The following is a 41515-nucleotide window of genomic DNA, read 5'->3' as shown; positions in this document are numbered from 1 at the left end:
GCTGCTTCATGCCCAGCGAGATGCGCTGCGTGTCCTTGTTGATGCGGATGATCTGGACGCGCACCGTGTCGCCGATGTTGATCATCTCGGACGGATGGGTGATCCGCTTGTAGCTGAGGTCGGTGACGTGGAGCAGGCCGTCGATGCCACCCAGGTCCACGAACGCGCCGTAATCGGTGATGTTCTTGACCACGCCCTCGATGATCTGGCCCTCGGCCAGGCTCTGGATCAGGCCCGAACGCTGCTCGGCGCGGGTTTCCTCCAGCACCGCGCGACGCGACACCACGATGTTGCCGCGCTTGCGATCCATCTTGAGAATCTGGAAGGGCTGGGGGATGTCCATCAGCGGGGTGACGTCGCGCACCGGGCGGATGTCGACCTGGCTGCCCGGCAAGAAGGCCACGGCACCGTTGAGATCGACGGTGAAGCCGCCCTTGACGCGGCCGAAGATCACGCCCTCGACGCGCGCCTGCTTGGCGAATTCGACCTCCAGCTTGTCCCAAGCGGCCTCGCGGCGGGCGCGGTCTCGCGACAGCATCGCCTCGCCGTGCATGTTCTCGACGCGATCGACATAGACTTCGACCTCGTCGCCGACCTTCAACTCGGCCTTCTGGCCGGGGGCGGCGAACTCGCGGAGTGGCACGCGGCCTTCCGACTTGAGGCCTACGTCGATGACCGCCAGATCGTTCTCGATGGCGGTGACGGTGCCGAGCACCACGCGACCCTCGAAGCTGTCGGCACCGCCGAACATATCATCGAGCATCGCCGCAAAATCATCCCGCGAGGGGGCTGCCGCAGTGGCCATAAAAGCGTGTTTCCTAGTCGTTGTTTCCGGCCAAGCGGTTGGGTCCGCTGGTCTTGGCCTTCACCGCCGCACCGGCCCCATGCCAATGCGGCATCCGGACGAACGGAACAGCGGAAGGCCAGAACGCATCAATGCGAAAAGGGCGCAAGAGGACCAACCTCCGCGCCGCGCCTCCGCGGGACCGACCCGCCGGACGGGCGCCACTTAGCTGAGAGGCGCTCGCAAGGCAAGGTTGACAAGCTTTGCCAATCGCACGACTTCACCAATTCTAAGGAGACCCGCAATGGCCACCATGAACGTGTCGCTGCCTGAAGAGATGAAGGCCTGGGTGGAGGCGGAGGTGCGCACCGGCCGCTACGGCAACTCCAGCGACGTGGTGCGCGACCTGATCCGCCGCGAGCAGGTGCGCGGCGGGAAGATTGCGCATATGCAGCGCCTAGTGGACGAAGGCCTGGCGAGCGGCCTCGACTCACGCCCGATGGATCAGATCAAGTCGGACATACGCGCCGGGGTGGGCCTGTTGTCGACCGATATCGATGGCCTATAGGCTCACGCGCCAAGCGCGACGCGATCTGACCGCTATCTACGCGCTAGGAAGCAAGCGCTTTGGTCTAGCGGCCGCAGACCGGTATCTGGACGGCCTGTTCAGCGTTGCCGGATTGCTCGCGAACTTTCCGGAGGCCGGACGTGAACTTCGCGGGATTTCACCACCGATGCGCGTTCATCCGTACCGTTCTCACATAATTATCTACCGACCCGAGGGTACAGACGTGGAGATCGTCCGCGTCCGACATGCGCGCGAGAACTGGTTGTACGATCCTCGTTAAAGGCGGCTCCGCCGTTCCTCCACGATCGTGATCGCCTTCTCCACCGAGGCCTCGATCGACAGGAAGCTGGTGTCGAGCAGCGCGGCGTCGGTGGCGGGCACCAAGGGCGCAGCGGAGCGGCTGCTGTCGCGCTGGTCGCGCGCGCGGATATCGGCGAGCACTTTGTCGTAGCTGGTGGTGTCGCCGCGGCCTTGCAGCTCGGCGTGGCGGCGGCGGGCGCGGATCGCGGGCGTGGCGCGGACGAACAGCTTGGCCGTGGCGTCCGGCGCGATCACCGTGCCGATGTCCCGCCCGTCGAGCACCGCGCCGCCGTCCTGGTGCGCGAAGCGCTTCTGCCGCTGGAGCAAGGCGGCGCGGACCAGCGGATGCGCCGACACCACCGAGGCGACCTGACCGATCTCGTCGTCGCGCAGCACTGGGTCGGCCAGCGTTAACTCGTCGAAGTCGCAAGCGGCGACCGCATCCGCTTCCTTAGCCGGGTCGAGCTCAAGCCGCACCACCGTCGCGGCAACCGCGCGATAGAGCAGCCCGGTATCGAGGTGCGGCAGGTTGTAATGGCGGGCGAGCGCCTTGGCGATCGTGCCCTTGCCGGAAGCGGCGGGGCCATCGACGGCGATGATCATGCCGAGAGGCCTTCCAGTTGGTCGAAGAAGCTGGGGTAGCTGGTGGCGACCGGGGCGACATCGTCGATGGTCACCGGCCGTGCGGCATGCAGACCGGCGATCACGCTAGACATGGCGATCCGATGGTCCAGCTTCGAGGCGACCACGCCGCCGCCGGGGATCGGATCGCCGCCGGTACCCTCGATCGACAGGCCGTCCTCATGCTCGATGCAGGCGACACCATTGGCCTCGAGTGTCGCGCGCATCGCGGCGATGCGGTCGCTCTCCTTGACGCGCAGCTCATGCGCGCCCCGCGCAACCGTGCGGCCGCTTGCAAAGGCCGCTGAGACGAACAGCACGGGATATTCGTCGATCATCGACGGCGCGAGGTCCGGCGGCACCTCGATGGCCGACAGCGCGGCATGGCGGACGCGCAGGTCGGCAACAGGCTCTCCGCCGACGATGCGGGCGTCCTGCTCGGTGATGTCGGCCCCCATCATGCGCAGAGCGGTGAGAAGGCCAGTGCGTGTCGGGTTGAGCCCCACATTCTCGATCACGATGTCGCTGCCGGGCACGACCGAGCCTGCCACCATCCAGAAGGCGGCCGAGGAGGGATCGCCCGGCACCACGATCTGCTGAGGCTTGAGTTCCGCCTCGCCGCGGATCGAGATGACGCGGCCGATCGGCCCCGGCTCCACCGTCAGTTCGGCGCCGAAACCCGCCAGCATTCGTTCGCTATGGTCGCGCGTCGGCACGGGTTCGATCACGCGGGTGATGCCCGGCGTGTTGAGCCCGGCGAGCAGCACCGCGGACTTCACCTGCGCGGAGGCGACCGGCAGCGTGTATTCGATTGGCACCGCGGGGCAGAGGCCGCGCAGCATCAGCGGCAGGCGCCCGCCCGGCGAGGCGGTAATATCTGCTCCCATGCGCGACAGCGGCTCGATCACGCGACCCATCGGCCGGCCAGACAGCGAGGCGTCACCGGTGAAGGTAGCGGTGATCGGATGGCTGGCGACCAGGCCCATCAGCAGCCGCGTCGACGTGCCCGAATTGCCCATGTCAAGCGCGCCGGTCGGCTGGAGCAGCCCGCCCACACCCACACCGTGGATCCGCCAGATGCACTCCTCGTCGCGCATGATCTCGGCTCCCATCGCGCGCATCGCGGCGGCGGTGGCGAGAACGTCTTCCCCTTCCAGCAGCCCCTCGACACGGCTCTCGCCGACGGCAAGGGCAGAGAGCATCAGCGCACGGTGGCTGATCGACTTGTCACCGGGTACGCGCAGACGGCCCGACAGGCGTTCGGCATGAGCGATGGTACGAGGTTGGGGCAGGGCGTGCGGCATCGGCCGGGCGCTTTGACAGCCGGGTTGCGCTATGGCAAGGCGCGCCCCACTTCGCCGCCGGGGAGCCTCCGCTTCCCGCGACGATCCACCTTTCCTGGAAGGCTTTTCACGGCATGATCAAGCCGGAATGGGGCACCAAGCGGACGTGCCCGAAGTGTGCCACCCGTTTCTACGACCTGACCAAGGACGATCCGGTGACCTGCATCGCATGCAGCTTCACTTGGACGCCCGAGGCGATCCTCAAGTCCAAGCAGCCGCTGCCGTTCGAGCAGGCGAAGTCCGACAAGCAGGAGGCGGATTCCGATCTGGCCGGCGGCGATGAGGATCTGGAACTGGCGAACAACGACGACGAGGAGCCCTCGGCGGACGACGAGGTCGACCTCGGCGGGGACGACGATCTGGGCGTCGAGACCGGATCGGAAGAAGAAGATCACTAAGTGGTGACGGCAGGCGCGAAGGCGCTTGCCAAGCCCGAAGGCGCCCGTTAGTGGGCGCCTTCCCGGAACGGATGGGGCCGTAGCTCAGCTGGGAGAGCGTCGCAATGGCATTGCGAAGGTCAGGGGTTCGATCCCCCTCGGCTCCACCAATCTAAGTCTCCGTATCTGGGTGAGACCTGCCGAAGGTATGCCCCGATTGCGGTGTCAATCCGCCGAGCTGGTAAAGCGCCGCTATCGCAAGTGAGTGTGTTCTCCGTTGCTTGGGCGCGCGTTCATCATCGCGCAGGAGCGGGTCTGTGCAGCCGCTTGAGCCGTTCTGCTGGCGGCTAGCCTCCGCGCGAGCTACTTTCGCGTTACCGTTGAATTCGTAGCCCCGACATTACGGTGGTGCGGCCTTGTTTCTAGCCCGAGAGTCGAGCGTCTAAGCTCTGCCGAAGGTCCTTCGGCCATAGTCGTGAGAACCGCGACGGTCGGATAGGACGCAGATGCTGAGTCCGCGCTCGGCGTGCTCATGGCGAGCCAGATTTCCAAGGTGCTTGGCGAGCTTTCGAGAGTGCCTCTCGTGGCGGCAAGCGTCGGTAGATATCGACCTCCAAGCGCTCGAGATCCGGCCGCATGCCCGCGATCGTCTTCACTGGACGATAACCGACGAGCAGACGACGGTAGTTCGCCACCTCTGCCGGAAACCGTACTCGCTCCTGCAGGTAGCGGCGGTAGTTCGACAGCATGAGCACGTCCGCCCGGCACGTCGCCGATAGCCTCGGTTCGACGTGGGCGAGATCAACCACTGCACGACCGCTACGAAGGCTGTTGACCTTGCGATGGCTCGGGCCGCCGGCGAGGAAGCGGCCGACGTCGACGCACCCGGCGGTACCCAGCGGGAACAACAGGCGCCGCTGCTCGGCGAGCAGGTCGAAAGCAGCATGTTCCACCAGGATCGTCTGTGCCTTGGGTACGTGCTGCTGTATCCACGCGCTCGCCCTCTGCCGGGGATCATCGGCGCGGACCTTCTGTCGATCGACGGTCGTGTGTGCCATGGAGATCGCCAGCAATGCCGTGATCGCCACCAAAGCGACCGGCCGCGTCCGAGCGGAGGCAAAGCGCAGCAGGTTTATAAGGCCGATCGCGATCAGCACGGCGGCGATCGGCAGCAACAGGACGATCCATCGCGCCCACACCAGCGATTGCGCGGATAGGGCGACCCAGACCAGCGTGAGGGTTGGTAGTAATACCAGCGCCGCGTTGCGGCGGCGCGTCGTCGCGACCGTGCCGATCCCGAGCAAAACGATGCCCGCAATGCCGAAAGTTCCGGCAATCGGCTGACGCACATACCAAAGCAGGTTGCCGGCCAGCCCGAAGCCGGTTGCGCCCGGATGGATCGGTCGCGCTTCACCGCCGAGATCGCGAATCACGGCCGGCCAGTCGAGCAGAATGTAGGGCGAGACGGCCAGCAACGTTGCTACCGCGATCAGCGGGGCGACCGGCACGAGCCGCCATGCGCGGCGATCCGCCAGCGCCTGCGAGATCCCGGCGACGACCGGCGCGACGAGCACCAGCATCGCGGGCCATTTGGTTGCGCACGCCAGCCCTGCGGCGATCCCGGCGACCACATGATTCCGCGCCCGGCCTGTTTCCGCGATCACCAGTGCACGCAACATCGCCCAGCCCATCAGCAGCGTCGCAAGCATGTCGGTCCGGATCACCTGCGACAGCTCGACGTGAAGCGCATTCACCGCCAGGAACAATGCCGCCGCAATCCCTACCGCCGCCCCGCCCAGGCGCCGCCCGAGCCGCCACGTCATCCACACGCTGGCGACGCCGAACGCCGCCATCAGCAGCCGCATCGGCAGCACGATTCTCGCCGGATCGGCGAACACCGCCGCGACGAACCCGTCCGTGCCGGTCCACTGCCCGAACGTCAGTCCGGCCGCGGCTACGCCGGCGATCACAAGCGCCAGCAGGTAGAACAGCAGGGTCGCGGGGTGCCCGAACCAGCCGGGGTTCAGCCGTCCCTCGCGCAGCATGTCGAGCGCGGTCATGATGAACACCGGCTCGTCGGGGTCATTAAGCGACGGCAGACCGAAATCGATGTGCCGCAGCCGCAATCCGGCGGCGAGCAGCAGGACTGCCGCCAACGCCAGCCGCTCCCGGTTACGGGCCGGGGCGCCCGGTTCCGTCCTCCACCCGAACGTCATGTGCGGGAGGACCAATGCGTACCGTGATACTGGCCGGCGGCCTCGGCAGCCGCCTGGGCGAGGAAACCGCCGTCAGGCCCAAGCCGATGGTGGAGATCGGCGGCATGCCGATCCTGTGGCACATCATGAAGATCTATGCCGCATCGGGCTTCGACGATTTCGTGATCTGCCTCGGCTACAAGGGCTACCTGATCAAGGAATATTTCGCGAACTACTTCCTGCACACCGCCGACGTGACGATCGACCTGCGCGCGGGCAGCAACGGCATGGAGGTGCATCGCGCGCGCAGCGAGCCGTGGCGCATCACCCTGGTCGAGACCGGGCCGACGACGATGACCGGCGGACGCCTTGCGGCGATCCGGCCCTATCTCGAACCCGACGAGCCGTTCTGCTTCACTTATGGCGACGGCGTCGCGGACATCGACGTTGGCGATCTGGTCAGCTTCCACAAGGCGCACGGGCGCCGCGCGACGATCACCTCGGTCACTCCGCCGGGCCGCTTTGGCTCGCTGGCGTTCGAGGGAGAGCGCGTCGCGGCCTTCCAGGAGAAACCGGCGGGCGATGGCGGGCAGATCAACGGCGGTTTCTTCGTCGCTGACCCGAGCGTGCTCGATCTGATCGATGGGCCGGACACGGTTTGGGAGGCTGGGCCGCTGGAAGCGCTGGCCGCAGACGGCGAGCTGATGGGCTATCGCCATCACGGCTTCTGGCATCCGATGGACACGCTGCGCGACAAGAACCACCTCGATACGCTCTGGCAGTCGGGAGCCGCGCCGTGGAAGCGCTGGTGAGCGCGCGCTGGCAGGGGCGCCGGGTGCTCGTGACGGGGCATACCGGCTTCAAGGGCAGCTGGCTGGCGCTGTGGCTCCACGCGATGGGCGCGAAGGTTACCGGCTTCGCGCTGCCGCCGCCGACGCAGCCCAGTCTGTTCGCGAGCGCGAGGCTCGACGAGCTGATCGACCATGTCGTGGGCGATGTGCGCGATCTCGCCGCGCTGCGCGCGGTGGTCGAGCGCGCGCGGCCGAAGGTGATCTTCCACCTCGCCGCGCAGCCGCTGGTGCGCCTGTCGTACGAGGAGCCAGTCGAGACCTATGCCGCCAATGTGATGGGCACGGTGCATGTGCTCGAAGCGGCGCGGCGGGCGGGCGGGGTGCAGGCGATCGTCTGCGTCACCAGCGACAAATGCTATGAGAACCGGGAATGGGACTGGGCCTATCGCGAGAGCGATCCAATGGGCGGGCACGATCCGTACAGCAGCTCCAAGGGCTGCGCGGAACTGGTCGTCTCGGCATGGCGCCGGTCGTACTTCGGGCATGGGGGCACGCCGCTGCTCGCCTCGGTGCGGGCGGGCAATGTGATCGGTGGCGGCGACTGGGCGGTGGACCGGCTGGTCCCCGATCTGGTGCGCGCCTTCGCGGCGGGCGCCGCGCCGCTGATCCGCTCGCCGGGATCGGTCAGGCCCTGGCAGCATGTGCTGGAGGCGCTGGGCGGCTATCTCGCCCTCGCCGAGCGGCTGATGGCGGGCGAGCGGCGTTTCGCCGAGGGATGGAACTTCGGCCCGGGCGACGAGGATGCGCGCTCGGTCAGCTGGATTGCGGAGCGGATGCGGGCGGCGTGGCGCAACGGTGCGATGGCCCCCGCAACCGATACGGCCGCACGGCCGCATGAGGCTGGGTTGCTGCGGCTCGACAGCGCGCGGGCTCGGGCCGCGCTCGGCTGGCGCCCGGTGCTGACGCTCGGCGAGGCGATCGACTGGATCGTCGCCTGGCACAAGGCAGTCGGCGCCGGCGAGGATGCGCGGCGCATCACCTTGGGGCAGATCGCCCATTATGCGGCGCTTTCGATCGGCACGGCCGGCGCGGCGGCCTGAACCCTCGGCGCCTGCGCGAAGGTGAGCATGTTGCCGAGGCGCAGCCGCAAGGCGCGCTTCGGCAACGGCAGCCGGCCGAGCCTCATGCCGAACGCCTGGGCCGCCTGGCGGGCGAGGAAATCGACCGGGAAGTGGTTGGTGCTGCGGGTGACCTCGACCACGTCGAAGCCGGCGGCCACGAGCATCGTGGTGATCGTCACAGGATTGTAGAGCTCGGGATGCTGGAGGCAGAAAGCTGGCCAGCGCGCACCGAGCAGCCGACGCAGCGTGGATTGCTCGTTATGCGTGACCAGCATCAGCGTTCCGCCAGGGCGCAGCTTGCGACGGATCGACCGCAGCATCTCCAGCGGATCGAGCAGGTGATCCAGCACGTGGACCATGGCTGCCAAGCCGACGCTGCCGTCCGGCGCGGCGGACAGGTTGGTCATGTCAGTGAGGATCGTCGCTTGCTCCGCGGCGGCGCAGCGCAGGCGGCCGTGGACGGCGGTGTTGGGCTCGAACAGCCAGAAGTGATCGAACCACCCCTCGCGCACGGCGTCGGCGACGATGTGGCCGACGTCGGGACCGATCTCCAGATAGTCCCCCTCCAGCGCCACGCGCTCGCTCGCTGCGCGAAAATAGCCGCGCTGCGTCGCGACGATCGCGCTGTCTGGAACGAGGTTCATGTTCGGCGGCATCGCGGCGTATAGCCGCGCGAGCTGAGACTCGCCGAAGTAGGTGCGGTTGTAGAGCAGCCCGCAGCCGCGGCAGCGGTGATAGGTGAAGAACCGCCGCTCCTTGTCGATGCCGAACCAATAGGGCTCAAGGTCGGCGAGCGTCCGGCCGTCCGCGGCATTGCGGCTGGCGATCTCGGGGACGGCGTCGAGGCTGGCGCACAGCGGACACGGGCGATCGTGAAGCGCAGGTGCGGTCATCGGCGGGACTCCCGAAAGGTGACGCGGCTGTGCCACAGCCAACTGGTGGCGATCAGCACGGCGGAGAAGGCCAGCTGGGCGATCACCGGCGGGATGGCGGCCAGCTCCACCAGCAGCGGAAGCGCGGCCCAGTTCGCCGCATAGTTGAATAGATAGAAGCTGGAGAAGGCGCCGAACTCGCGCACGAGGTTGCCGCGGGTGCGGAACACGCCGAGCTTGTAGGTGGCGAAGGCGAAGCAGAGGCTCAGCGTCTGCGCGATGCCCAGTGCGACCAGGTAATGCGTGGCGAACGCCGGCACGCTCCACAGCAGCAGCGGATAGATGGCAAGGCCGAAAGCGGTATTGACCGCCCCCGCGACGACGAATCGCAAGGGGCGGCGCTGGGCCATGGCGAGTGCGATCATCCCTCCTCCAGCAGCGGGATCGCCATGTTGGCGGCCAGCACCTCTCGCGGCAGGAAAGGGGAGAGATCCTCGAGCGCGGGCGAGGTGATGCGGCCGTCGGGGTGGACCTTGGCGCTCAGCTTGGGAGCGAAGGCGACATGTTCGTCGACGATGATCTCGCACAGCGCGGGGCCGTCCGCGTCCAGCGTGGCGGCGATGGCCACGGGAAGGTCGGCGTGGGTCTCCGCGCGGGCATAGGCGAAGCCGAAGGCGCCGGCAATCCGCTTGAACTGCGGGAAGGTGACGTTGCTTTTGGGTCCGCCGCCGACCTCGACGCCGTTGAAGAAGTTGCGATGCGTCTGGAAGATCGAGACGTAGCCGGCGTTGTTGATGAGGAAGACCTTCACCGGCATGCCGTAGCCGGCGATCGTCTGCAATTCCTGCAGGTTCATCATGATGCTGCCGTCGCCGGCTATGCAGATGACGCGTTTGTCGCCGCCGGTCGCCGCGCAGACGCCGATCGCGGCGGGCAAGTCATAGCCCATCGTCGCGCAGCCGGAGTTGGTCCAGAGGCGCTGGCCACGTTTCAGATTGGCAGTCTGGAAGCTGACAACGCAGGCCGAGCCGTTGCCGGTGACGACCACATCATCGTCGGCGAGCGCGTCAAAGAGCGCCTCCATGGCAACATAAGGGTGGTTGTTCGGCGAATGCTGGCGATAGCCGGCGAGGACTGCCGGAAAAGCGGCGACGCGCTGCCTGGCCCAGGCGAGCCAGTCGCTATGGGCAAGCGTCGGGCCGGCGTATTCGGCGGCGAGCATCGCGGGGATCAGGTCGGCGAGGTCGGCGACGACCGGCATGTCGGGCGTGACGGTGGGCTTGCGCAGTTCGAGTGGATCGACGTCGACCCAGATCTTGTAGGCGGCGCGTGCGAAGCTCTGCCAATTGTAGCTGACCTGACGGATGTTCAGGCGGCTGCCCAGGACGAGGAGCAGGTCCGCACTCTGCGTCACCATGTTGCCGCCGCGATCGCCGACGGTGCCGGGACGGCCGGCGTAGAGCGGGTGGTCGTTCCACAGCGCGTCATGCGCGTTCCAGGCGGTGACCACGGGGATGCCGAGCTTGTCAATAAGCCGAACGAACGCATCGTGCGCGCCGCTGAGGCGGACGCCGCTGCCGACCAGTAGCACCGGGCGCTCGGCGGCGGCGATCCGGTCCAGGATCGCGCGGGCGGCGGCGTCGCAATCGGTGTCGTACCACGGTTCGTCGATCTCCGACCGGTCGAAGCCGGGGAGCGTGTCGGGATCAATCAGCGCCGCTTGCACGTCGAGCGGGATGTCGAGCCAGACCGGGCCGGGGCGGCCGGTGCTGGCGAGATGCAGTGCTTTCTCAAGGTGGTAGCGGATCGTCCCCGGATCGGTGACCATCGCAGCATATTTGGTGATCGGGCGGACCAGCTCTTCAATGTCCAGTTCCTGGTCGCCAAGTTGACGCAACGGCAGGCCCGTCGAGCGCACCGTAGTCTCGCGCTTCACCTGACCGGAAATGACCAGCATCGGGATCGAATCGACATAGGCGCCGTAGACGCCGGTGATCGCGTTGGTGCCGCCGGGGCCGGAGGTGACGTTGACCACTGCGGGGCGGTTGGTGAGGCGGGCATAGGCTTCCGCCGCCATCGCCAGAGCCTGTTCGTGGTGAGTAAAGGTGGTTTTCAGCCGCGGGTGCGTGCCCAAGCTGTGGTTGAGGTGCATCGCCCCGCCACCCGTCAGCATGAACACGTCGGCAATGCCGTGATCGGCCAGCTGGTCGGCGAGCCAGGCGGAGAGTTTCACGTCTGTCATGGAATCCGTCCGTTCGCGGCGGCGGTGCGCCGGATCGCTTCGTCGAGGGTGATGGTGGCGGCCACGCCGAGATCGCGGCGGATCGCGGCGGTGGCGGGAACGTAGCGGCCAGGATTCCAGCCGGCGTCGGGCACGCCGCGGATTTCCGCGCCGGGTGCGCCGAGCAGCTCGGCGGTGCGGCGGGCAAGGGCGGCGATCGACACCGCTTCCTCCGAACCGACATTGTAAGTGCTGCCCGGCGCCGCGCTCAGGACCAAGCGCCACATCCAGACGGCAAGGTCGGCGGCGTAGAGGTAGGATCGCACCGCCTCGCCCGCGCCGTTCACGGTTACGATACGGCCGGCGAGGGCGTCGCGGATGAAGTTGCCGGCGGCGAAATGCGTGTCGAGCGACAGGCCGGGGCCGAGCAGCGCGAAGATGCGCGCCGTCACCGTGTCGAGGCCGAACTGGTGGTGGTAGATGTTGGTGAGCGTTTCCGCCGCGCGCTTGCCCTCGGCGTAGGAGGAGCGCGGATCGCGCGGGTCGGGGCCGCCCATCCATTCCTCCCCGACTTTAGACAAATCAAAGGGTTGTACGCCATATATGGCACCTGAACTCATCAGCAGGAAACGGGCATCGTGCTCGCGCGCGAGATCGAGCGCGGCGCCGGTTCCGCCGACGATCGTGTCGAACATGCGACGCGGGTCGCTGGCAGTGAGGGCGGCGCTGGCATCGGTGGCGCCGTGGATGACGTGGGTGAATCCCCCATCGGGCGGATCGAAGCGGAGGATGTCGCCGGCCATGCCGGGGAAACGCGCGGCAAGATGCGGCGCGCGGGCGGCATAGGCGGCGGGGTCGCGGGTCAGCACGGTAGCGCGCACGTCGATCCGTGCGCGGGCGAGCGCTTCCAGCATCCAGCGGCCGATGAAGCCGGTGCCGCCGGTGACGAACAGCCGCGCGCCGTCGAGCCGGTGCCAGTGCGGCGCGAGCGCGGCATCGATGGCGAGAAGATCGGCTTCGGGGATCATGCGGCGAGCCCCAGCACGGGCCGCATCTGGCGGTGCGCGAGCGCGACGCGGACCATCGCGTCGAGCGACAGCGACCAGACGATCGCGAGCACCAGCGCGGGGCGGGCGAAATGGCCCACCGTCAGACCAAAGCTGGGGTTGACCGGGCGGCTGCTCAGCCAGCTGACGGTATTGAGTTCCAGCACGGTGGCGAGCGGCCAGTCACCGACGAGGCACAGCAGATAGGCGGCCGTGATCGCCACGATCGCGCCGCCGCGCCATGGCTCCAGCAGGACCAGGAACAGGAGGAATACCTGGGTGTAGCCGCCCGGCGATTGCGTCACGAGATAGGCGCCGAGCAGGATCGCGGCGATCCGCGCCTGGGTAAGTGCGCGCGGCTGGAGCCAGGCGGCGGCGAGCGCGGCAAGGGCCAGCAGCTGAGTGGTGCGGATCGCAACCGGCACGGCTGCCTCGATCCCTTCGACGAGGCGCGAGGAGACGAAGGTGAGGAGCGGGAGCTGGCTCTCGCGCATCAGCAGGAACGGCGCGTAGCTGGTGGAATAGTTCACCTCGTTCCACACCTGACCGGCAACGAACGTGACCCAGTTGGCGGTGTTGCTGGCCAGTTCGGCCGGGGTGCCCGCGCCGACCCAGGCGAGTGTCCCGCAATAGAGCAGCACCGTGGCGATGCCGGCCAGTTCGAGCGGGCGCCACTCGCGGCGCAGGACGTGGGCGAGCGACGGGAGCAGCAGATAGGGTTTGAAGTTGATCGTCGCGGCGATGGCGATCGCGCGCCAGGCGGGGGATCGAGTGACCGGGCCGTAGGCGACGATGAAAGCGGCGAAGGCGACGAGGATAAGGTTGCCGCGTTCCAGCGTGAACAGGAGCGGCAGGCCGAGCGCGAAGGCAACCGTGCGCGGCAGCGCGGTCGCCGGATCGGTGCGGCGGAAGGCGAGGGCGACCAGCGCCACGTCGAGGAGGTAGAATGTGGCGATCGTCGCCTGCGCCAGCCAGTCGCAATCGCGCGCGTGGAAGGGCGAACTGAGGTAGCAGCCCGGCAGCGTCGTCAGATCGAGGAACACGAACGACAGCGGCGGATAGATGCTGCGCCACACATCGTATGCGCCGGGCCGGTTTGCCCAGAATGCGGTGTTGAACCAGTCCATGAACGTGTCGTTGGTGTCGAACACGAACGGCTGCGGGAGGTAGCCGGTGCGCGCGAACCACCAGGCGGCGCTCGCCACGCTGGCGACCACCGCCAGCATCAGCAGATATTCGAGCCGAGGCGTGCGGGTCATGGTGCGTCGGGGAAGTTGAGGCGGGCTTCCTCGATCACCAGCGGCACGTTGCGCGTACGCTCGGCGATCAGCCGCACCTGATCGCCGATCAGGCCGAGGAACAGCAGCAGCGTCGCGAAGCAGCCCGCGGCCAACGCAATCAGCAGCAGCGTTCCATCGAGCGCGAGCGCGGCGGCGAAGCCAAGCAGCAACGTCGCGCCGAACCCCCAAAGCGACAGGATGATCGGCAGGCGGAGTAGCGACTTGGCCGAGCCGGACAGGCCGGATAGCGCGAATGAGAAAAGGCTCTTGATCCCGTTCTTGGTCTCGCCGGCGGTGCGGGGCGGGCGATCGAACGGGACGAGGGCGAGCGGGAAGCCGCTTTCGATCACCATGCCGCGAAAAAAGGGCTCGGGCTCACGCCATTGCCTGAGCGTATCGACCACCGCGCGGTCGAACAGGCCGAAACCGGTAGCGCCGGGGACGATCGGATGATCGGCGACGCGGCCGAGTATCGCATATCCGAGCCGACGGGTGAGTGAGAGAAGCGGGGAGGCGCGCTCGCTGCGGCGCTGCGCCAGCACCACCTTGGCGCCGCCGCGCCAGAGCGACAGGAATGGGCCGATCATTGCCGGCGGATCCTGAAAATCGGCGCCCATGCCGATCACCGCGCGGCCACATGCCTGATAGATGCCGTGAGTGGGGGAGCGCATCTGACCGTAGTTGCGGTTGTTGAGGATGGCGCGGACTCGCACGTCCTCGCGGCACAGATCGGCAATTGCCTCGCGCGTGCCGTCGGTGGAGTGGTTGTCGATCAGGATGATCTCGTGGCTCGCGGCATGGATCATCGCCTCGCGCGTCACGGCCGCGACGATGCCGCGGACATTGTCGATCTCGTTGTAGCAGGGGATGACGATCGAGAGTTCGGGCGGGTTCATCACGGCTTGCCGATTGGGAAAAGGCGGATGCCGGTGGCCGGGGCGTAGATTTCGGTGAACGAGGCGAGCGCGATAACCAGCGCGAGCAGCGCCACGGCGGAGATGTTGTACTTGCGGTCGGCGTCGAGCCGTGGCGCCTCGATCACCTGCGCATCTGCCGCCGTTTCGGCAGCGAGTGCTTCGACCGCAACTTCCTCGGAGGAACGAGCGTAGACCTCGTAAAGCGCCTGGGCGAAGCGATAGTCGCGGTAGAGATCGAGGTAGGCGCCCGACACTTCGGTGAGACCGGCGACATTGGGACTGGCGGCGCCGGACGCGGGGCTGGCAGAGCGGGCGATCTGGGCGCGAAGCGCGGCGACTTCGGATTGGACGGCGCGCAGCTGCGGGTTCTCGTCGCCCTGGAATCGGCGAAGCGTTTGGAGCTCGACCTCTTTCGCCTGGAGCTGCGCTTGGAGGCCGGCGCGCAGCGACAGTTCGGCGCCGAGCTCCGCCTCGGGGGCGGCGAGGCGGTTGCGGCGGCGGAAGGCCGCGAGTGCGGCGTCGGCCTTGAGGACGCGGGCGCTCGCCTCGGTGAAGCGGGCGCGGACGACCTTTTCCTTGCGCACCACGCGGTCGCGGCCGAGCGTGTTGAGACGATCGGTGATGGCAACCACGTAAGCGGTGGTCAGCGCCTCGGCCTCGGCGGCGTCGCGGGTGCGGGTCTCGATCTCGATCACGCCGCCGGTGAGCGAGTGGATGTCGACCTTGCGGACGAGCGCGAGGCGGGCCTTGCGCGGGGAGCCATAGGCGGCATGAAGCTTCAGCCGGGCGATCACTGCATCGGCGACTTCGCGGCCGCGGGCGATCGAGAGATACAGGTCGATCGGCTGTTTGGCGCCGCCGAGCAAAGCCGCGAACCCGCCTAGCTGTCCGCCGAGCGCGTTCATCGTCGAACCGAGGCCGAGGCTGCCCGGCTCTTGCGGGACGAGCTTGGCGCGTGCCTCATAAGGCTGCGGCAGGACGCACAGCACCGCCAGCACCAGCGCCGCCAGCGCATAGCCCATCAGGCGCCATCGCGAATCTTGGAGGCGCCGCAACATCAGTTCACCGCATTCGCGACGGTGGCGGCGCCGATCACGCTGCCGAACAGGCTGCCGGTGATGTCGCGCAGCCGCGCCCAGAACTCGCCGCGATTGGCGTCGACCGGCACGAAGACGAGGTCGCCGGGCAGCGCAGGCGCGCGCAACGTGCGCTTGCCCTGGGCAAGAACGGTACCGTTGGCGCGAACGACGAAAATCTCTTTCCTGTCGCCCAGCGACTGGATGCCGCCCGCACTCGCCACAGCATCGCCGATCGTCTGGCCGGGCCGGAAGGCAAAGGAGGCGGGGCTGGCGACCGCGCCGAACACGCCGACCGTGACGGGGCGGGTGGGGACGTGGATCGAATCGTTGTTCTCGACGATCAGGTCGGCCGGCAGGGTGGCGGTGGTGACCGGCAGGTCGAAAACGAGGCGGCCGGTGGGCTCGCGCTCGCGCATCTTGGCGACGACCTGGTCGATCAGCTGGAGGTTGCCGGCCGACGCGAGCTGCGCACGGTTGGCGGAGACGAGCGGCTGGGTGCCGAGCAGCAGCTCCATGTCGTCCACTGCGCGGGTGAAGCTCTCGCGTTGCTGCGCCTTCACGCTCTCACGGGTGATAACGCTGGCATAAGGGAAAGCGTCGCGGGTGAGGCCGCCGGCCTCAGCGACGACATCGGCGAGGCGGGTGCCGGGGGCGACATAATAGCGGCCCGGCCGGGCCACTTCGCCGCTGAGGGTGACGAGCACGGGTTGCTGGGCGAGCGGGCGGGCGATGCCGGCGTTGGTCAGGACGCGGATCACGTCGCCGCGGCGCGCCGGGCGGGCGGCGGCCTCGGCGGCGGAGAGTTGCTGCCAGCCGCCGTTGTCGCTGCCCAGCGTGTCGAGGACGAGCAGGCGGCTGGCGTCGGCGACGGTGCTGACGCCGCCGGCATAAGCGATCGCGTCGGAGAGCGTCTCGTTCGCGCCGACCTCGAAGATCGCCTCGCGGTTGACGCTGCCGGTGACGGCGACCTGCGCGCCGGCGGGGGCGATGTGGATGACGTCGCCGGCCCGCAGCACCGCGTCGCCGCTCGTGTCGCCGCGCAGGAGGAGGTCGTAGAGATCGAAGTCGGAGATCGTCCGGCCGTCGCGCACGAGGCGGATCGAGCGGAAGCTGCCGCCTTCGCTCGGGCCGCCCGCCGCGAGCACCGCGTCGACCAGCGTCGTCACGCTGCTGACGACATAGGCGCCGGGCGTGCGCGCGAAGCCGGTGACATAGACGGTGAGCCCGTGGAGGCGGGCCATGCCGACCTCGAGGCGAAAGCCGCGATACTGGCGCGAGACGGCGTTGCTGATCACGCGCTGGAGGTCGCCATAGCGGGTGCCGGCGACGCTCACCGCGCCAACGCCACCGGGGACGAAGATGCGTCCCTCCCGATCGACGGTGAGGCGCAGGTTGGAGCCCTGCACCGGGCCGGAGAGATCGAGGCGGAGCTGGTCGCCGGGATTGATGCGGTAATCGGCCGGGATCGGTGCCGTCGCGGGGAGGGCGAAGCCGCGTGCCTCGGGCAGTAGCAGGGCGCTGCCGAAGCGGCGCAGCGGCTTGCCGGCGACGCTGGAGACATAGGTCTCATATTCGCTGGGCGGCGGGGGTGACGCGTCGGTCTTGGGCTGTGCCGGCGGGGGCACTTCCGGTTCTGGCGGAGCCGCGATCAGCGCGGGGGAAAAGGTGGCGGGCGTCGCCGGGGGGACGGCGACATCGGGGGTGGCGCGGGGGGCAGAGCCACCTCCCGTGCCCGCCTGCACCGCCCCGCCGCCGAGCGGCGAGGCGAGCTGCGCCGCGACAGGCGCGGCAACCAGGGCGAGCGGGATGCTCGCGAACAATCCGGCACGGGCGAACGTCACGCAGCGATCGCCTCATACTGGCCGATGGTGGATAGGGTGGGGCACAGCGCCGTCATGGCCACGTCCCAGACCGGGCTGCTCGACGCGGCGAGTAGCCCGGTCTGGCTCGAACCGACCCGATAGGGGCTCCCGTCCCAATGCGTGGCCCGGCCACCCGCCTCGGTGAGGAACAGCACGCCGGCGGCATGATCCCACGGCAGGATGCGCTGGAAGAGGGCGAGCTGGTTGCGGCCGAGCACCAGCCGCGGATAGCTTTCCGCCGCGCAGCGCGGGATCGGCTCCTGCGCGAAGCGGGTGGCGGAGCGTGTGACGCGGGTGCGCTCGTGCGGCGCCATGAACTGGGTGGCGAGCGCGGCGACCGGGCGGCCCTGCGGCGCGGCGATGCGCGCGGGGCGGCCGTCTATCCAGGCGCCGAGGCCGCGTTCGGCGTGGCACAGACGACCGGTAACCGGATCGAGCATCCAGGAGGCGACCGGATCGCCGTCGGCGACCAGCGCGACCATCATGCCGAACGGGCCGTCGCCGCGCGCGAAGTTCGCGGTGCCGTCCAGTGGATCGACCAGCCAGACGAGGCCGCGACCGACGCCGTGGAGCAGCGCCGGGTGTTCGGCGCAGGCCTCCTCGCCGATCACGCGCGCGCCGGTGCCGAGGCGATCAAGCCCGTCGCGCAGGCGCGTTTCCGCCTCGCGATCGACGCAGGTGACAACCTCACCGGGGCTCTTTTCGCTGATCTCGCTGGCGCTGAGGGTGCGGTAACGTGGCAGCATCACCTCATCGGCCACGGCGCGCATCAGCGCGGCGACATCGCGCGACAGGCTCATCGGATCAGGCCGCCGCGAGGCGCGGCTTGACGGCGCGGGCGGCGCGCTCGCGCATCATGGCGATTCGGGCGGCATCCTCCTCTGCGATGGCGCGGTAATAATCGCGCTTGTTCTCCAGCCAGGCGAGCTCGAACGCAACGGCGAGCGCGATCCCGGCCTCGAAGTCGCGGGTTTCCACGACTGCGCCGTCGAACACGATCTTGCGCGTCTCGAAACGGTCGAGGCGGATCTGGCGCACTGCGCGCAGCGACGCGCCGGCCTCGACCGCGACCGAGCCGCCAACCACCAGCTCCAGTCCCTCGCGGCGGCACGCCTCAGCGGCGATCAGCACCGCATCGGTGATCGCAGGATCGTTTACCGCGCCGCGCGGCATGCCTTTGGAGAGCGTGAAATCGACGCGGCCGAAAACGATGCCGTCGAGGCGATCGGCGGCGATCGGCAGCAGGGTGTCGAGTGCGTCGAGCGTGGACGCGGTCTCGAGATTGAACAAGAACTGGGTGCGGTGCGTGCCCGCGCCATACACCTTGTCGCGCGCATCGGCGAACTTGGAGAGGGCGTAGGGCGTCTCCACCATCGGGGCAATGATGTAATCGGCACCGTAGAGCCGCGAGGCGTGGAGGTCCGACACTGCCTCGCAGCCGCCGATCTTGAGCGCGACCTTGAGGTCGGCGCGGCGGGCGAGATCGAGCAGGCGGAGCAATTCGTCCGGGCGCGTGCCCTCCGCCTCGAACTCTGCCTTGACGGCGACCATGCCGTGCTGGTCGCGGCCCTTCTTCAGCATGTCCAGCATGACGATTTCGCTGGCGTTCATGTCGACCCTCCCGATCGGTCCGTTGGCGTGTTCAGCCGGGGAGACGGGGCCGCGGCGGCGATCCCGCAACGAGAATTTTTGAGTGCGGATCGGGCCGGGCGAGTCCGTGTGGGAGGCATGAGACTTGCCGCCCCGCTCACGCTCGGCACGCTGCTTGCCGCTTCGGCTGCGGCCGGGCAGCCGGGCGTGTCGTCCGGTTTCGGCGTACGCAGCGATCCCTTTTCCGGCAGCCGCGCAGTGCATCGCGGGGTGGACCTGCGCGCCGCGGAGGGAACGCCGGTGCTGGCGGCGGCAGGCGGGGTGGTGCGCTTGGCCGGCTGGCGCGGCGGCTATGGGCTGATGATCGAACTGGTCCATGCAGATGCGACCGCCACCCGCTACGCACATCTATCGCGGCTGCGGGTGCGGCCGTCGCAGATCGTAGTGCAGGGCGAACCGATCGGCGACGTCGGCAGTACCGGGCGCGCGACCGGCAGCCATCTGCATTTCGAGTATCTCGTGGGCGGGGCGGCGGTGAATCCGCTGCCGTATCTCGATGTCGGCATTAAACCGGCCGCTCCGCCGACCAAGACGGTGCCACACCGCTCCGCCTTCGCCGCCGCGCGTGACAGGGAGGCCAGCGCCGCGCAGGCACTGCCGGATGGTCCTACGGCACTGCGGCGGCTGGCGCGATGACGGCGCTGGCCTTTGCGCCACCCGAGTTGGGGACGGGGGGCTTGGCAAGGGCGAGGCGGGATGCTTTCCCGCGCATGGTGGAACCGGATTCGAAACCTGACGGGCTGGCGCGCGTCCTTGTCGACGAGCGGGCGCGGTTGCTTCGATTCCTCGCCGCGCGTGGTGCGGGGGACGAGGCAGAGGACGTGCTGCAAGACTTGTGGCAACGCATCGCCAGCACGCCGCAGCAGCCGATTGCCGATCCGATTTCGTACCTGTTTCGCGCCGCGGAGAATCTGATGCGCGATCGGCGGCGCAGCACCGCCAGCCGAGAGCGGCGTCAGCAGGACTGGTATGACCTGCACAATGATGGCGAGACGCCGCCGGGCGAGGCGGCGCTCGTCGCGCGCGAGCGGCTGGCCGAGGCGGAGGCGGTGCTTGCCGCGCAGGGGCCGCGCGTCAGCCAGGTGTTCCGTCGCTTTCGTCTCGACGGGGAAGGACAGGCGGCGATTGCGCGCGAGCTGGGGGTGAGCCTCAGTTCGATCGAGAAGGACTTGCAGAAGGCCTATCGCGCACTGGCGCGATTGAAGGCGAAATTCGATGCGGAATAGGCGGCACCGCTCCGTCTTAACGGGGATATGGGCATGATCGTCGAACCGGATGATGGCGTGTGCGAGGTGGCGCGCCGGTGGGCGATCCGCCTGCGCGACCCGGCGTTCGCCGATTGGGACGGCTTTACCGGGTGGCTTGAAGCGAATCCGGCGCACAATGGGGCCTATGAGGCAGCACTTGACGAGATGGAGGGTGCGGACGCGTTCTTCGATGCGCCGCCCCACACGGCCTCGCAGCCTGTTTGGACTCCCGCGGATGGGACGGCGCCGCGTCGCCCGCCGCGCTGGCGGATGCCGGCGATGGCAGCGGGCGTGGCGGCGCTGGCGGTTGGCGGCGGATGGCTGGCACTGGAACGCGGCGTGCCGCAGACCTATGCCACCGCCGCGGGCGAGCGGCGCACCATCGAGCTGGCGGACGGGTCGCGTGTGCTGCTCAACGGGAACACGCGGGTGACGCTCGACCCCGGCAACACGCGGCAAGTGGCGATGGCGAGCGGCGAGGCGCTGTTCGAAATTCGGCACGATGCCGCCAGTCCCTTCGTCGTCACCATGTCGGACAGCACGCGGCTGGTGGACGCCGGCACCACGTTCAACGTGGTGGAGGATCGCGGCACGCTGGACGTGGCGGTCGCGGAAGGCGCGGTGATCTATCAGGGGAAGGGCGCCGACCTGCGCCTCGCGCCGGGCGAGATGCTGAGCCGCGACGGCTCGGATGCGACGCCGGTGAAGGGCCGGATCGAGACCGGATCGGTCGGTGCGTGGCGCACCGGCTATCTGCAATTCGCCGATGCGCCGCTGGACGATGTGGCGCGGACGCTGTCGCGCAATCTGGGCGTGCCGGTCTTCGTCGATCCTGCGGTGGCGGGCCGGCGCTTCTCCGGATCGGTGATGCTGGATGGCGGCGCGGAGGCGGTGATCGCGCGGGTCGGGCCGCTGCTGGGTGTGCCGATCGCGCGTGCCGGCAAGGGGTGGAGGATGATGCCGCCAGATGGTGCGCGTCCGTAGCTCCGTCCCCCTGATCGCCGCGCTTGCCGTCGCTGCCGTCCCCGCCGCCGCGCAGGAGCGTCCGGCAGCGATCGAGGTGCCCGCCGCAGGCGCGGGTGATGCGGTGCGGCTGCTCGCGAGGCAGGCGCGGATCAGCATCGGCTTTCGCGATCCGCGCATCGCCCGGCTGCGCCTTCGCGCTTTGCGCGGGCGCTACACGCCGGCGCAGGCGCTGGAGCGGCTGCTGGCAGGCACCGGTACGGTGGCGCGACGGGTGGCGCCGGCCAGTTACGTCATCGAGCCGGCACCGCCAGCGCCTCGGCCGGTGCGCTTGGCCGGACCGACTGCCAGGCCAAAGCCCGCGGTGCAGGTGGCCCAGAGCGCGCCGGGCGACATCATCGTCACCGCGTCTAAGCGTGAGATACCGCTGTCCGACTATCCCGGCGGCGCGCAGGTGATCGACGGCGACGTGCTGTCGCTGGCGGAGGCGGCGCGCGGGACTGACCTGATCGAATCGCGCGCGGCGAGTGTCAATTCGACGCATCTCGGGCCGGGACGCAACAAGCTGTTCATCCGCGGCATCGCCGATTCGAGCTTCGTCGGCCCGACACAGGCGACGGTGGGACAATATTGGGGCAACAGCCGCATCACCTATAGCGCGCCCGATCCCAGCCTGCGCCTGTACGACGTCAAGAGCATCGAGGTGCTGGAGGGGCCGCAGGGCACGCTGTACGGTGCCGGCTCGCTCGGCGGCGTGGTGCGGGTGGTGCCCAATGCGCCCGACGCCACCGCGACGAGCGGGCATGTTTGGGGCGGGGTGCAGGCGACGCAGCATGGCGACCCGAGCGTGGATGGCGGCGTGATCCTCAATGCGCCGATCATCGAGGATCGGCTGGCGCTACGCGTGCTCGGCTTCGGCGGTGTGGAGGGTGGCTATATCGACGATCGCCAGCGCGGGCTGGACGACGTCAATCGCGTGTCCACCATCGGCGGGCGCATCGCGTTGCGCTACGCCCCGGCAAGCGATCTCACGATCGACCTGACCGGCCTGGGGCAGCGGATCGTGGGCGACGACAGTCAATATGCCGATCGCCTCACCGACGGCCTCAGCCGGGCGAGCGGTATCCCTCAGCCCTATCGCAACGTTTATTGGTTGGGCGACGTGGTGGTGCGCAAGACGTGGGGCCCGATCGAATGGACCAGTTCGATCGGTTACTCCGACCAGCATGTGTTCGAGCAGTTCGAAGGCGTGGAGCTCGCCGATGCGGCCTCTCCCATTATCTCGCCGGCGCGCGACGCCCCGCAGACCGCCTTCGCGCAGGACAATCGGATCGCGATGCTCACCGCGGAGATGCGCCTCGCGCGACGCGACGGCGCGGGTGCAGGCTGGCTGATCGGCGCAAGCCTGCTGCACAACCGTGCGCGCGTCGCGCGGCAAATGGGCCCGGCGTTCGATCGCACGCGGCTGACCGGGGTCCGCAACTCGGTCGATGAAGAAACCTTGTACGGCGAATATGCGCTGCATCCTATCGCGAGCACCACGCTGACGCTCGGGGGCAGGCTGACGCACACGTCGCTCGGCGGGCGATCGCAGGACGTCAGCGAGGCGCTGGCGCTGCGAGTCGATCCGCGCGCCGGGGATATGCGGGAGGAAACCCGCTTTCTTCCCTCCGCCGCGTTCGTCTGGCGCCCGTCCGACCAGGCCAGCCTGTTTCTGCGTTACCAGGAGGGTTTTCGGCCCGGGGGCATCGCGGTGCGGCAGGATTATGTCCAGCGCTTCGCCGGTGACCGCGTCGCGACCTATGAAGCCGGCGGGCGGATCGGCAGCCGGGCGATGGATGGCACGCTCACCGTGTCGCACACGCGGTGGCGCAGCATCCAGGCGGATATCGTCGACGGCTTCGGCTTTCCGACCACTGCCAACATCGGCGATGGGGTAATCTGGTCGATCGGCACCTCGCTGCGTTGGCGCCCGGTCGTCGGCCTCGAGCTCGACGCCGCCTTGTACCTCAATGACAGCCGCATCACCCAGCCGGCGCTGAGCATCCTGCCGGCCAGTACCGGCGCAATCGACCAGAGCCGTTTGCCCAACGTCGCCGATCGTAGCGGACGGATCGGCCTGCGTTACGCCGGTGATCTCGGCCGCGGCGAGCGGTTCGATGTGAACGGCTATACGCGCTATATTGGGCAATCAACGCTGGGCATCGGCACGATCCTTGGCAGGCTGCAGGGTGACTACGTCGATACGGGCCTTGAACTCCGGGTCGGCAATGATCGCCGTGGGATCAGCCTCACCGCTACCAACCTGCTGGATGCCCGTGGCAACCGGTTTGCCCTCGGCTCGCCGTTCCTGATCCGCGAGCAAGAGCAAATCACGCCGCTACGGCCGCGCACGATCGGTATTCACTTCGACTTTACCTACTGACGGAGCCGAACAGCGCGCTGATAAAGCATGTGCTGACAAGCCGGCGCCGCTATTTGCCGAACAGCGCCGCCAATCCTTGTCAAGGTGCAGAACAGTACGGCCGTCCAAGACTAAGCGGATCACGACGCGCATCCATCATCCGCGCGACGTTGCTGCCGGAGCATTGTCCGACTCCTTGTCTTTGCGGAGACACTAGCCTGCCGATCGACCGGCAGTTGGAAACGCAAGAATCTCTAGCGCAGAGAGCGCCGTATCGCGGACGGCCTGCCTAGTCTATCGACCCAGGAGCGACACCGCCTTCGTGAAAACGGGACAGAACAGGATCCAAGTTAAGCCGCATTAGCGTTGTAACATTGAAAATGTCTTCCATCGAGAACCACACTTTGGCGGATACACCACGATCATGTCTGGCCTTGAAGCTTGATGTCATAGCCCTCGAGAAATGCCTGGTGTTGGGGCAGGCGTGAAACCGCGCCGGTGATGCCGGCGGCAAGATCGTCCAGTGTCTTCGCTAGTCGCGCGGGTGGCATGATACTGCCCAGGGGATGGTGGCGGCGTGGCTCCAGACGCTGGCCGAGCATCACCTGAACCCAGGAGGCGACGCGGAACAGGTCATGACTGTCCTGATAAGCCTGCGCGCCTTCCGCGAACAGCGCGATGCGTTCGGCCAGACTGTCCGGCACCGTCATCTCGCGGCACCTCTGCCAGAACGGCTCGGGGCGCTGATTTAGGTGGTAATGGAGAATGATGAAGTCGCGCACGCCCTCGATCTCGCGTCGTGCCTGATCGTTGAAGCGTGCGACCGCGGCCTCGCTGATCCCGCCCGCCGGGAACACCTGCAACAGCCGTGTCAGCGCGATCATGATGAGGTGGATGCTTGTCGATTCGAGCGGTTCGACGAAGCCGGAGGCAAGGCTGAGCGCGATGCAATTGCCCTCCCAGGCGCGCAGCCGCCGACCGGTGCGGAAGCGGATCGGGCGCGGCTCGACCAGCCGCTCGCCCTCGACGGATGCGTAGAGGCGTGCCTGCGCCTCATCGTCGGACAGATAGTCGCTGGAATAGACCAGGCCATTGCCGACGCGGTGCTGGAGCGGGATGCGCCATTGCCACCCCGCGTCATGCGCGATCGCCCGGGTATAGGGTCGTGCCGGCTCGACCGCGGCGGTCTGAACGGGCAGGGCGCGGTCGGTCGGAAGCCAATGGCTCCAATCCTCGAAGCCGACGCCCAACGCGTCGCCGATCAGCAGCGCGCGAAAGCCGGTGCAGTCGAGGAACAGGTCCCCCTCGATCCGGCGATCGTCGGCAAGGACGAGGGCAGCGATATGGCCGCTTTCGGCGTGACGCTCGACGCGGGCGATGCGGCCCTCGACCCGCGTCAGGCCCGCGGCCTCGCAGCGGGCGCGCAGATAGTGCGCGTAGCGGCCGGCATCGAAGTGATAAGCGTAGTTGAGCGGCGGTTGGCTGTCCGTGGCGAAGCGGCCCGCGTCGGCCGCCTGATGCTCCAGGTTGTAGGCGCCCAGCTCCCTCGCGATCCCCTGGTCCCGTGCCTCCAGCCAGAAATGGTGGAAGTCGCCCATCCACGTCGATCGGCCGAGATCCCCGAACGAGTGGATGTAGCGATCGCCTGCGCGTGCCCAGTTTTCGAAGGATATACCGAGCTTAAAGCTGGCGCCGGTCGCGCTGACGAACTCGCGTTCGTCGAGGCCGATCAGAGTATGGAAGGCGCGCACAGTGGGGATAGTAGATTCACCGACGCCAACCGTGCCGATCTCCTCCGATTCGACCAGGGTGACATCGACGATCGCGTCGAGCTGGCGGGTCAGGATGGCGGCGGCGAGCCAGCCGGCCGTGCCGCCGCCGGCGATCACCACACGGGTCTTCGGGCGGGCGTTCATCGGTTGAGCCGATCGAGCAGCCTGGCGCGCAGTCGCCGCGCCGCGCGCTCATCAAGCGGGGCGAGATCCCCGCGCGCCATTTCGGGCAGGTGCGCCGCAGGCTGGTCTGGCGGACCGAAGACGTAATAGTCGAACATCGCCCGCCAGGCCTGCTTCTCGGCGTCGGGCCGGTCGCGCAGTGCGAGCAGGCCATGGAGCAGCGTGGTCATCGGCGTGTCCATGAAGGCGGGCGCGGCGTTCCACCAGTAGTTGACCAGCACGTTGAACGGGTCGAGCGCCTCGACATTGTGCCACCACAGGGCCGGATAGAAGAGCACGTCGCCAGGCTCGAGATCGGCGACCTGTGCGGCGGCAAGCGCGTCGATGAAACGCGGGTAGCGGTCAAGGTCGGGCGCGCGCAGGTCGACCATGCTGACCACCTGGCCGCCGGGCGTGGGCTCCAGCGGACCGGGATAAAGGTTGGCGACCTGATCGGGCGGGAAGAGCGTGAAGCGACGGCGTCCGACCATGCAACAGGCCAGGTTGTTCGACATGTCGTAATGGGTCGCGGCGATTGTACGATTGCCGATCCAGATGCTGGCGAGCGGCGCGACATGGCCTGGCGCGGGGGCGGGCAGGGGAAGGTCGTTCTCGCTGCGAAAACCCGGCAGATAACCGTCGAGATCGGTGGAACCGATGTAGCGCGCGGGTGCATCCGGTCCGTCCAGCGTCGCTGCGATCGCGTCGAGATAGGCGGCCAGCCCGACGCGGCTCGCCTCGAAGTTGAGGCCGCTCCAGTCCTCGCGATAGAAGAACCGGCCGCCGATCGCGGGCGGGCCGGTATAGCCGACGACGGGCCGTCCGGCATCGAAGCGTTTCAGATAGGCGATCGCCTTCCCGGCGCCGTGCCGCCCGGCGGCGACCAGCGGCCAGCCCGCCGCCATGCCGCGAAAGATCACCGGCTCTTGCGTTTCGAGCAGAGCGTCTGGGCACAGATCCCGCGCGGCCACGCCGGCGACCTCGCGCACAGCTCGTGGAGCGGGGAGGCCGACGGTCATCCCCGGCGGGCGTTCTTGAGTTCGATCAGCCGAGCGACATTGCCCAGAGAGGCGGCGGCCATGGTCGCGGCGCGCAGCATGCCGCTGCGGTGTAGCGGGAGCAGCGCTGCCGCGGGCAGGTCGGCCAACCGGGCCTCGTCCAGCGTGAACACGTCCGCTATGGTGTAGCTGGCGCCGTCACCGAGCTGGACGTCGAGCGCACGGGCTCGCAGCAGGCCAAGCTCGTCCAACGCGGTGAAAAAGGGCGCGATGCTGTTCCGGCCGTGCCCGATCGCCTCGATCACCGCGGTGATGTGCTGGAGATATGGCGTGCTGCCGCCGTGCGGAAGAAACAGCGGCTCGCCATCGTCGGCACCTACGCGCGCATCATCGAGATCGATCAGAGGCAGGCCGCCCGTCGGATCGGCGGTGAACGGCCCGCGCTGCTGGAGCACGGGTACGTATCGTGCCGTCCAGGCGACGTCGGCGAGGAAGAGGTTCTCGTCGAGGTCGAGGCCGAGCAGCGCCACCGCATAGAAGCGGCCCTGATCGTCGCGGCGGAACAGGATCGGATAGTCGCGCTGGACCTGCTCGAACTCGGTCGGGAACACGAGCAGCTGGTTGACGGCATCGCCGAAAGCCGCGCCGTGGCGCCGCGCCACGGCGAGCCCCGCATGATCCACATTGTCGAGCTTCACCCAGTTCGCCATCGGCGACGCGCCTCTCCTTTGATGCAAAGATGATAGGAACCGCCCGCCACGGCACAATGAAAAAGACTGAGCAAAAAAAACGGGGCGGCCGCGGGTGCGACCGCCCTAGGGGAGGCTCGGATCAGAACCGGTAGCGCGCGCCCAGCAGGAAGCGCGGCTTCAGCTCCTGCGCGAACACGAGGGCGGTGCGATCGCGGCCATATTGCACTACCGGCTCGCTGGTGAGGTTCACGCCTTCGAACGACAGCGCGACACGATCATTCAGATCGTAGCTGATGTTGAAGTCGAGCGTGCCGAAGGAGTCGGTGAAGGTCGGGTTGCGATCGTCGCCCTGGTTGGTCGCGGACAAGTATTTGTCGCGCCAGTTGTAGGTGACGCGGGCCGACAGCCCGTTCTTGTCGTAGATCAGCGATGCGTTGGCACTGTCCCCCAGCCCGGTCAGCGCGAACACGTTGACGTCCGGGCTGGAGGTGACGTCGACGTTCACGTTGCCGTTCACCTTGGTGTACGAGGCTGCAACGCCGAAGCCGGTCTCGCCGAAGAAATGCTGCCCGGCGATTTCAAAGCCGTAGATGCGGCCGTCCTGATTGTTGATCGGCTGCGAGATGGCGAAGTTGAACAGCGGGTCCTGCGCGTTGGCGATCACGTCCACCGCGCCGAGCAGCGTGTTGGCATAGGCCTGGTTGAACTCGCCGTTGGACGAGTTGGCACGGTATTCCGCGTCTGCCGCCGCCGTGTCGCCGCCGTTCTGCTGGAGCAATGCGGTGTAGCTGAACAGGTTGAGGTCGTTGATCGTCGCACCGAGTGCCGTCAGTCGATCGCGCGCCGTGCCCGAGCGCGAGCCCGGCGCTCCGGCGGAAGGATCGCGCAGGCCGAAGGCATCGCGGTTGAAGATGCCCGAGCCCAGGAAGTTGCGGACGCGCTTCTCGAAGAAGCCCACCGAAATGAAGCTGGACGGCTTGTAATACCATTCGACCGACACGTCGAAGTTGTCGGATACCAGCGGCTTGAGGTTGGCGTTGCCGCTGGTGCCGGTGCCGACGCCGTCGAGCGCGGTCGGGCGGGTCGGCCCGCCCACCGTGGTGGAGGCGAACAGGCTGCTATATTCGGGCCGTGCCAGCGTCCGGCTCGCCGAAGCGCGCGCGATCAGGTTGCGGGCCACTTCGATGTTGAAGTCGATGGCGGGCAGCAGGTTCGAATACCGGCCACGCTGCGAGACCGACACCGGCGTCGCCGTGGCGGCGTTCGGCAGCACAACCGAGAAGTCGTTGTCCGATTGCCAGATGATCGCTGTCGGCGCGACCTGACGCGCGAACGAGCGGGTGCGCGTCTCCTCGTAGCGGGTGCCGAACACCAGGTTCGCGGCGCGTCCGGCGATCTCTCCCTTCCAGGTGATCTGCCCGTAGACCGACCACACCTTCTCGTTGACGCGGTCAAAGTCGATCGCGTTGGTGTTCACCGGGTTACCCGCGTAGTTCGACGACAGCAGGTTGAGCAGGCTGAGCGCGTTGCCGCGGAACGCCACCCTGGCCGGGCCCTGCGACCGCGGGTTGAACTTGTCGAACTTGCAGGTGAGACAGAAGGTGTCGACCAGGTCGGGTCCCAGGCGCGAGATGATGCCGGGATCGCCGATGCCCCAATCGCCCAGCTGCTGCTGCGTCTGGGTGCGGGCGCTGGTCATCACCGTATCGGTATAGCTGCCGCCGACATCGAAGCGGCTGCCGCCGCCCAGATCCCAGCCAAGATCGGCGCGGCCGGCGTTGATCCGTTGGCGCTGGCTGGACGAGATGGTGCGGGCGACCTGAGAACCGAGGTCGCCGAGGTCGAGCTCGCCATTGCCGTTGCCGCGGATAGCATCGTTGATCACCTGCGTCTGCACCGGGAAGCCGCTGGAGAAGTCGACCGATTGGGTCAGGCCGACCGGGGCGCCGAGGCTGACCAGGGTCGCGGAGGTGCCGTTGGGATTGTCGGGGGTCGACTTCGACAAAGCATGATAGCCGTCGAGATTGAGCGTCACGGCGTCGGTGATCTCCCACTTGCCGTTAAGGCCGTAGGACTGGAGCTGCGTCTTGGTTGCGCGCAGCTGCTGCTCGTATCCATAATCCTTGGTGCCATCGTCGGTGCGCTCCAGGAACACCGCCGTGGGGATCGCCGAGTTGCCGCCGAACTCGACCGCGTCGAACGGACGGTTGAACCAGTTGGTCTGCTCCGACCGGATCTCGCGCAGCTTGTTCTGGGCGAACAGCGCGTCGGCGGTGAAGGTGATCGTATCGACCGGCCGCCATTGGGCGACGGCCTGGGCGTTGATGCGCTCGCGACGGTTGTCGGAGAACTGGTAGCGGCTGTCGTTCGGGATCAGCACGTATTCGGATGTCGGCGGATTGGTGATCTGCGTGTTGGCGCTGATGTAGTCGCCCGGGTCCAGGAAGTCGGCGGTGCTGACGACGTTGAAGTAGTTGGGCGCGCTCTGTGCGGAGGTGCTGTCACGGCGCTGATAGCTGCCGAACACCGAGACGCCGAACCGCTGGTCCGGATCGCTCCAGCTGATCAGGCCCGAAAGCTCGGGCAGCACGCGATTTTTCTTCTGGCTTTCGGTCTGCTCGACGGTGGTGTCGTAGAGCGCCTTGGCACCCATCGAGCCGGACAGGCCCGACTCCCGTGCATCCAGCGGCTTGCGCGTCACGATGTTGATCGACGCACCGATGCCGCCCGAGGGGATGGCGGCGCGGCCGGTCTTGTACACCTCCAGTGCGCTGACGCCTTCGGACGCGAGGTTCTGGAAGTCGAACGAACGGCTGGTGCCGCGCGCAAAGTCCCCCGAGGCGCTGGTGTCGATGTTGGAGGCGGGGAGCTGTCGGCCGTTCAGCGTCACCAGGTTGAAGCCGCCGGAGAAGCCGCGGACCGAGACCTGCGAGCCTTCGCCGTTGACGCGATTGATCGACACGCCGGTGATGCGCTGGAGCGATTCGGCGAGGTTGGTATCCGGGAACTTGCCGATGTCCTCGGCCGAGATCGCGTCCACCACGCCGGCGGAGTTGCGCTTGATATCGATCGCACGATCAAGGCTGGCGCGGATGCCGGTGACGACGATGTCGGCGGTTACCTCCTCGGGATCCTGGCCGGTGGGCTGGGCGGTGCTGCCTACCTGCGCGGAGGCGTCGTCCGGCTGCGCATTGCTGGCTTGCGAGCCCGATTCGGCAGCACTGACCTGCGCCTGTGCTGCCACTGGCAGAGCGGCGCCGGCCGTGATGGCGAGCATGGAAACCGAGCGCGCCAGCGCCGACAGACCTACCGATCCCTTCATTATCTCTCTCCCCGTTCCGCAGTTCCGCGGCTTGATTCGGTGGCTCTTCGACCACAATGGTATCGCTATCATGTTGTCTGACGTTGTCAACGACCAGAAGCCGATTTTCGAAGAAGTTGCGCGGACGTAAGCTGACGACGAGTCATTTACTTGGCCAATTTGGTTGAACTACTCAGACAACGTCGTCAGAACGCGCCGGGAGGTGGAGGTGGCATGAAGAAGGGGCGGCGCGCGACGATCATCGACGTGGGGCGGCATGCGGGCGTGTCGGCCAAGACGGTGTCGCGCGTCTTCAACGCCGAGCCGCACGTCAGCGAGGCGTTGCGCGAACGGGTCCATGCCGCCGCCAAGGAACTGAACTACCATCCGAACATGATGGCGCGCGCGCTGGTGCGGCAGCGATCGCACCTGATCGGGCTGGTTTATGAGAACCCGTCGCCAAGCTACGTCACCGAACTGCAGATGGGCGTACTGCAGAGGTTGCGGGACGAGCGATACCAGCTGGTGGTGCTGCCCGTCACCTCCATCTCCGAGCGGGCGGGCGAAGTGGTCGGGCTGCTGCGCTCGGCGGCGCTCGACGGGGTGGTACTGGCGCCGCCGGCGTCGGACCACCCCGGCATCCTCGCTGATCTGGCGACCGCCGGCATCCGCTGTGCCCGCATTGCGCCGACGCGGCTGCTCGATGCGGCTCCCGGCAACACCGTTGATGACGTTACGGCGGCGCGCGAGATCGCGGAACATCTCATCAGTCTCGGCCACCGTGACATCGCGATCATCAAGGGAGATCCGACGCATGCGTCCTCGGAGGCGCGGCTGCTGGGCTACAGTCAGGCGTTCTTCGGTGCGGGACTGACGATGCGGCTCGATCGCATCGAGCCCGGTGATTATACGCGGGAAAGTGGCCACGCTGCCGCCGCCCGCCTGCTAGACCAAAATGACCGGCCGACCGCGATTCTCGCGCAGAATGACGAGATGGCGGTGGGCGCGCTGATTGCGGCGCGCGAGCGCGGGCTCGGCGTGCCTGATCAGTTATCGATCGCTGGCTTCGATGACTCGGACATCGCCAGGATCGCGTTGCCGGCCCTCACCACCGTTCGCCAACCGGTGTTCGAGATGGCGGTGGAGGCAACGGACATGGTGATCGCGCAGCTGGAAGGCGTGCCATTCCGTCCATTGAGCGCCCATCGACACGAACTGGTGATCCGACAATCGTCCGCACCGCCTTCCGCTTGACACAATTGACAACGTTGACAAGAGTGTGTCGGCCAGAACAAATCAGCACGGCGGGAGAGTCTTGATGCACCATTCACGATCGCGCCGTGCCGGCAGGTGCCTGATCTTGGCGGCGGCGCTGCTGTCGACGGGAGCGATCGCGCAGGACGCGACGGTGCATCCGGGCCAATGGCCAAAAGCGCTCTGGCCAGTCGCGCGCGATCCCAAGATGGAAGCGCGCATCGCCGCCATCCTCCGCGGAATGAGCGCGGAGGAGAAGGTGGGGCAGGTGATCCAGGCGGACATCGCCAGCGTCACGCCCGAAGAGGTGAAGCGATACCATCTCGGCTCGGTGCTCAACGGCGGCAATTCGGGGCCCGGGGGCAACGATCTGGCGCCGGCGCGCGACTGGCTGGCCTTGGCGGACGCCTTTTGGGCGGCTTCGGTGGACAAGAGCGGCGGCGGCAGCGGTGTGCCGGTGATCTGGGGCACCGATGCGGTGCACGGTCATTCAAACATCATCGGCGCGACGCTGTTCCCGCACAACATCGGGTTGGGCGCGGCACGCGACCCGGACCTAATCCAGCGGATCGGCACCGCCACCGCCGCCGAAATCCGCGTGACCGGACAGGAATGGACCTTCGCGCCGACGATCACGGTGCCACAGGATCCGCGCTGGGGCAGGGCCTATGAGGGCTATTCATCCAATCCGGCGCTGGTCTCCAGCTATGCCGACCGCATGATTCTGGGATTGCAGGGCGCGCCAAATGCAGGTCCACTGCTGAAGGGCCCGTACGTCCTTGCCTCCACCAAGCACTTCCTGGCGGATGGCGGCACGGCCGAGGGGCGCGACCAGGGCGATGCGCGGATCGACGAGGCGACGCTGCGCGACGTTCACGGCAAGCCTTACGGCCCCGCGATTGGCGCGGGCGTGGCGACGGTGATGACCAGCTTTTCAAGCTGGAACGGTCTGAAGATCGCCGCCAACCGCGGGCTGGTGACCGAGCTGCTGAAGGGGCGGATGAACTTCGACGGCTTCGTGGTCACGGACTGGAACGCGCACGGCCAGCTGCCCGGTTGCACCAACGCCAGCTGCCCGACCGCGATCAACGCTGGCGTCGACATGTACATGGCGCCCGACAGTTGGAAGCCGCTCTATCAGTCGCTGCTGGCCCAGGTGAAGGACGGCACGGTGCCGATGGCGCGGCTGGACGACGCGGTGACGCGCATCCTCCGGGTCAAGATGCGCCTCGGCCTGTTCGAGGCGGGCAAGCCCTCGTCCCGACCGCTCGCCGGCCGGTGGGAGCTGCTTGGCGCGCCCGCGCACCGGGCGATCGCGCGCGAGGCGGTCGGCAAATCGCTGGTGTTGCTGAAGAACCAGGGCGTGCTGCCGGTGAAGGCCGGCGCGGAGGTTCTGGTCGCAGGAGACGCCGCTGACGATATCGCGCGTCAGTCCGGCGGCTGGACGCTGACGTGGCAGGGCACGGGCCTGACCAACGCGAACTTCCCCGGGGCCACCTCGATCTGGACCGGCATCCGCGAGGCGGTGACCAAGTCCGGCGGGCGAGCGACGCTGAGCGCCGATGGCCACTTCGCGAAGAAGCCCGACGTGGCAATCGTGGTTTTCGGGGAAACTCCGTACGCCGAGTTCCAGGGCGACCTGAAGACGCTGCGACTGCGCCCCGAACTGCGCGGACAGGTCGAGACGATGCGGCGGCTCAAAGCGGCGGGCGTGCCCGTGGTGGCGGTAATGCTGACCGGCCGACCGCTGTTCACCGGGCCCGAGCTAAACCTGGCTGATGCCTTTGTCGTCGCCTGGCTGCCCGGAAGCGAGGGCGCGGGCGTTGCCGATCGGCTGATCGCGCCGCGCGACGGCGCCGCGCCCGTTTTCACCGGGCGCCTCTCCATGCCGTGGCCGGCCAGCGCGCGCGCCGAAGGTCCGGCGCTGTACCCGCTCGGCTACGGCCTGTCGGGTCAGGAGCCTGCCAGCGCGTGGCAGTCAGTACCGGAGGACCCTGGGGTAGCTGACGATGGCGCCGGATCGACGTTCATGGATGACGGGCTGCCGGCAGCAGGCTGGTCGCTCCAGGTCGAGGATAGCGGCCAGAGCACGCGGATCACCACCCTGCCGGTGGCGAGTGCCGGCGGCAGGGTGCAGGTGACGGCCGTTGACGCGCGCGTGCAGGAAGGTGCGCGCGCATTCGAACTGGCGGGGGGCGGCAGGCAGGAGGTCGTGCTCGCCGCACCGGCGCCGCTGGATCTCAGCCGGCAGGCGAATGGCGCGATGATGATAGTCGCAACCATGCGGTTCGACTCCGCGCCCGCACGGGATGCGGTAGTCGGTGCACGCTGCGCTGAAGGCTGTGGCAACGGCGTATCGCTCGCCCCGGCGGCTGCGATCCGCGGGCGCTTCATCACGGTCGGCGTGCCGTTGCGGTGTTTCGGCCCCACGCTCACGTCGCTGGAGGCGCCGCTGGTAGTGCGCACGACCGGCGCCATGCGCTTCGCGCTCTCGCGGGTTGCGTTGGGGACGAGCGCGGACCAGGTCCTCGCCTGCCGATGACGCAAGAGCCCCGAGCCATGACCGAGATGATCCGCCGTCGCACGCTTCTGGCCGGGCTGGCAGCGAGCGCGTTGACCACAACTGCTCGGGCCGCGGCTCCGCGCGAGGCGCCGCCGCGCGGCATCGTTCGTCTCGATCCGGCGCTGGACGCTTTGCTGGGAGAGGACGCCCAGGTCGATGTGCTGGCGCGGGGCTTCACATGGGCGGAAGGGCCAGTTTGGGTGGATCGAGACGGCGGCTATCTGCTGTTCAGCGATCCGCCCGCGAATGTGGTTCACCGCTGGTCTGCGGACACGGGGGTGACCCGCTTCCTCGATCCGGCGGGATTACAGACCCCCGTCCCGGCAACGATTCGCGAAGCGGGCGCGAACGGACTGGCGCTCGATGCCGAGGACCGGCTGCTGATCGCGGACAGCGGCACGCGTGCGATCGTGCGGCTGGACCTCGCGACCCGTCGCCGCACCATCCTGGTGGACCGGTTCGAGGGCAAGCGCTTCAATAGCCCCAACGATCTCGTCGTTGCCCGCAACGGCACGATCTACTTCACCGATCCGCCGTACGGGCTGACCGATGGCGACGACTCGTCCCTGCGCGAGCAGCCGGTGAACGGCCTTTACCGCCTCGATCCAGACGGGCGCGTCCGGCTGCTGGACGGCAGCCACCGTCGACCGAACGGCATCGGGCTCTCGCCGGACGAGGATATGCTGTACCTCGCCCTTTCCGATGAGGTGCGCCCGCAGGTGCTCGGCTATTCGCTCGGGCCCGACGGCTTGCCGACCGGCGCGCGCGTGTTCCACGACATGCGCGCGCACGCTACGCAGGGCTGGCCCGGGCTGCCGGACGGTATGGACGTGGCGCCGGACGGCCATGTGTTCGCGACCGGGCCCGGCGGGGTCCATGTGCTCGCGCCGGATGGACGGCTGCTCGGCATCGCCGCGACGGGCAAGGCCATCGCGAATTGTTGCGTAGGGGAGGGCGGCCGCAGCTTGTTCCTCACCTCGCATGACCGGCTATGCCGCGTGCGGCTCCGCCCGCGATGATCGAAATCGGGCGCCGCGCGATTCTGACGGCCGGTGCCACGGCCGCGCTGCCGGTCGCGCTCCGATCAGCGGTGCGACCCCTGGAGGCGCGTCATCGCACGCACATCGCCGACCTTGTCGCGCGAATGACGCTGGACGAGAAGGTCGGACAGCTGACCCAACTGGCGGGGGGCCGCCAGAAGGCGCTCAACTCCCGGATCGACACCGCCGCGCTGGAGGCGGTGCGGCGGGGCGCGGTCGGCTCCTACCTCCATGTGGCGGGCGCCGCGCCGCTGCAGGCGTTGCAGAAGGTGGCGGTGGAGGAATCGCGGCTAGGCATCCCGCTGCTGTTCGCGGCGGACGTGGTGCACGGCTTTCGTACCATCGCCCCGGTGCCGCTGGCGCTGGCTGCAAGCTGGGATCCGGGACTCGCAAAGGCGGCGGCGCGCATGGCGGCGGTGGAGGCCGAGGCCGCCGGCCTGCATTGGACCTTCGCGCCGATGGTCGACATCGCGCGCGATCCCCGCTGGGGGCGCGTGGTAGAGGGGGCTGGGGAGGACCCGTTCCTGGGTGCGGCCATGGCGCGTGCGCAGGTCGCGGGCTTTCAGGACGGGGCGGCAAGCGTGCTCGCCTGCGCCAAGCACTTCGGCGCCTATGGCGCGGCAGCGGGCGGTCGCGACTATGACAGCGCCGACGTGTCCGAGCGGACGCTGCACGAGACCTACCTGCCGCCCTTCCACGCCGCAATGCAGGCTGGCGCGGCGACGATGATGGTCGCGTTCAACGATCTGGGCGGCGTGCCCTCGACCGCGAACGCCGAGCTGGTGCGGCACCTGTTGCGGGAGCGCTGGGGCTATCAGGGGCTGGTCGTCAGCGATTGGAATGCGGTGCAGGAGCTGATGGCGCATGGTGTTGCGGCCACGCCGGCACAGGCTGCCACGCTCGCGCTGCGCGCCAGCATCGACATGGACATGGCGAGCGGCACCTATGCCGCGGGGCTGGCGGAAGCGGTCGGGACGGATGCAAGCCTGCTGCCACTGCTCGACGAGGCCGTCGGCCGTGTGCTCGCTGCCAAGGCGCGCGCCGGGCTGTTCGATGCGCCGCTGGCGATCGGCAGCGCAGCGCGCGAGCGAAGGCTGCCGCTTTCGCCCGCGCACCGGCGGGTCGCGCGCGCGGCGGCGCGTGCCTCGATCGTGCTCTTGCGCAACGACGGCGAGGTGCTGCCGCTGCGCCGGGACACGCGCGTCTCGCTCGGCGGGCCGCGCGCGGACGACGCATCCTCGCTGCTCGGCTCCTGGCGCGCGCAGGGGCGGCCCGAGGAAACCCTGTCGCTGCGGCAGGCGCTCTCGGCGTCGGGAGCGCGGCTTGTCGACGCCGCCGCCGCGGATGTGCTGCTACTGGCGATCGGCGAGGATTTCGACGCCAGCGGCGAGGCGCGCAGCCGGACCGATATCGCGCTGTCCGCGGACCAGCAGGCGCTGCTCGCGGAGGCGCGCGCCACCGGCAAACCCGTGGTCGTCATTTTGATGAATGGCCGACCGCTCGCGCTGGAGGCCGTGCTCGGCGGCATTCCCGCGGTGGTCGAGACATGGTTCCTGGGCACCGAAGGCGCTGCCGCCCTTGCCGATGTGCTGTGGGGCCGGGCATCGCCGGCTGGCCGTCTGCCGATCGGTCTGCCGCGCACCTCGGGGCAGGTGCCCGCAACCTATGCGCACCTGCCGACCGGGCGTCCCGCCGATGCGGACCTCGCCAAGGATACCGCCCGTTACCGCGACGTCGAAGTCGGACCCCTTTTCCCGTTTGGTCACGGGCTGAGTTACACGCGCTTCGACTATTCGGCGCTGGCCCTCGACAGGAGCACGATCAGCCCGGACGGTTCAGTGCGGGTGAGTGTGTCGGTGACGAACCGGGGCTCCCGCGACGGAGAAGAGGTGGTGCAGCTCTATCTGCGCGATCCGCTTGCAGCCGTCGCGCGGCCGGTGCTGGAGTTGCGCGGCTTTGCCCGGGTGCCGATCGCGGCGGGCGCGACCCGGCGGGTGACCTTCACGATTGTCGCGGGCCATGTCGCCTTCTGGTCGCACGAGGGTTGGCGGATCGAGGCGGGGCAGGTGGAGGTGATGGTGGGCGCCTCTTCCGCGGACATCCGCGCACGGGCCAGCTTCACGATCAGCGCGAACGGCCAAGCCCATCGTCCGGCCGCGGCAGTGCCAACGCCGGTGGAAATCGGGTAAGCAGAGGCCGGGGGGCACCGATCCGACAGGGAGAGCGAGATGACCGACCGACGTAGCATCCTGGGAAGCCTCGGCCTCGGCCTTGCCGGCGCAATGGCCACCGGCACACTCAAGGCCGCGTCGCCTCGCCGCCCCTTCGGCTATGCGGTGGTGGGCCTCGGCTCCTATGCGACGCGGCAGATCATGCCCAATTTCAAGGGGTGCGACCATGCGCGGCTCGTCGCCCTCGTCAGCGGCACGCCGGAAAAGCTGGAGCGCTACGGCGCCGAATACGGCATTCCGCCGACCCACCGCTACAGCTACGCCACCTTCGACACGATCCGCGACAATCCCGACGTCGACGCGGTCTATGTGATCCTGCCTAATGCGATGCACGCCGAATACACGATCCGCGCGGCACAGGCGGACAAGCATGTGATGTGCGAGAAGCCGATGGCGGTCTCGGTCGCCGAGGGCGAGGCGATGATCGCGGCATGCCGCCGCGCCGGCAAGCGGCTGATGATCGGCTATCGTTGCCGGTTCGAACCGCATAACCAGCTTGCAATCGAGCTGGCCCGCGGCGGGCATGTCGGCCCGACCCGGCTCATCACCGCCGAACATGGCTTCAACGCCCGGACGAACCAGTGGCGGCTGGACCGGGCGCTCTCCGGCGGCGGATCGCTGATGGACATCGGCATCTACAGCCTTAACGCGGCCCGCTACTTGACCGGAGAGGAGCCGGTGGAGGTCAGCGCCATCGAAGCGACCGATCGCAATGATCCTCGCTTCCGTACGGTGGAGGACCGGATCAACTTCCTGCTCCGCTTTCCGTCCGGGATCGAGGCGGTCTGCGTTTCCAGCTATAGCTCCAACCACAATGCCTATCGCGTCACGGGCACCGATGGCTGGATCGATATGGAGCCGGCCACACCCTACGAAGGCCACGCGATGCGCATCCGGCGCGACGGCAGCACCGCGCCGCGCACCGTTCCGCCCGCGCGGCGCAACCAGTTTGCGGCGCAACTCGATCACCTGGCGGAATGCGTCGCGGCGGGAACGGCACCGATCGTTCCGGGCGAGGAGGGGCTGGCTGACCTGAAAGTGATGGCGGCAATCTATCGCTCGGCGGCGGAGCGGCGGCACGTGGCGCTGTGACGCTGTCCTTCGCGGCGCGGCAAGCCTAGGCACGGCGCATGACCGATCCGCGCGAAACGGGCCTGACGCTCGACCCGAAATATGATGCCGCCGACCTCGTCACCGCCGTCGTCACCGATGCTGGCACCGGCGAGGTGCTGATGGTCGCGCACATGAATGCCGAGGCGCTGGCGGCAACGCGCGCATCCGGCTTCGCCACCTTTTGGTCGCGCAGCCGCCAGGCTTTGTGGCGCAAGGGAGAAACCTCCGGCAACCTGCTGACGGTCAAGGAAATCCGGATCGACTGCGATCAGGATGCGCTGTGGATCATTGCCGAGCCCGAAGGACCGGCGTGCCACACCGGGGCACGCAGCTGCTTCTACCGGCGCATCGGCGATGATGGCCTGGAGCCCATCGACTGATGGTGCGGGTCTTGCCGGCGGTCGTCTCAATGACCCTGCTGCTCGGCTGTCAGCGTGCGGACTCGCCGGAAGCCACCAACGCCGGCGCTGCGCTGGAGGCTGCCGCGCTGAAGCGCGGGCTGGTCCGCGATCCTGCCCTGGTCGATCCGGTCGGTGCCTTTGCGGGGGAGACCGACCGCGTCTGCATCGTGCCGCGCGAGGATGGCTACACGATCGGCGCGGCGGTGGATTACGGCGAGGGGCAGGGCTGCGTTGCGCGCGGCACGGCGCAGGGCAGGGCGAAGCTGGAGGTGCGGCTGAGCGAGGATTGTCGCTTCACCGCGGCGCTCGATGGCGACCGGATCGTCTTCCCCGCATTGCTCCCCGCCGGCTGCGACCGGACCTGCCGCGGACGGGCCTCCCTCTCGACCCTTTCGGCCGAACGGCTGAGCGCCTCCGAGGCCGAGGCGCGCAGCCTGCCCGCGCCGGACGGGCAGGTGCTCTGCGGTTGACGCTAACGTAAGGGGAATGTAGCGAGCACAGGCATGACGGTGTCCGCCCACGCCTCGATCGCGCCCCGTGACGATCGCGAGTCGTACACGATCACTGACCTTTCGGCAGAGTTCGCCGTAACCCCGCGGGCGCTGCGTTTCTACGAGGACGAGGGTCTGATCGCGCCAGAGCGGCGGGGCACCACCCGCATCTACTCGCATCGCGATCGCGCGCGGCTCGCCTGGATTCTCCGCGGGAAGAGGGTGGGCTTCAGCCTCGCCGAAATCCGCGAGATGATCGATCTCTACGACGTCGGGGATGGGCGACACACGCAACGCGCGGTGACGCTGGACCGTTGTCGCCAGCGGATCGCCGCTCTGGAAGCACAGAAGCACGACATCGACGCCGCCCTCGCCGAACTCCACGACTTCGTCTCGCTGGTCGAAACAAGGACCTGATCCCATGCCGCAATACTCGCCCCCCGTCCGTGACACCCGCTTCGTGCTGGAGCATGTCGTCGGGCTCGATCGCTACGCCAATGTGGAGGGGTTCGCCGCCGCCACGCCCGACACCGTCGATGCGGTGCTGGAGGAGGGCGGCCGCTTCGTTGCCGAGGTGCTGTTCCCGCTCAACCTTTCGGGCGACCAGGAAGGCTGCACGCGCCACGCCGACGGCAGCGTCACCACCCCGGCGGGCTTCAAGGAGGCCTATGCCCGCTTCGTCGAGTCGGGCTGGGGCACGCTGAGCGCTCCGGAAGCGTTCGGCGGGCAGGGGATGCCGCACGTCGTCTCCACCGCATTCCAGGAGTATATGATCTCCGCCAACATGGCCTTCGCGATGTATCCGGGCCTCGCCCATGGCGCGATCGCAGCACTGGTGGCGAAGGGTTCGCCCGAGCAGCAGGAGAAGTACCTGCCCAGGATGGTGTCGGGCGAGTGGGGCGGCACCATGAACCTGACCGAGCCGCAGTGCGGCACCGATTTGGGTCTGATCAAGACCAAGGCGGAGCCGCAGGCGGACGGGTCCTACAAGATCACCGGCACCAAGATCTTCATCTCGGCCGGCGAGCACGACCTGACCGAGAACATCATCCACCTCGTCCTTGCCAAGACTCCCGGCGCGCCGGACAGCTCGAAGGGCATCAGCCTGTTCGTGGTGCCAAAGGTGATGGTGGGCGACGACGGCTCGCTGGGCGAGCGCAACGCGGTGTCGTGCGGCTCGATCGAGCACAAGATGGGCATCCACGGCAACGCCACCTGCGTGATGAACTATGACGGTGCGACCGGTTGGCTGGTTGGCGAGGAGATGAAGGGCCTCGCCGCGATGTTCATCATGATGAACGCCGCGCGCCTCGGCGTCGGCCTGCAGGGCCTGGGCGTCGCCGAGACCGCGTACCAGAATGCGGTTCAGTACGCCGGCGACCGCCGCCAGGGCCGCGCGCTGACCGGCCCGGCCGAGCCGCAGGAGAAAGCGGACACCCTGTTCGTCCACCCGGACGTGCGTCGCATGCTGATGGATGCCAAGGCCTGGACCGAAGGGCTGCGCGCCTTGTGCCTTTGGAGCGCGCTTCAGGTCGACCTCGAGCATCGGGCGGGCAGCGAGGAGGAGCGCCAGACCGCCGCGGACCTGATCGGCCTTCTCACCCCGGTGATCAAGGGCGTCGGCACCGACAAAGGCTATGAGATCGCCACCAATGCGCAGCAGGTCTATGGCGGCCACGGCTATATCGTCGAATGGGGCATGGAGCAGTACGTTCGAGACGCCCGCATCGCTCAGATCTACGAGGGCACCAATGGCGTGCAGGCGATGGACCTCGCCGGGCGCAAGTTGGCGCAGAACGGCGGCCGTGCGGTGCAGTTGCTGTTCAAGATCGTCGCTGAGGAATGTGCCGCAGCCA

At 68.1% G+C, this 41515-nt stretch carries 36 protein-coding genes and 1 tRNA gene; 19 read left to right on the top strand and 18 right to left on the bottom strand.

Going from position 1 to position 41515, the window contains the following annotated elements:
• On the bottom strand, window positions 1-805 hold an 805-nt coding region (locus ACFDTH_RS06795; RefSeq protein WP_375286769.1), incomplete at its 3' end, for a S1 RNA-binding domain-containing protein.
• Between the two features lie 283 nt (window positions 806-1088).
• On the opposite strand from ACFDTH_RS06795, the gene ACFDTH_RS06790 reads away from it, so the two are divergent.
• The gene (locus ACFDTH_RS06790; RefSeq protein ID WP_375286768.1) at window positions 1089-1352 is read left to right on the top strand and encodes a type II toxin-antitoxin system ParD family antitoxin; all 264 of its coding nucleotides are present in this window, start codon (window positions 1089-1091) and stop codon (window positions 1350-1352) included.
• Entirely contained in the window at window positions 1342-1632 is a 291-nt protein-coding gene (locus tag ACFDTH_RS06785; RefSeq protein WP_375286767.1) for a type II toxin-antitoxin system RelE/ParE family toxin, read from the top strand. Before ACFDTH_RS06790 ends, ACFDTH_RS06785 begins: the two co-directional genes overlap by 11 nt.
• On the opposite strand, the gene cmk is transcribed toward ACFDTH_RS06785, so the two are convergent.
• Entirely contained in the window at window positions 1629-2255 is a 627-nt protein-coding gene (gene cmk / locus ACFDTH_RS06780; RefSeq protein ID WP_375286766.1) for a (d)CMP kinase, read from the bottom strand. The genes ACFDTH_RS06785 and cmk overlap by 4 nt on opposite strands.
• A complete protein-coding gene (gene aroA, locus ACFDTH_RS06775; RefSeq protein ID WP_375286765.1) occupies window positions 2252-3577 on the bottom strand; it encodes a 3-phosphoshikimate 1-carboxyvinyltransferase in 1326 nt (441 codons plus the stop codon). Before aroA ends, cmk begins: the two co-directional genes overlap by 4 nt.
• 113 nt (window positions 3578-3690) lie before the next feature.
• Here aroA and ACFDTH_RS06770 point away from each other — a divergent pair, with 113 nt between their 5' ends.
• Window positions 3691-4014, top strand: coding sequence for a TIGR02300 family protein (locus ACFDTH_RS06770; RefSeq protein WP_375286764.1), 324 nt, complete (start codon window positions 3691-3693; stop codon window positions 4012-4014).
• A gap of 73 nt (window positions 4015-4087) precedes the next feature.
• Window positions 4088-4163, top strand: a tRNA-Ala gene (locus ACFDTH_RS06765).
• A 360-nt stretch (window positions 4164-4523) separates the two neighbouring features.
• Here ACFDTH_RS06765 and ACFDTH_RS06760 read toward each other — a convergent pair.
• On the bottom strand, window positions 4524-6149 hold the full coding sequence (locus tag ACFDTH_RS06760) for an ArnT family glycosyltransferase (RefSeq protein ID WP_375286763.1): 1626 nt from the start codon (window positions 6147-6149) through the stop codon (window positions 4524-4526).
• A gap of 74 nt (window positions 6150-6223) precedes the next feature.
• On the opposite strand from ACFDTH_RS06760, the gene rfbF reads away from it, so the two are divergent.
• Window positions 6224-7000: a glucose-1-phosphate cytidylyltransferase gene (rfbF, locus tag ACFDTH_RS06755; RefSeq protein WP_375286762.1), complete on the top strand. Its 777-nt coding sequence runs from the start codon at window positions 6224-6226 to the stop codon at window positions 6998-7000.
• Complete coding sequence (gene rfbG, locus ACFDTH_RS06750; RefSeq protein ID WP_375286761.1) at window positions 6985-8079, top strand: CDP-glucose 4,6-dehydratase; 1095 nt, start codon at window positions 6985-6987, stop codon at window positions 8077-8079. Before rfbF ends, rfbG begins: the two co-directional genes overlap by 16 nt.
• Here rfbG and ACFDTH_RS06745 read toward each other — a convergent pair.
• From ACFDTH_RS06745 to ACFDTH_RS06700, 10 genes are read right to left on the bottom strand one after another with little or no spacing between them, the layout of a single operon-like run.
• Entirely contained in the window at window positions 8037-8993 is a 957-nt protein-coding gene (locus ACFDTH_RS06745) for a class I SAM-dependent methyltransferase (protein WP_375286760.1), read from the bottom strand. The two genes, rfbG and ACFDTH_RS06745, sit on opposite strands and share 43 nt — an antisense overlap.
• Entirely contained in the window at window positions 8990-9397 is a 408-nt protein-coding gene (locus tag ACFDTH_RS06740) for a GtrA family protein (protein WP_375286759.1), read from the bottom strand. Before ACFDTH_RS06740 ends, ACFDTH_RS06745 begins: the two co-directional genes overlap by 4 nt.
• Entirely contained in the window at window positions 9394-11214 is a 1821-nt protein-coding gene (locus ACFDTH_RS06735; protein WP_375286758.1) for a thiamine pyrophosphate-binding protein, read from the bottom strand. Before ACFDTH_RS06735 ends, ACFDTH_RS06740 begins: the two co-directional genes overlap by 4 nt.
• Entirely contained in the window at window positions 11211-12221 is a 1011-nt protein-coding gene (locus ACFDTH_RS06730) for an NAD-dependent epimerase/dehydratase family protein (RefSeq protein WP_375286757.1), read from the bottom strand. The genes ACFDTH_RS06735 and ACFDTH_RS06730 overlap by 4 nt, the downstream gene beginning before the upstream one ends.
• Window positions 12218-13498, bottom strand: coding sequence for a hypothetical protein (locus ACFDTH_RS06725; protein ID WP_375286756.1), 1281 nt, complete (start codon window positions 13496-13498; stop codon window positions 12218-12220). Before ACFDTH_RS06725 ends, ACFDTH_RS06730 begins: the two co-directional genes overlap by 4 nt.
• On the bottom strand, window positions 13495-14415 hold the full coding sequence (locus ACFDTH_RS06720) for a glycosyltransferase family 2 protein (protein ID WP_375286755.1): 921 nt from the start codon (window positions 14413-14415) through the stop codon (window positions 13495-13497). Before ACFDTH_RS06720 ends, ACFDTH_RS06725 begins: the two co-directional genes overlap by 4 nt.
• On the bottom strand, window positions 14415-15458 hold the full coding sequence (locus ACFDTH_RS06715; protein WP_375286754.1) for a capsule biosynthesis protein: 1044 nt from the start codon (window positions 15456-15458) through the stop codon (window positions 14415-14417). Before ACFDTH_RS06715 ends, ACFDTH_RS06720 begins: the two co-directional genes overlap by 1 nt.
• A 35-nt stretch (window positions 15459-15493) precedes the next feature.
• Window positions 15494-17356, bottom strand: a complete 1863-nt coding sequence (locus ACFDTH_RS06710; protein ID WP_375286753.1) for an SLBB domain-containing protein — start codon at window positions 17354-17356, stop codon at window positions 15494-15496.
• The gene (locus tag ACFDTH_RS06705) at window positions 17353-18177 is read right to left on the bottom strand and encodes an inositol monophosphatase family protein (RefSeq protein ID WP_375286752.1); all 825 of its coding nucleotides are present in this window, start codon (window positions 18175-18177) and stop codon (window positions 17353-17355) included. The genes ACFDTH_RS06710 and ACFDTH_RS06705 overlap by 4 nt, the downstream gene beginning before the upstream one ends.
• Before the next feature lie 4 nt (window positions 18178-18181).
• Entirely contained in the window at window positions 18182-18988 is an 807-nt protein-coding gene (locus ACFDTH_RS06700) for an aldolase/citrate lyase family protein (RefSeq protein WP_375286751.1), read from the bottom strand.
• Window positions 18989-19105: 117 nt separating this feature from the next.
• Here ACFDTH_RS06700 and ACFDTH_RS06695 point away from each other — a divergent pair, with 117 nt between their 5' ends.
• From ACFDTH_RS06695 to ACFDTH_RS06680, 4 genes are all read left to right on the top strand, one after another.
• A complete protein-coding gene (locus ACFDTH_RS06695) occupies window positions 19106-19663 on the top strand; it encodes a M23 family metallopeptidase (protein WP_375286750.1) in 558 nt (185 codons plus the stop codon).
• 74 nt (window positions 19664-19737) lie between these two features.
• Entirely contained in the window at window positions 19738-20253 is a 516-nt protein-coding gene (locus tag ACFDTH_RS06690; RefSeq protein WP_375286749.1) for a sigma-70 family RNA polymerase sigma factor, read from the top strand.
• Window positions 20254-20286: 33 nt separating this feature from the next.
• Window positions 20287-21258, top strand: coding sequence for a FecR domain-containing protein (locus tag ACFDTH_RS06685; RefSeq protein ID WP_375286748.1), 972 nt, complete (start codon window positions 20287-20289; stop codon window positions 21256-21258).
• Window positions 21242-23662, top strand: coding sequence for a TonB-dependent receptor (locus tag ACFDTH_RS06680; protein WP_375286747.1), 2421 nt, complete (start codon window positions 21242-21244; stop codon window positions 23660-23662). The genes ACFDTH_RS06685 and ACFDTH_RS06680 overlap by 17 nt, the downstream gene beginning before the upstream one ends.
• Before the next feature lie 401 nt (window positions 23663-24063).
• Here the strand turns inward: ACFDTH_RS06680 and ACFDTH_RS06675 are convergent, their stop codons facing one another.
• From ACFDTH_RS06675 to ACFDTH_RS06660, 4 genes are all read right to left on the bottom strand, one after another.
• Window positions 24064-25557, bottom strand: coding sequence for a tryptophan halogenase family protein (locus ACFDTH_RS06675; protein WP_375286745.1), 1494 nt, complete (start codon window positions 25555-25557; stop codon window positions 24064-24066).
• Entirely contained in the window at window positions 25554-26594 is a 1041-nt protein-coding gene (locus ACFDTH_RS06670) for a cupin-like domain-containing protein (protein ID WP_375286743.1), read from the bottom strand. Before ACFDTH_RS06670 ends, ACFDTH_RS06675 begins: the two co-directional genes overlap by 4 nt.
• A complete protein-coding gene (locus ACFDTH_RS06665; RefSeq protein ID WP_375286742.1) occupies window positions 26591-27283 on the bottom strand; it encodes a SapC family protein in 693 nt (230 codons plus the stop codon). The genes ACFDTH_RS06670 and ACFDTH_RS06665 overlap by 4 nt, the downstream gene beginning before the upstream one ends.
• 121 nt (window positions 27284-27404) lie before the next feature.
• On the bottom strand, window positions 27405-30587 hold the full coding sequence (locus tag ACFDTH_RS06660; protein WP_375286741.1) for a TonB-dependent receptor: 3183 nt from the start codon (window positions 30585-30587) through the stop codon (window positions 27405-27407).
• A 213-nt stretch (window positions 30588-30800) separates the two neighbouring features.
• Here ACFDTH_RS06660 and ACFDTH_RS06655 point away from each other — a divergent pair, with 213 nt between their 5' ends.
• From ACFDTH_RS06655 to ACFDTH_RS06615, 9 genes are all read left to right on the top strand, one after another.
• Window positions 30801-31820: a LacI family DNA-binding transcriptional regulator gene (locus tag ACFDTH_RS06655; protein WP_375286740.1), complete on the top strand. Its 1020-nt coding sequence runs from the start codon at window positions 30801-30803 to the stop codon at window positions 31818-31820.
• Window positions 31821-31884: 64 nt separating this feature from the next.
• The gene (locus ACFDTH_RS06650) at window positions 31885-34362 is read left to right on the top strand and encodes a glycoside hydrolase family 3 N-terminal domain-containing protein (protein WP_375286739.1); all 2478 of its coding nucleotides are present in this window, start codon (window positions 31885-31887) and stop codon (window positions 34360-34362) included.
• 26 nt (window positions 34363-34388) lie between these two features.
• A complete protein-coding gene (locus tag ACFDTH_RS06645) occupies window positions 34389-35402 on the top strand; it encodes an SMP-30/gluconolactonase/LRE family protein (protein ID WP_375286770.1) in 1014 nt (337 codons plus the stop codon).
• Window positions 35399-37612: a glycoside hydrolase family 3 N-terminal domain-containing protein gene (locus tag ACFDTH_RS06640; RefSeq protein ID WP_375286738.1), complete on the top strand. Its 2214-nt coding sequence runs from the start codon at window positions 35399-35401 to the stop codon at window positions 37610-37612. The genes ACFDTH_RS06645 and ACFDTH_RS06640 overlap by 4 nt, the downstream gene beginning before the upstream one ends.
• 39 nt (window positions 37613-37651) lie before the next feature.
• Window positions 37652-38746: a Gfo/Idh/MocA family protein gene (locus tag ACFDTH_RS06635; protein WP_375286737.1), complete on the top strand. Its 1095-nt coding sequence runs from the start codon at window positions 37652-37654 to the stop codon at window positions 38744-38746.
• A gap of 38 nt (window positions 38747-38784) precedes the next feature.
• Window positions 38785-39147, top strand: a complete 363-nt coding sequence (hisI, locus tag ACFDTH_RS06630) for a phosphoribosyl-AMP cyclohydrolase (protein ID WP_375286736.1) — start codon at window positions 38785-38787, stop codon at window positions 39145-39147.
• Between the two features lie 29 nt (window positions 39148-39176).
• A complete protein-coding gene (locus ACFDTH_RS06625; RefSeq protein ID WP_375286735.1) occupies window positions 39177-39638 on the top strand; it encodes a hypothetical protein in 462 nt (153 codons plus the stop codon).
• A gap of 33 nt (window positions 39639-39671) precedes the next feature.
• Window positions 39672-40076 carry a MerR family DNA-binding transcriptional regulator gene (locus ACFDTH_RS06620; RefSeq protein ID WP_375286734.1) on the top strand — a complete coding sequence of 135 codons (405 nt, stop codon included), beginning with the start codon at window positions 39672-39674 and terminating at the stop codon, window positions 40074-40076.
• Between the two features lie 4 nt (window positions 40077-40080).
• The coding region (locus ACFDTH_RS06615) for an acyl-CoA dehydrogenase family protein (protein ID WP_375286733.1) at window positions 40081-41515 on the top strand (1435 nt) is incomplete at its 3' end.

This window comes from Sphingomonas sp., from assembly GCF_042096255.1.
Taxonomy (GTDB): domain Bacteria; phylum Pseudomonadota; class Alphaproteobacteria; order Sphingomonadales; family Sphingomonadaceae; genus Sphingomonas.
This window is presented reverse-complemented; position numbering and strand designations above follow the sequence as displayed.

Coding starts and splice junctions, on each gene's coding strand:
- ACFDTH_RS06790 (WP_375286768.1), top strand. CDS start 1,089: ATGGCCACCATGAACGTGTCGCTGCCTGAAGAGATGAAGGCCTGGGTG.
- ACFDTH_RS06785 (WP_375286767.1), top strand. CDS start 1,342: ATGGCCTATAGGCTCACGCGCCAAGCGCGACGCGATCTGACCGCTATC.
- cmk (WP_375286766.1), bottom strand. CDS start 2,255: ATGATCATCGCCGTCGATGGCCCCGCCGCTTCCGGCAAGGGCACGATC.
- aroA (WP_375286765.1), bottom strand. CDS start 3,577: ATGCCGCACGCCCTGCCCCAACCTCGTACCATCGCTCATGCCGAACGC.
- ACFDTH_RS06770 (WP_375286764.1), top strand. CDS start 3,691: ATGATCAAGCCGGAATGGGGCACCAAGCGGACGTGCCCGAAGTGTGCC.
- rfbF (WP_375286762.1), top strand. CDS start 6,224: ATGCGTACCGTGATACTGGCCGGCGGCCTCGGCAGCCGCCTGGGCGAG.
- ACFDTH_RS06745 (WP_375286760.1), bottom strand. CDS start 8,993: ATGACCGCACCTGCGCTTCACGATCGCCCGTGTCCGCTGTGCGCCAGC.
- ACFDTH_RS06740 (WP_375286759.1), bottom strand. CDS start 9,397: ATGATCGCACTCGCCATGGCCCAGCGCCGCCCCTTGCGATTCGTCGTC.
- ACFDTH_RS06735 (WP_375286758.1), bottom strand. CDS start 11,214: ATGACAGACGTGAAACTCTCCGCCTGGCTCGCCGACCAGCTGGCCGAT.
- ACFDTH_RS06730 (WP_375286757.1), bottom strand. CDS start 12,221: ATGATCCCCGAAGCCGATCTTCTCGCCATCGATGCCGCGCTCGCGCCG.
- ACFDTH_RS06725 (WP_375286756.1), bottom strand. CDS start 13,498: ATGACCCGCACGCCTCGGCTCGAATATCTGCTGATGCTGGCGGTGGTC.
- ACFDTH_RS06720 (WP_375286755.1), bottom strand. CDS start 14,415: ATGAACCCGCCCGAACTCTCGATCGTCATCCCCTGCTACAACGAGATC.
- ACFDTH_RS06715 (WP_375286754.1), bottom strand. CDS start 15,458: ATGGGCTATGCGCTGGCGGCGCTGGTGCTGGCGGTGCTGTGCGTCCTG.
- ACFDTH_RS06705 (WP_375286752.1), bottom strand. CDS start 18,177: ATGAGCCTGTCGCGCGATGTCGCCGCGCTGATGCGCGCCGTGGCCGAT.
- ACFDTH_RS06700 (WP_375286751.1), bottom strand. CDS start 18,988: ATGAACGCCAGCGAAATCGTCATGCTGGACATGCTGAAGAAGGGCCGC.
- ACFDTH_RS06695 (WP_375286750.1), top strand. CDS start 19,106: ATGAGACTTGCCGCCCCGCTCACGCTCGGCACGCTGCTTGCCGCTTCG.
- ACFDTH_RS06690 (WP_375286749.1), top strand. CDS start 19,738: ATGGTGGAACCGGATTCGAAACCTGACGGGCTGGCGCGCGTCCTTGTC.
- ACFDTH_RS06685 (WP_375286748.1), top strand. CDS start 20,287: ATGATCGTCGAACCGGATGATGGCGTGTGCGAGGTGGCGCGCCGGTGG.
- ACFDTH_RS06680 (WP_375286747.1), top strand. CDS start 21,242: ATGGTGCGCGTCCGTAGCTCCGTCCCCCTGATCGCCGCGCTTGCCGTC.
- ACFDTH_RS06675 (WP_375286745.1), bottom strand. CDS start 25,557: ATGAACGCCCGCCCGAAGACCCGTGTGGTGATCGCCGGCGGCGGCACG.
- ACFDTH_RS06670 (WP_375286743.1), bottom strand. CDS start 26,594: ATGACCGTCGGCCTCCCCGCTCCACGAGCTGTGCGCGAGGTCGCCGGC.
- ACFDTH_RS06665 (WP_375286742.1), bottom strand. CDS start 27,283: ATGGCGAACTGGGTGAAGCTCGACAATGTGGATCATGCGGGGCTCGCC.
- ACFDTH_RS06660 (WP_375286741.1), bottom strand. CDS start 30,587: ATGAAGGGATCGGTAGGTCTGTCGGCGCTGGCGCGCTCGGTTTCCATG.
- ACFDTH_RS06655 (WP_375286740.1), top strand. CDS start 30,801: ATGAAGAAGGGGCGGCGCGCGACGATCATCGACGTGGGGCGGCATGCG.
- ACFDTH_RS06650 (WP_375286739.1), top strand. CDS start 31,885: ATGCACCATTCACGATCGCGCCGTGCCGGCAGGTGCCTGATCTTGGCG.
- ACFDTH_RS06645 (WP_375286770.1), top strand. CDS start 34,389: ATGATCCGCCGTCGCACGCTTCTGGCCGGGCTGGCAGCGAGCGCGTTG.
- ACFDTH_RS06640 (WP_375286738.1), top strand. CDS start 35,399: ATGATCGAAATCGGGCGCCGCGCGATTCTGACGGCCGGTGCCACGGCC.
- ACFDTH_RS06635 (WP_375286737.1), top strand. CDS start 37,652: ATGACCGACCGACGTAGCATCCTGGGAAGCCTCGGCCTCGGCCTTGCC.
- hisI (WP_375286736.1), top strand. CDS start 38,785: ATGACCGATCCGCGCGAAACGGGCCTGACGCTCGACCCGAAATATGAT.
- ACFDTH_RS06625 (WP_375286735.1), top strand. CDS start 39,177: ATGACCCTGCTGCTCGGCTGTCAGCGTGCGGACTCGCCGGAAGCCACC.
- ACFDTH_RS06620 (WP_375286734.1), top strand. CDS start 39,672: ATGACGGTGTCCGCCCACGCCTCGATCGCGCCCCGTGACGATCGCGAG.